Consider the following 57,671-nt stretch of genomic DNA (forward strand, 5'->3'; position numbering starts at 1 on the left):
ACTCATCCGGCTCGCCGCAGCCAAGACCTACTCCCAAGCACCCCACGCAGCATGACACTTTCGCGAGCACATTAGATGAGGCACGCAGGAATCATTTGGCGAGCATATTGACATGAGGCACCACGGGATCAACCAGCACGGTAATTCCTCACCGAGGCGGCGGCGGGGGAGAATGAGGGCGCCGTTTTCCCATGAGCTAGCCAGACTTCGGTGCGTGTAATACCGACGAAAGGACTGGACAGCGCTTGATGACAGGTCCCAGAATGGGACCTCACGACAGTGGGGGGACCATGGTCTGCAGCGCAGGTTCACGACACTGGGGCGCGCGCGTGCAGCTCCTCGGGAGGTGGCGTCTGTCCTTTATTGAAAGCGACCTGGCGGTACCGGCCGGGAGCACGCAAAAGCTGATTGCCCTCCTGGCGCTGCGGGGCAGCCTGTCCAGAACCCAAATCTGGGGAACGCTATGGCCCGAAGCCAGCACTGCCCACGCCTCCGGCCGCTTGCGGACGGCAATGTGGAGGTTGGCCGACAGCCGGTTGCTATTACTCGACGAAGACCATGGACGGATGAATCTGGCGCCCAGCGTGCAGGTGGATGTCTGGGATTTGTACAATGCAGTCGCCGACCTTGCCCACGGTGACGCGGACTCCTCCGGTGCCCCGGCCCACCCCGAGATTTCCCTGTTCGGCGCGGATCTACTGCCGGATTGGGGAGATGAATGGCTTCTAGCTGACCGAGAACGAATCAGACAAATGAGATTACATTCCCTTGAATCCCTGTCCGCGCAATTGGTCCGGGAACGGCGTTTCGGCGCGGCCGTCGAGGCGGCGCTGGCCGCCGTTAGCGTTGATTCCCTGCGGGAGAGCGCGCACCGTGCCGTAATCTGCGCGCATCTGGCGGAAGGGAATACTGCCGAAGCGCTGCGCCAGTTCGATATCTGCCGCAGGCTTTACGCCCAGCAGCTAAATGCTGTCCCCAGCCGCTCCTTATATTCCCTGGTCTCGGAGTTCCTTGTTCCCAGGCCGGACACTTGATAGACCTACCTTCGGATGCTCACCTTCGGTGGGCCTCATCGCCGGTAGGTGTCTGCAGCCCTGACCGGTGCCGGTTCGGTCCTTTCGATCAGACCGCGGATTCTGCTGCCTGGCAAAACACCGAGTTCCTGGGTCACGAGGGCACTGTACGCCTTGTAGATCCGGCGCGCTTCGACGACATTGCCCTCGGCCAGATGCGCTTCCACCAGTACTCTTTGGGCGCTTTCCCGCAAGGGGTCGATGTCTACGGCTTCCATGGCGACCTCGACCGCTTCGGCGTAGCGCTCCAGCCGGATCAGCTGGCAGCACAGGGCTTCGAGTCCATGCAGGAGGCGCTGGCGGAGGCGTTCGCGCTCAAAGATAACCCAGTCGTCGTACCAGCCGGGAAGGAGATCGAGCGCCTCAAGGCTCCACGCGGGCAGTACCAGGTCCGTGCTTTGCGCGGCGCCGCCGATGACGCGGCCGGCCCAGTCGCGCAGGACGTAGATATCGATGCTCGTCTGGTCCCGTAACGCAATGAAAACCTTGTCCGCTTCAAGTACGCCGATCCCTGCTCCTTTAAGGCGCCACAATGCGGACCTGAGGTTTCCGGAAGCCCGGTCATCCGAGACATAGGGCCACAGCGTTCCGGCCACGTGGCGCCTGTCGACACGCCCGTCGTGGAGCGCTACGAACGCGAGGAGCTTTTTGCTGCCTTCGGGCACAGCAATGCGGCGCCCCGCCTGGATGACGTAGGGACCGCCAAGGAGGCAAATTGCTGGAGAGTCGAGCTGCGGGGGCTCACCGGCATCGAGCCGCGGAGGCTCACTGAGTTGGGTGCTTGCCATCGCATCAAAGCCCTCCTTATGTGATGAACACGTAGGAGAACCATAATGTGACGAATGTCACCACAGCGTCACAGGAGCTCCGACGTTCGATGCGCAGTCGCCGGGTTGCTCAGGCGGTCTGACGACGCGTCCCATGCTTAGCGCCCGCGCCCACCATGCCGCTCGTACCAGTCCGGCTCGCCGTGGTGTTCATGGCCCTCCCGCCGCTCGTGCTTTTCGCGTTCCTCCCGCTCTTCCCGTTCCTCCCGCTCTTCCCGTTCCTCCCGCTCTTCCCGTTCCTCCCGCTCTTCCCGTTCCTCGTGCTCCTCATGCCTCTCGTGTCGGTCCTTGTCCTTATCACAGGGCCGCTCATCGGCGCAGTGCTTATCATAAATGGCGACTATCTCGTCCACGGTGTTGGTCTGCAACCGCAGGCAGTGGTCGTCTACTGCCTTGCGCTTGCAGTCCCGCTCGGCCTGCGCGCCCTTGAGTCTGGAGACGGCTCCGCAGCCGTTGGTCCAGCAATTCAGCGCGCAGCACAGGCACTCAACGAATTCGTGGACATTGGCAAAGCCAATCCAGACACGCTCTACTTCGCGTTCCGCGACGAGAGCCTGCGCATAGACCATTTTCAGGTCTGTAGTCGCCTCGTCCGCCAGCAATGCGGCGTTGATCTTGTCGACGTCGTCCTTGCAGGCAGCAACCCTAAGCTGCAAAGCGGCCGGCTCACCCACCAGATCCGTAAAACACTTACTGGCCGCGTCCGTCCGCTGCTGGTCCTTGTCGATCCGTTTCACCAGTTCATCGTAGGAAATTCCGGAGATATCCAGATCAAAGTCGCAGTCTTCGGCCGAGCAGCAACACCCGAGGTCAGGCTCGCACTTGGCCAGGTCGGCCACAACCTGCCGAAATGCCCGGTCAATGTTCCGTACCACCCGTTCCTGCTCGATCTTGCATCTGACGCGCTCCGTCAGTTGTTTGACGGCGTGCCGAAGATCCTGAACCTTCATCTGCACGTCTTGTCGTGCCTGCCTGTATGACTTGCGCGTCAGCTCATAGTCGGTTTTCGCCTTCTCCAGCGCATCCTTCAACGGCGCGTTGTACTCCGCCTCTTTGGCGATGCCCATCATCCGGCACTGCACATCATCAATCAGCGTCGGATCGCAGCCCGGACCGTCGGTCTCGGCCCTTTCGGAGCTGTCCTCTTCCCGCTGCTCCCCATCGTTCCCGGTGTTCATCGTCGATTCCCTTCATCCCGGCCCGCTGGTACGTCGCCAGCCGCGCATTTAAGTTTCCGGCTGCGCTGTCACCGCGCGGTCACTGCGGCGTTCCACCGGCTCTCGTGCGACGGGCCGGTGACGGAGCACCGATCATGATGGGCCCATGGCTGGATATCAGGCGCTCGCCGCCGCCGGATTGAGCATCGTGGCATTGCTCAACAGGCGCTTCCACGCGGTGCCCGGGGCCGTTTCGCTGGTCGCTTTCCTGGCCAGCACCAATGAACTCAAGACCATGAAGACCAATTCGGGACAGCTCGTGCACCAGCCGGCCATCTCCGTGTACTGCTACCGGGTCAGCGTGGACCGGGAGACCCGGCCCGGCTGGTCCGCGGTGGGCAGTATCGACGGCATCCCCCGACTGCCGCTGCGCATGCATTTCCTTATTGCGGCGTGGGCGCCCAACGTCGAGGATGAGCTGAGATATCTTGGTCTGGCGGCCCAAACGCTGGAGAGCGAGAGTATCCTCACTGGTCCGCTCCTTGAGCCAAGCGGGGAGTGGGCGGCCGGTGATGCGGTGCAGATAGTCTGCGATGACCTCGCCTTGGACTCAATGAGCGAGGCCTTTCAGGCCCTGAGCACCGATTACCGGCTATCGCTGCCCTACGTCGCGCGCGTGATCTGCATCGACGGGCGGCTGGAGTCCGACGGCGAACGGGTCGCCACCGTGGCGGCGCAGACCGAGCTGGGGCTGCCATGACTACCCAGACCGTGATCGGCACGGCAACCGTGCTGCACCAATTGGCCCTCGGGGTTGAGTGCTTTGACTCCATCACCGGAACCACGGTTCCGACCAGGGTCCGCGTCGGCCGGCAGGTACCCGAACGGCTTCGGCCACGCCACCCGGAGCCAGCGTGGCCCTGTTCCGATCTTGAGGGATCCGGGATGGGGCGGTTCAAACTCCGGTATCAGCCGCCGGTTCCTGCACAGTTTGTGGTGCGGATCGATGATCCGCTGCGGCGCTACGTCCCGCGCCGTTTCTCCATACACCTGTGGCCGCTTGCGGCCGTCGACGACTCCGCTGCGGGTCCGTACATTCCGGTCGCCTCACGGGTTCTCCGGGTATGGCTGTGGCCCGGCTCGGCCTATGCGTTTCCTCGCGGCACCACCCTCATTCGCGGCCGGGTGGCACAGCACGGTAAACCCGTCCGCTGGGCGCGCGTCGCGGCAGCCGGGCCGACCGGCAGGATCGCCGGTCGCGCCCACGCAGACGACCGCGGCGAATTCCTTCTCGTTGTCACCGATCCCGACCAGAATCCGCTGCAGGACGCCGTCGTGCTGGACCTGCTGGCCACGGCCCCGAAGGCACCGGGACCCGTCGATGATCATGATCGCTGTTCGGACCTGGTGGTGGAGGACGTGACCCGTTCGTCCGCGCCGCCGCTGCCGCAGGATCTGGACAACGGGGTGCTCCGCGGCGTCAGCCCACCGCCGGGGTATGTGCCCTCCCTTCAGCCGGCGCGGCAAACCGTTGCCATTGGTACCGAACTCTTGCTGCCGGACGACGTTTCATTCAACCCTCAAGCCTGACCTAGGAGGTCAACATGCCCGAATACCTGACTCCTGGTGTATACCTCGAGGAAACCAGCTTCCGGTCCAAGTCCATCGAAGGGGTGGCCACGTCCACATTCGGCATGGCCGGCCTTACCCGCTACGGTCCCACCCCGTATTACCTCACCCCGCCGGGCTCGGATCCGTTACCGATGACGCCGCAGCCAACGCTGGTCACGAGTTTCACGGAATTTGAGCGCGCCTTTGGCGGCCTCGACAACGTCGGTTTAGCTGACGAAAGTAATTATCTGGCGTTTGCGGCCCGGGCGTTCTTCGGCAACGGTGGACAGCGGCTCTACGTTGCGCGTGTCTTTCCGTTCGCGCTAGCAGACAACGCCATTGACCTGACGAAAAACTTCGCCACACTACCCATCCCCGTCGCGCCGGCTGTCCCGCCGGGCGGCCCACCCGCGGCGGCGCCCGTCGCCACCTGGCGGGCGCGCTGGCCCGGAGTCGCGGGCAATGATTTCAACGTCAAGGTCAGCCTGCAGCGCAGCAAAAACGTCCTCATCGGTGCGGCGGCGGCGGTGCCGGGTGTACCAGCGAAACCCGGCGTCCTGCAGGGTCTGGGCCCGGCCACGGTCGTGGAGCTCTTCACCGGCAGCGGGGAGATTCCGCCCGGAACCGATCCGAAGACCGGCAAACCGAATGCCCCCGCGGCCGGAAACCTCCGGATCGTGGGCAGCGACGGCACCGGAAACCAGACGCTCACCGATCCCGCGACGGGCACGGCAACGCCCGTCCCGGCGGACGGCACGCGGGCCAGCCACCTGACCGTCACCGTGACCGTCGTGTGGGGACGCCGGATCGATGTATATCCCGGACTTGAGCTGGGCACCATCCATCCGCGGTCCATCGCCAAGGTGCTGCAGGCCGTGGACCCGACCGATGAGTCCAGCCTGGTCTGGCTGGACCTGTCCAGTGCGCCGCCGTCGCCCGCGGATCTGCTGAAGGCCCTGCTCACCCTGAGCCAGCCCACCTATCTGAGCGCCGGCACGGAAGGTGCGGCCCTGAGCGCGGAGGTCATCAGGGGCGAAAAGGCCGACCCGGATCATGTGAATCTCGCCGCGACCGGCCTCGAGGCGCTGATGGAGGTGGAGGACATCGCCATCGTGGCCTCGCCGAACGCCGTTGGGTTGTCCGAGGCCGACCACAAGACGGCCGTGGACGACCTCATCGCGCATTGCGAGGCGCCGCGCGCCTACCGCATCGGCATCATCGACCCGCCGGCAGATCAGTCGCTGTCGCAGGTTCGCACGTTCCGGTCCCAATTCGATTCCACCTACGCCGCCCTGTACTACCCGTGGGTGGAGATCGTGGATCCCAGGGTCAAGGTGGATCCCAGCGCCGCACCGGCGCATCTGGGCCTGCCGCCGTCGGGCTTCACCGCCGGCATCTACGCCCGGAACGATGTGCAGCGCGGGGTCCACAAGGCGCCGGCCAACGAGGTGATCCTGGGCATTACGAAGTTTGCCCAGAATGTCACCTATGACCGGCAGGCAGTGCTGAATCCGGAGGGCATCAACGCCTTGCGGTTCTTCGAGGGCCGGGCCAACCGGGTCTGGGGGGCGCGCACCGTCAGTTCCGATCCGGAGTGGAAGTACGTCAACGTACGGCGTCTGTTCATCTATCTGGAGCACTCTATTGATAAGTCCACCCAATGGGCGGTCTTCGAGCCGAATAACGAACGGCTCTGGGCATCGATCCGGCAGTCCATCGAGGATTTCCTCCTCGTGGTCTGGCGTACCGGCGCCCTCATGGGCACCAAACCGGAGGAAGCGTTCTTTGTGCGCTGCGACCGGACCACAATGGCGCAGAACGACCTGGACAACGGCCGGCTGATCTGCCTCATCGGGGTCGCCCCAACCTATCCGGCAGAATTCGTTATCTTCCGCATCGGTCAATGGACCGCGGACGCCCAGCAGGGCTGAGGTGAGGTGAGTCATGGCAATTCGAAACAATCCCTATGGAGCGTTCAACTTCAGGGTCAAGCTCGGTGACGCCGGCGGTGAGGAACAAATTGTCGGCGGGTTCTCCGATGTGAGCGGGCTCGGCAATGAAATCAAATACTCCGAGTACCGCAACGGCAATGACGCGGACAACCATGTCCGCAAGGTGCCCAACGTCAACAGCGTCGATGATGTGACGCTTAAACGCGGGGTGATCGGTGACCTGCGCCTGTTCAGTTGGCTGCAGGCCACCAGCCGGGGTGAAATCCAGCACCGGACCGTCACCATTACCCTGCTGGACGAGCGCCGCACGGCCGTCTGCAGCTGGATCCTGCACGATGCGCAGCCCAAGAAATGGGTGGGCCCCAGCCTGACCGGCAAGGGGGGCGGTGAGGTAGCCATGGAGGAGCTGCATCTGGTCGCCGAAAGCATTGAATACCAGTCCACATGACCGCCGGGGTGCAGCTGGGCCGACCGGGCATTTACCCGCTGGGCGCCGGTGAGGCTCGGCGGAAGCCGGGCTTCGAACCAGTGCGCCTGGATGAGGCCGGATTTGTCGGCGTCGCCCTCCGCGGGCCCGTGGATACGCCGGTTCCGGTCCAGAGTTGGTCCGACTTTGTCCGGACCTTCGGCGCCTTTGAACGGCCTCCCCAGGCACCGGACCGGCTGCTGCCCTATGCTGTGCAGGCATTCTTCGCCCAAGGCGGGGAGCGCGCTTGGGTGCTGCGCGTCGCTCCGCCGCCGAACTGGCACGGTGGTAACGCGGAGTCAGCCACCGCGAGGTTCCGGATCGGCGCGGGGACGTCCGGCACCGGCACGTTGGATACGGGCCGCTTGGACGCGGGCGGATTGGACTCCAGTGGCCGCCAGCTGGCCGCCGCCGGCGAGGGAACATGGGCCGACGGGCTGCGGATCCGCTTCGGTTTCGAGGTGCGGCAGTCCTTTGACAGCAGCCTGGATAGCGACGGCGGACTCAGGCTCCCAGCCGGGGCGGCACTTGCACCGTGGTCTTTGCTGCGCCTGCGCCCGTTGGACCCGCCGGGGCCGGCGTGCCTGGCCTGGCTGGCGGGCGAACGCCGGACGAACCCGCGCACCGCCGGCCGGTCCGCGGTGCTGGAGACACGATCGGCAGCGCCGAGCACCACGGCCGGAGGTGCGCTGGGGCCACTGTCTGAACCGACTGCCGCGTCGGGCAGCGGGCTGGAAAAACAGTCCAGCCCGTACGCACCGGGCGGCAGCCGGCTGGGCGTCGACGTCGTCACGGGGGTGCTGGAGGTCGCCGAAACGGACGCCACCTTGCGTGGCGGAGAACGGTTGGCCGGGTTGGGCTTCAGGCCGGGGCACCCGCGGTTTGTGCCGGAGGTGCTGGCCGCCGAGTCCGTGCTGCTGCGGGCTGCCGGGGACTGGGGCGGACCGGACCCGCTGCCTGATCCACGGCTTAATGATGCCCTCGTGAAACGGATCCATCCGGGCTCGGACCGCAGTCCGGGAATAGCCTTCGGCAGTTTCTTTGACGACGGTCCGGCGGACCAGGATCCGCTGGATGAATCCTGCCACCGCGGTGTGGACGCCATGGGCCGCGAATCCCGGATCGGTCTGCTGTGCGTGCCTGACCTGTACTGGCGCTCGGTTCCGCCGTCCGCCGACGTGCCCGCACCCGGTCCGCCCGCCCCCGCTGCCACCCGTCCGTGCCGTTGCACTGACCCCCGCAGTTGCCGCGGCCCCTGGGGTGCCGCAGATGGCTGGGGCGCCGCGGATGGCTGCGGACGCGCCGGCATGGCGCAACAGGATCCGGACTACGCCCCCTCGGACGATGCCCCGCCGGGCCTCGATGCCCGCGACCCCGCGGACCTGACCGAAATATTGCAACGGCAGGCCCGGCTGGTGGAGGTGGCGGCGCTGCGGCACCGCTTCGTGGCGCTGCTGGATGTGCCGGCCGGTCTGTCGCAGCGGCAGATCCACGACTGGCGTACCGCTTTCGACAGCGGCTACGCCGCCGCCTACTTTCCCTGGCTCGGCGTCCCCCGGGTCGGACCCGGACGTCCCGCCCTGGTCCGGGTGCCGCCGTCGTCCTTTGCCGCCGGTATCATCGCCGCCCGCGAGCGCCGTCTCGGTCTGCCGTGGGGACCGGCAAATGCCCTGGCGGTGGGCGCCGTGCTCGGCGCCGACGTCGTCACCGACGCGGTGCACAATGCGCTGCACCTGCAGGGCATCAACGTCTACCGGCAGGAAAGGGACGGCCTCCGGCTGAGCGCCGCCCGCACTCTGTCCACCGATCCGGAGTACATCCAGCTCAGCGTCCGTAGAATGATGACCATGCTGGCCCTGACGCTGGAACGGCAGACGCAGTGGCTGGTCTTTGAACCCAACACACCCCAGCTGCGGGCCACGCTGACCCGGATGTTGACCGCATTCCTTCAAGACCAGCACCGGCGCGGGGCGTTTGCCGGCGGCACGGAGGCGGAGTCTTTCTTTGTGCAGTGCGACGACGGCCTCAACCCGCCGCAGTCTCAGGGCCTCGGGCGGCTGGTTGCCGAGGTTGGCGTGGCCCCCGCGTTCCCGCTGGAGTATCTGGTGCTGCGGATTTCACAGGACGTGGACGGCACGGTGCTCGTGGCCGGCCCGGGGCAGGAGGGCAACAATGCCTGAACTGCTTCAGACCTTCAGGTTCCACGTAACCTTGACGCCCAGCGCTCCGGGTACGAAGGTTCCGGCCATTTGCGTGGACGGCGGCTTTGCCGAATGCAGCGGGCTGGTGCTGGAGGCGGACGTGCGCGAAATTCTGGAAGGCGGCCGGAACGACGGCGTGGTCCGCCGGGTCGGGCGCGTCAAGCTTTCACCTCTTGTCCTCAAGCGGGGCATGCTCGCCGGGGGCAGCGGAGAGGTCAACAACGAGTTCTGGCACTGGTTGACGTCCATGGTCAGTGGCGCCCTGCCGGTGTGGCGTTACGACGGCGAGATCAGGGTGGATGACCCAAGCGGCGACCGACCGTTGGCCCGTTGGATCTTTGAACGGGGCCTGCCGCTGAAGGTGTCCGGACCCTCGCTGAACGCAAAGACCGGGGACATCGCCGTAGAGGAACTGCAGATCGCCCATCAGGGTCTGCGGTTGGGGCTGACGCCATGACTGCTCTGTCCAAGGCCATTCTGGTCCGGCTCAAGAAAACCGAGGGGAAGGGCCCGAACGGGCACTCCACAGTCGCACCGGAGGAGGGAGCGTCTTCCTTTGAAGTGCAGTTCAATCCCACCTCGCTGAAGATTTCGCGGCAGAACAATGTGGACAAGGGCGGGTCAACCACTCGGACCCAAGCGAGACAGAATCCGTCCACGCAGTCCGCAACCCTGACCTTCGACCTGGAATATGACACGGCCGAAGGCGATGAGGCAGGCAACGCGGTGGACGTCCGCACGAAGACACTGCAGATCCGGCAGTTCGTGGAACCTGACCCGGACAAGTCCAAGGAACCTCCACCGCCGATGCGATTCGTCTGGGGCACGTTCCACTTCAGCGGCATCGTCACCTCGCTCACCGAGGACCTGGACTACTTCTCCCCCGAGGGCCGGCCGCTGCGGGCCAAGGTTTCCGTCACCATCACCGAACAGGACCCGCGCTGGGAGGCGAACTTTACCGGCCCCGGGGTCCGCGACGCGCAGGCGGCCACACCCCCGGGCGGCGCCAATGTCGGCACCGGGCCCGGAGCACCGCCGGCGCCGAACCCCACCACCGCCGCCGTCGCCCAGGGCGGCGAAAGCCTGCAGCAGCTGCTGACCCGGCAGGGTGCGGATCCGGCCACCTGGCGCGCCGCCATGGAAGGGCTGGACAGCCCGCTGTCGCTGGCGGCCGGTGCTCAGGTCCAGCTCAGCGCCGGGGTCTCGGCCGGCGCCGGCATTGGCATGTCCGCCGGTTTTGCCGCTGGGGTCCAGCTGGGCGGTACCGCATCATTGGGTGCGGCGCTGGGTTTGGGCGCAGAGCATAGTGCCGGAGCGGGGGTAGGCGCCGGATTTGGTGTCGGAGCCGGATTCAGCGCCGGTGTCAGCGCCTCGGCGGGATTCGGGGCAGGGGCCAGAGCCGGAGCGGGGTTCAGTGCCGGAGCGAGCGCCGGCGCAGGATTCGGTGCGGGGACGGGAATCGCTGCGTCCGAGCAGACGGCAGCGGGATTTGCCCTTGCCGCCGGTGGCGGCGTCGCCGCATCCTTGAACGCCGTCCTGTCCGCCCGGGCCGCGCAGCAGGTCGCATCGGCCAGGGCGGCATTCGACGTCCCCACTGGCACCGCTGCCGCCAGTGCGTTGCCTTCGAACCCTGGGGGTGGTTCCGCTTCGGTGGGCGGTTCCGCACCGTACGGCGTGCAACCCGTCGATCCCAGGACACAGAACTATGGGATGTTCATCCCGCTGCGAGCCCGCCCCCGAGCACTCATCCCCGCCGGCAGCGGCACGGTGGTTGCCGCAGCGGCAGGCGGGTCGGCCGCCGTCGTCCAAGCCCGCGCCAGAGAGCGCGAACTGGCATCCGGCAGCACAGCCGGCGCCGCTCCGTGGTCGCAGCTGCCCGGGAGTTCGGCGGAGCGGTCGTTCGCCGACGGTCAGCAACGCCGCCGTGACGCCGGCCGGGCACCATGAGGTGGTAACCCGGGAGGTGAGCACGAATGGGCGTACATATCGGCGAAGTGCATACGGACGTCGCAGCAGCATCCGGCTCCGGTACGCACGCGGCGGCAACCCCGCATGCGTCCCCGGCTGCGGGGCAGGAGCGCTGGGACGACCTCAGGCGTACCGCTGAGGTGCTGGGATGGCGCACGGCGTCCGAGGGCTTCGATGACTGATCCGCTGCTGGCCATCGTCTCCCCCGTGTTTACCGTCAGTGGTGAACTCGCGGGAAGCCTCGCCCGCGACTGCGTCCGGCTGGAGGTCGCGGAAGGCTGCGAAGGGCTGCGCACCATGGTGGCCCACTTCATCGCCGTCGGACCCGGGGCCACCGGTCCGCCGTCGAAAATGCTGTATCTGGACGGCCATAGTGTGGACTTCGGGAAGTCGATCAATGTCAGCCTGGGACCTTCCAGTGCGCAGCGGACCGTCTTCGAGGGCACCATCTCCGGCATCGAAGCCGTATATCCGTACAGCGAGCCGCCACGGGTGGTGGTCTATGCGGAGGACGCGCTGATGCGCCTGCGCATGACGCGGCGGATGCGCACTTATACAAACGTCACGGATGCGGACATCGCCGGGCAGATAGCCACCGAGCACGGGCTGCAGACCGAGATCGCCGCCGAAGGGCCGCGTTACGACGTGGTCCAGCAGGTCAACCAGAGCGATCTGGCGTTCCTGCGCGAGCGGGCCCGCCTGCTGCAGGCCGAGGTCTGGTGCACGCGGCGGAAACTACACTTCACTTCCCGGCCACGGCGGCAGGGAACGGCACTGACCCTGGTCCAGGGCAACGAGCTCCTCTCGGTGCGGGTGCGTGCGGATCTCGCGCACCAGCGCAGCGAAGTGGTGGTCACCGGCTATGACGCCTCCACCCGGGCAGTGATCGACGAACGCGCAGGGGCCGACGTCGTCGAAGGCGAGTCGGCGCGCGGGCTCACCGGTCCCCGGGTGCTGGAGAAGGCCCTTGGCGCCAGCGTGTCCATCCGGGTCCGCGAGACCGCCCTGAACTCCGATGAGGCCAAGGCATGGGCCAAGGCGGAGATGCTGCGCCGCGGCCGTGGATTTGTCACCGCCGTGGGCACCACCCGGGGTTCACCTGACATGGTTGTCGGCAGCAATCTGTCCCTGCAGTCCGTCGGCCCCCCATTCGACGGGCCCGGCTACTACGTGACCTGGGTACACCACGTCTTCGAGCACGAGCACGGGCTGCGGACCGGGTTCGAGGCCGAACGGTCAACGGTAAACGAGGTGTCCTGATGACTCTGCCCAACCCCGTGGACGGCTCGGCGCCCGGCTACTACGGTGTCTACCCCGCGCTGGTCACGGACATCGTGGACAAGGAAAAACTTGGCCGTATCGAAGTGCGGTTCCCCACCCTCGGCACCCAGGGCGACCGCGACGTCAGAGCCTGGGCCACGCTCTGCACACCCTATGCGGACAAGGACCAGGGGCTGGCCATCCTGCCGGAAGTCGGCAGCGAGGTCGTGGCCGCGTTCGAGGCGGGCAACCTCCGCCGGCCCTATATAATCGGATCCGCCTGGAACGGCCACGCCGCGCTGCCGCACCCACCGGAAGCCGCCAACAACATCCGCATGCTGCGCTCCCGCGGCGACAGCAGGCTGGAATTCGATGACACGGCAGGGGCGCTGAAACTGAGCATCACCATGAGCTCCGGTCACCGGGTGGTGCTCGACGACGGCGCACAGGAGGTCACGATCCAGCACACCAACGGCTGCCTGCTGCGCATGACGGCGGACGGATCCATCGAGATCCATGCCAACAACTCGGTGGACATCACCGCCCCCTCCGTCGATGTCACCACCCCCACGGCGACGTTCAGCCAAAACATCATCTGCCAAAGCCTGCTCGCCCAGGTCTGCGTGGTTTCGCCGATGTACACGGTGGGAGTGGGCAATCTGTTATGAGCGGCCACGATGATTTTGTGCTGCGCGCCCCCTGGTATGTCCGCGAACGCCAGCCGGCTTTCGGGCTGCGTGACCGGCGGGCGCTTCGCCCGCAGATCCAGATGTACGACAATGCGCAATTCGTAAAGAACAGGCTGCTGCCAGACCCGCGCGACTCTCTTAAGGCGACCAAAGATGACTTCTGGAGCTACCCGGTTCCGAATACCCCCTCCCTATCGGCGAAGGGGCGCGAACGGCTGGCGACCAGCAGGCTGCTGCACACCAAGCTGCGCAAGCTCTATCAGCCCACCCACGAGCGGTTCTACGCCGTCGTCGTCGAGGTGTTCTGTGATGCCCCCGGCCTGCCGCGCGCCGGCTCGCACACCGACATCGAGGTCCGGATGGTGATGCGCCGCCAGCACACCTCCGTGACCGGACAGCGCAAGCCGGTGCGTCGGCTGGCGCGCAACCTGCTGGTGGAGATGGCGAAGTCCGAAGATATCAGCTTCGATGCCGATCAGGAGCCCGACGCCGACATCCGCGACGTATGGTGGGCCGACGCCGCGTGGCACCGTCGCTTTGCGGAAGACAACGCCGACCTGCTGGCTGAGGTCGGCGGCCACACGGATGCGCAGGCCTGGATGGTCGACGGCGCCGGCAGCGGTCAGTGGCGCACGCTCGGCACACCGCCCGGCAAAGGCCGCTCCCCCGACACGGAGGAAGAGTTCCCGATGTGGCGGCTGCCGCCGCGCCGGGAAGACTGTGCGGAAGCCCGAACCCGCTCCCTCTGGTTCGGCATCATCCCCACGTTCTCGGGAGCCCATTGGGTGGACGGGGACAAGAAGGTTCAGCCCAAGCTGGACGACCATGGAATATACGAGCTGCAGTGCTTCGTCCGGCAGCCCGCGCCGCGGGGCCAGGAACAGTGCCCGCCGAAAATCTGGTGGGGTGAGCCCAGCGAGCCATTCCGGCTGGCCGCCCCCTTCGACCCCGACGGGACCAAAAACCACGTCGTCTCCATCACGCTGCCGGATCTGCGCAGGCTCGCCGCCCGCGCTGGCCAGCCGCAGGGGCCGGGGGGCGCCCGGATGATCACCCCGCCGCGGTCCCAGTTCGTGTTCAATCCGTTCAACGGCATCCCGAAGTCCGGCACCGGAAAGATCGGCGGCGGCGGAGGGATCTGCACCTTCGCCTTTGAGCTGTTCTTCATGGTTGCCTTCTTCCTCTTCCTGATGTTCCTCCCTATCGTGATCTTTGCCTTCCAGCTGTGGTGGATGCTCGCCTTGCGGTTCTGCATCCCGCCGTCGATCTCCTTCTCCTTGATGGCAACCTTCTTCGCTCAGGGCAAGCTGCTCGCCGCCGTCGAAGCCGATGCCCAACTCTCGCTGAAGTTTGACGCCGCCTTCGGCACGGACAGCGCCGTCCTGGAGTCCGCGGACCAATCGCCGGGCTGGGCGAAGCAGCTCGATGACGTCAAGGCCCCAGTCAGCGGGGTCAAAGTCTTCAGCAATGATTCAGCGCTGACGGGAGCCATGGTAGCCGCCAACAATCCGGCCGATGCCGTAAAGCCAGCTCCGCCGCCGGTGGAGACGAAGCCGGACGACCCGCTGTGCCCGTCGCCGTGAGGTCAGCGCCATGACAAGTTTTGGCGTGGAAGGGAGACTACAAGCACCAGCTGAATCCAACACCGAACCCCGTGGCCCCGGTGTGCTCGGCCAACCCTTGGACGCGGCAGCGCTTGTGCTTGGGTCTGGCCGCCTCTTCGATCGACAGCTTCCGGATCGCCTGGAGCGGCGCTTAGGAGCAGGCTTCCTATTATTGCGTTCTGTCGAACCCTCTCTGGAATCCGCGCTTCCCGTGAGCAATCCGGGAGACCCTGCCGAGCGGGAGGCGGAACAAGTCGCGGAAAAAATGGCGAGCGCTGGCTCATTCCTGCCGCGAGGAGCGCCCGGAATGGACCGTGACCCCTCGGAATCGAGATCTGAATCCGTCCATAGCAACGTTCCGCATCGGCCAGCAATGTCTTCCACGCCGGAACAGATTCCTGATACCCCAGCTCCGTCGGATGCCGGCCAAGAGCTGGAGCCACTGACCCGCTCGCTGTTCGAACCTTTATTCGGTACGGGATTTGGTGACGTCCGCATTCACACGGGGACCGCAGCCACGCGCGCGGCGCACCAGGCCGCTGCAAAAGCGTTCACCGTTCGGTCAGATATCACGTTCGGCGCGGGCAATTATGTGCCCCATACCAGTGGGGGGCGTCGGCTCCTTGCCCATGAGTTGGCACACGTCGTCCAGGCTCGGCATACCGGCGGACCGCCGCAACTACGTCGACAGGCCAAGTCCGTCGTCTCCACTGCGTCGGCCCAAGCCAATGCGGTTCCCACTTCTCCAGGCCTCGGGCAGGTAGCCGGATTCGCCGACTATGACAAGGGCCCGCTGAGGGCACAGTCCAAGTCGTACTTCTTCCGCGGTGTGGAGATGTCGACGGATGCGGACTACATGCGCCGCCAGCTCAAGCTTCTGGTCCGACGTTTCGGGATTAAGGGCGGTGACCTCTGGTTCGACGCCCTGGAGGGCCGGGACTTCGATCTGGCGCTGCCCTTTTCGGCTCATGCAACGGCATTTGGCGGCCTCCGGCCGCGGACAGCAATGGACGCCAATCGGGACCTGCAAAATGACGCCGTCCGCGACGAGATCGGTGGCGCCGCAAAGGCTCTGGCCGAGCTGATCTTTCCGCAAGTCCGGGCAGAAGCGGTCGCTATCCGCGCTGCCTTCGTGCCCGCGATGCGCAAGGTCCTCGAGGTCATTCTTGTCGAAAGCGAACGGCGCCTGGAAACACAGCGAGTTCTACTCGGGATTGAGCGAACAGCTCCAGGTCCATTCGGATCATTCGAGGCGCAGGACACGGTCGCGTTCCGTGGCCTCGTGGGCGCAGCGACCGACCTCTTGACGATCCGCAAGAGCATCGACAGACTCTTGGTGACTCGGCGGGTTCTGCTGCGCCCCATGCCTCGAGGCGGACTCGTCTTACCCGAGGAAAACCGGCCCCGGTACGAACAGCTGACAAAGGAGGTCGCCGGCGTTGAGGATGGCTACGCGAAGGCACGTCAGTCGGCGGCCGGACGCTACCCGGCACTTGGCGCCATCCTCGACGACGCAGGCGGTGGGTACACCGCTTTGCTTGAGGCACTTGCTGGCGGTGAGCGGAAGTCGTCACTGCGTCCTGCGATGTTTGGCCGGACCGGAACCGCTGGCGCTCTCGGGCTCATTCTTGAAAGTCGTCAGTCGAGCATTGACACCGTTCGCAGCAAGGTGGACAAGGATCCTGAACGGTTGTGGAGCCTCAGCTCGATCGTGGCGCTGACGCGGGCGGAAGTCGGCACCCAAAACAACATAATGGCCGATAAGATCATTGACGAAAAGCTCGCAGATCTGGCTTTCGACGAGTCGATCCGCACCATGTTCATGGGCCTTATTGCCTTTGCTCTGCTTATCCCATCCGGAGGCACCAGTGCAGTTGTTATCGGCGGTGCGCGGCTGGCCCTTAGCGGCTATCAGATGCTCAAGAGCTTAGAGAAGTACGAATTCGAGTCGGCGTTGTCCTCCACCGACCTGGATCGTCGAGCACATGCCATTTCGGCTGAAGAACCGTCCTTCTTCTGGGTCGCGGCGGACGTCGTTTTCTTCGTCGCCGATGGCGCTGGCGCACTCAAGGCAGTCCGCGAACTGCGTCCTATCGCGCGTGAGGCATTGCTGGCCAAGGAGGGCGCCGATTTCATAGCGGCCTCCGGCAAGCTCGAGAAGGCCGCTGATGCAGTCGGTACTGCAAAACCCGGGCTTGGCAAGCGTCTGCTGGGGACCCTGAAATCCATGCGCAGGAGACCAACGGGCGCACGCCTGCTCGGAGACGTGGGAGAGGCAGAGGCCAAGGCGGTTATTCGTTCCACGGAAGCAATCGCCAAGGAGGCCGAAGGTGTCCAGACCATAGCCACCGTAGCCGGCCATGACATCAAAGCCACCCGCTCCGGTGCACTGGTTGTATGTTCGAACTGTACCTGGCTGCGTGAACGCTATGCCCGCGAAGTCGCCGAGAGCCCGGTCCTGGCGGACAGGCTCATCCAGGCGGAACGAAAAGCGGCATCCGGTTCACTCGACGCCGCCGTACGGTCCGATATCTCGGCCCTCAGCCGCGAACTCGAAGAAGCCAGGAATGCCCGGCTGATCTCCGAGCTAGGCCCTCTGGGCGCTAAAGCGGCAGCTGCGGGCGACTTCCGTGTTGGTTTTAGGACGGTTTTGGAACGACGGCCAGGACTTTCTCGCGAGTTGTCGGCGATCGAGCAGGAAATCGCATCGGCTGGCGCGATAGACCCTTCCCTGGCAGCCCGGATCGATACCATGCAGAGTCGGCTGGCCCGGCTGCACGAGGCCGATGCCTTGAGCCTAGCGCCGAAGAACGCCCGGCTGGTTGAAGTTTCCCTCGATCGTACCGCCGCAAACTTCTATGAGAAGGCCGCTGAAACGGTCCCGGGCCCGCCGGCCGTCATCGAGTTCCCTGACGGAACGCGCGTCTGGCGTGATTCGGTCGGCGGTCCGATCCGTCACGAGGCCAGGATGGGTGGATCGCTTGGGCGTGCTGACATGGAAACCGGTTTCTACACTGCGACAGAACATGGCGGCTTACCGCCGGGGCCGCAATATCAACGGGCTCATTCGCTCGGACAGGGGACGGGCTTCGAGAGTCCCTATGCTCTTTACTACGCACCCGAGTACGTTAACCAAGCCCTGCAAAACCGGGGAATTGAAACCTACATGCGGGATTTGGCGGCAAGCCAGCGGCCCGGCGAAACCTTCATGGTCCTCACTGAGACAGCAGCCCACCCAGGAACCAGGCGCCTGTCCAGCATTAGCTACCGGATCCAGTCTGTTGTTGGCGGCAAGACCCAGGACATTGCCACGTACACCATTCGCGTCAGCAGTTCGGCAGAGCACCCTGTCGTCACTGCCGGAGCCTTGGTCTTCGCACAGAATTCAACCGCCGCCGCCACCGCCACCAGGGTGGCCAGACCGCCAGTATTAGCTGCCGCAGCCTCTCACGCCTATTAGATTCCGACCCCAATTTTCCGCGACCGCACCGCAAGGCTGGGGAGCGGGTCCTTCGCTATCCGCGGGACAGCTACCTGCGGCCGGACTAATCCGAGGATCCGCGGTACGCTAACGATCGTCGGCGGTGGTTTTCCACGCGCCCATCAGGCGGCCAGTGACCGGCTCGGCAACGGACCTGAGGAAAGCATCGTTATCAGCGGCTTCGGTCGGCTGGACGTCGAACCGTCCGAGTGGATAACCGGAAACGAGGTACATCCGGAGCCCTGCAATCACCACGCACGTCGTAATCCTCCCGCCCAGCATCGTTCCGCTCTTCCTCAGGTCCCCGGCACCGGCGGATCGATCTCCGCGGTCATTGCCGGCGTACCGTTCTTCGGAGACATTCGTGTGGAGGCCGACGACCCTCAACCTGCAGCTCAAGCTGCACACCGATATTGTCGGCTTCTGGGCGCCAGCCTCCGTCGTGCACTGCGTCCCGACGGCGCGCAACGGTCGACGGCGCCCAGCGGTTGGCGCTGAGTTCCTGGTCCGAATCGGTCATTCCTTAAAGGCGCTGAGGTCCCGATGTCTCATTTCTGACACTTCAACAGACCCGACCACCGTAAATCCGACAGCGTCATGTCGCCGTTTTCCGCTTCTGCGCGCCGAACGTGATCTGCGGACCCACCCGGCTGCTCGAAGGCTCACTGCCGGGCATAGCCGCCGGCATGCTGAGCCACCTCATGGATGGATCGTGGCACCAGCAGCATGATGTTGTCGAACTCGACGTGGTGCCAGGTGAGCGGGTTGGCCGGATCCGCCCGCAGCGCCTCCACCCGGGCCACGTCCGGAGCCCCCGCCGGTGTGAGCCATCCGCGCTGTTGCGCGAACGAACGGTCGGCGTATCGGTTGTGCACGTCGCGGCTTCGTGTGGCAATAGTGGCCCGTGGCAGAAGCACAACTCCACCCTGAACGGCGAAGGGGGTCAGGTCCGGGTAGCCGTCAATGTAGACGATGGGCGCACCACCCGTTCGCCGCAGCGCATCGACGTTGTTGGGTGTGAACTCCGAACAGCCGGGCACGCCGCTCCAGAACCCCTGCCGGGCCTTGCGTTCGGCGGGAAATACCTCGATGTGGTGCCCACCGCCTTCGCCGAAGATCAAGCAGAGCGGATCGTCTGAGAATCGGCACCACCGTTTGGTTCCACGTTGCCGTCGCCAGGCGTGGCCGTTGCTGAGCAACACCTCTAGGTCATACTGCTCATCGTTGATCCCGCGCCGGGTCATCGTTTGGCTAAGGTGGAATTCTTCCTCGAGCGCCTGGGGCCGTTGCCGAAGCCTGGCACTGGACAGCGTCGCGGTTTCTGTCAGCACGCTTTTTGCCCCGACCGTGGACAGCGTGGCAACGAAGCGACCCGGACGCAGTGTGTCGGGGGTCAGATGAAGCAGCGGACGCCCCGCGAGCAGGTCTCGATCGCCACGGAAGGCCACGTAGGTCAAGACCCCCGTGATCATGGCCTGTGTGGCGAGCTGGTTATAAGCGGCGTCCTTCTGTTCCTTCGTCATTGTCCTGGAGTCGCGGATCCCGCGGAACTTGCCGATCAGGTCGACGGTGGTGATGCCGATGTTCACCACCTGCACTCCGGCCTCCACCCGCCGCAGGGCAAACCACACCTTGGCCGCTGAGGCTGCCCGCAGCACGTTGCCTGCCTCGGCGGCGACGATCGCGATCCTGCCTACGCCCATCGTTACCGCGGCCAGCACGTCCTGCGCAATCTCCCAGTAGAAGCGGTTACTGTCGGCCTGCGTCCAAACGCCGTGTTCCTTCATCTCCTGCAGGCGCATGTAGCGTGCACCTGCGGTGAGACCGGTTCCTACCGCGAAGGCGATTAGCGCCGGCGTGCTGAATGGTGCGAAGACCATGCTGCCGATGACGGCGATTGCGATGCCGACAAGTGCAACCCACTCCCAGAACGGTCGCGGTGCCGTCGTCTCTATCGAATCCGACTGCTTCGAGATCGGCCAGCGCCAGTAAAGCTGTCCCTCGGGAAAGAAGTCCCGGTGGTTCAGCTCCTCGAAGATCGTGCGAGGAGGGTCGACGTTAAGAATGTTCGAATTTCCCAGCCGCTCCTGCGCCAACGCTTCGATGGCCGTCAGCTGATGGCGCGTTCGCAGGGTGCGGTCGCCGCCTTTGGTGGCGGTGAGATCATGCAGCGCCCATTCGAAACCGGTAGGCACGTGGTTCGTATCGACAACTGGCGTACGGACGAGGTAGAAGTTCCACGGGATGGCCTTGGCCACCGGCTTCGCCTCGGGACCGTACCCCTCCTTGACATCATCCTTCGGGAAGAACACCGCCTGCACCTTCAGCGCTTCGGGGTTTGCCAGTAGAAATTGCTGCTGACGACGATGGATCTCCTGGCTGTAACTAAAATTCTGCAGGAGCTCCTCTTGACCGCCCAGCGCCTGTACCTGATTCCGGAGCAGCTCGTCGACCTGGTCGGTGGCCCAACGGTACTGGTCGGCGGCCGCCGCCCAGCTGGCCTGGGAGTTCGCTTCCTGGACCGCAGTGGCCGCCTGTTGCAACCGTATTTCGCGGGGCCCTGGCGCAGTGTCCAACAACGGCGAAGGCAGCACTGTATTACCGATCGGCAATGCGACCGGTGACGGAAACGGATCTTCCATTCCAGCCACGGATCGCGTCGATGGACTGTGACAGCCGCCAGGGCAGGGTTGACCGGACGAAGCAGCTACAGGCCGCTGGAGTAATTGAAACCGCCCCATGGCTGTGGCCATCTGCTTGTCGTCGGTGTCGAGCTGGCGGAAGAGCCTGCTCACGGACGCATAGAACGCAACGAACCAAGGGCGCAGCGGGTCAGTAATTACTGGGGGAACCGGAACCGTTCCGGGAACGCGGTAGAGCGCGTCGATCATCATCGCCGCCTGCTCGGCAGCCAGCCAGGAATCCCGGATGCGGTCGTCCAACTGCCTAGAGCTCGAGCCGCCGCTGCGCCGCCCCGACCCGATGGCGGCGTCGAACATCTGGACGCGCAGTTGGCCCTCGGCAATTCGGGAGGCATCGATGTCGTCTTGGATGGACTGTCCCTGTTTGTCCAGCTCTGGCGTGCTTTGTGCCCGCTGCAGTCCCGGCCAGGCCCGGCGCAGCGCGGCTTGGTGCGCCTCTTCGGCACGACGGGCCGCCTCTTGGCGTTGCTCCTGCGGCGTTTGGTGGCAGTTGGTGTTGCAGATCGCCACACGGCGCGAATCTTCGTGCCGCGGCGCGGCAGCCTGGCCAGGAAATGGAAACGTGAGCGTCGGCCCTTGCATGGGCGGGAATGCGTGGCCGCTTCCGTTAGCGAATAAATCACTCTGAGGCAGTCCCGGACCGGTCCCATCAGCGCCAGGGGCAGTGAGCCAGTCCCGGATCAGTTGCGCGTCCCGGTCTGTCAGGCCACCGTCCCCCTGCACCAACTGGCCGGGTCCGCCGGAAAGATCGGTCAGGCCGCGACCACCCCCGCCTCGCTGCACGACGTGAGCGACTTCGTGTGCGAGTGTCTGCTGGGAGCCTGTGTGCGGCAACGGCGTCCCCAGCACAATGTCCGGCCCGGTGCTGAAGGCGCGATTTTGGCCTCGTCGGCCAGCCAAATCCGCAGGCTGGGGATGCAGCCGGACGGCGGACAGATCGACGCCCGTCCGCTCCTCGAGGCCAGGCCGGATCCGGGCGGGCAGAGGTGTACCGACGGACGGAACGAACGATGGCATGCTCAACAGGTGGGCCAGCGGACCGGCCGGGGCGGCCATCGGTTCGGGCGTGAAGTCATGCGCGAACCGGTCGGCCTGCGCCTCGGCCGCGGTGTGGGCCGATTCAGTCCGCAGACCCGTCGGCGGGCAGCTGAGCCCTTGCCGACAGCTCATCGCCGGTACCTCTGGCTGGTCATGTCCTCATTGTTGTTGGCGGACCGTCACGGCCACGTTGCACTAGGCGACCCGAACCCGGGGCTCGCCGCTTTGTCTTTGGTTACGGCCCAGATCGGCAACGCCGCCGTGACGCCTCCGCCGCAGCATGGACCCATGATGAACAGAGCAACTGCGGAGATCGCGGACCTGTGGACCGGAGTGGGACTGCGCTTCCCGATGCGCCCGGCCGCGGTGACGGGAGGCCTCGAGTACCTCGGTGGCATGGAACTGATCCGCCAGTCCATTGCCACCATTCTGGACACCCAGCCCGGCGAGCGCATCATGGTCCCCTCCTTCGGCTGCGGGCTGCTGCGCTACCTGATGGAACCGAACACGCTGAGCACACGCACCTCGATGGAACAGGACATTATCTCCTCGCTCTCGCTGTGGGAGCCGCGGGTCCGGCTGGCGAACGTTGCGGTGACGCCCGGGGAGGATCCTTCCCTGGTATGGATAGAAATCTCCTACGTGCGTCTGGCCGATCTCCGGCCGGACAACCTGGTTTACCCGTTCTATTTGAAGTAGCGACCCGATGGCACTGATCAGCCCGATTCTGGACAACCGCTCCTACGAGCAACTGCGCGATGAGCTGATCCGCCGCATCCCGGTCTATGCGCCGGAGTGGACCAACCACAATGAGAGCGATCCGGGCATCGCGCTGGTGGAACTCTTCGCCTACCTCGGCGAGTCACTGCTGTACCGGTTCAACCAGATTCCTGACGCCGCCCGCATCGAGTTTCTGCGCATGCTGGGGGTCAGGCCCCGCCCGGCGCAATCGGCGCTGACGCTGCTGGCGGTATCGACCGAGCGCGCGGAGGGTGTCCAGATCCTGCAGGCTTCCGAGGCCGCTGCCGGGGCGGTGTCCTTCCAGACGCAGGACGAGGTGTACGCGTGGCCGCTGGACCTGGTGGCCGCGGGCAAGACGCCGGAGGATCCGGCGGACACAAAAGCCGGTCATGACAGCAGCGAGGACGCGCTGGCACGGGCCAAGGCAAAGAAGGCGACGGCGCAGTTCTACCGCACCACCATGGTTTCGACGGATCCCTTGGCGGCGGACGCCGTCTCGGTGGATGTCAGCGCGCAGGCGGACCGGTCGCTGTGGATCGCGCTGCTGCGCAAGGACACCACGGACGTGGAGAAACTCGCCGGCCGGACGCTGTTCATCGGGGTCGCCTTCGATGAAACCATTGTGGAGCCGGTGCAGCTGGAGGCACTGAAAGCCGACGGCGCCGCGGCCTTCCGCTCGGACGGGCTCACCTCCAGCCCTCCCCCGATGCTCTGGCGGCTCTGGAACGGTCCGCCCAAGACGCCCGCAGGCAGCAAGGGCGGCGCAGGTGGCAGGGGCGGCGCAGGTGGCAGGGGCGGCGCAGGTGGCAGGGGCGGAGCGGAAACGTCCGTCTTCCAGGACCTTCAGGTCCTCGGTGATACCACCAAAGGCCTGGTGAGCAGCGGCGTCGTGAAGCTGGCACTGCCCGCCGGCCTGCCGACCGTCACTGCGCCGCCGTCGGGCGGTCAGGACAGCCCGCCGCCGCTGGAGGACACCAAACTCGCCAAGAATGTGCTCGCGTGGATCCAGGTCTGCCGTCCGGAGAACGCCGACGCCAATGATTCCATTCATCGGGTCCGCTGGGTGGGCATCAACGCCGTCCAGGCCATCGCGTCGCGGACCGCTGCGGCGGAACTGCTGGGCAACGGGACGGGCGACGGCGACCAGCAGCTGCCGCTGAACCATCACCCGGTGGTGCCCGGCAGCATGGTGCTGGAGGTGGAGGAACCCGCCGGCTGGACGTCCTGGCTGGAGGTGGAGAACTTCTCCGGCAGCGGCGCCGGAGACAGGCACTACCTGGTGGACTATGACCACGGCTCGGTATCCTTCGGGCGGGCCCGGGTGCCACAGATCGGTGAGCGCATCCGGGTGCTTGCCTACCAGTACGGCGGCGGGTCGGCCGGCAATGTCGCGGCAGGGGCCGTGTCCGCGCTGCCGGGTACGGCCGGGGTGAAGGTGCGCAATCCGCTGCCGGCCGCGGGCGGCACCGACGGCGTGCGCATCGACGAAGCGATGGATGCGATCCCCGCCGAGGTGCACCGCCACGACCGCGCGGTGATCGGCGCTGACTTCCGGGACCTTGCGCTGCAGGTGTCCGGCGTGCAGCGGGCCGAAACGCTGCCGCTGCTGCACCCGGACAATCCCACCGTACCCGCGGCGGGTGTGGTGAGCGTGATGGTCTTCCCGGAGTTTGACCTGAGGAACCCGGCGGCCCCGATGCCGGATCTGGGCCTGCTGCGCCGCGTGGCCCGCTATCTGGACGCCCGTCGGCTGGTCACCACGGAACTTTACGTGATTCCGCCGGAGTACGTGCGGATCAGCGTCTCCGTTGGCGTCCAGGTCCGCGCCGGTTACCAGGTGGACGCCGTCCGCCGCTGGGTGGAGCTGATCCTGCGCCAATACCTCGCACCGCTTCCCCCCTACGGGCCCGACGGCGGCGGCTGGCCACTGGGCCGGACCATCCGCCGGGCGGAGCTTGAGGCCATCGCAGTCCAGGTGGAAGGCGTCCAATACCTGGAGGATCTGCTGCTGGCCTCCCCGGATGCGCCGCGGACGGAGCAGCCGCGCATCGATCTGTTGCCGTGGCAGCTGCCGGAGCTGGCGGCCATCACGGTCGTGTCCGGCACACCGCTGCCGGTGGGCACCGAGTACGCTCCCGCCCCGGCACCGAAAGTCCCGGTGCCTCTACCCCCGGAGGTGTGCTGATGTACGGAGACCGTTCGCTCAGTCTGCTGGTCCAGCCGGACCAGTGGGCCCGCTGCGCCCACTCCCATACCGCGCTGCTGCCCGGCGGCGGCGTCGTTCTGGACTGGGCGGAGGACGCCGCGGAGCCGGCCACGGATTATTGCCCGGCCACGGCATGCCGGCAAGCCGCAACAGAGCAAGCCGAATCCGGCGGCTGCGGATCAGCGCACACCGAACCACCGCACACCGAACCGGCCGGACTCGCCTTTGACCGCTGGTGCCGGGCCTACCGCTCCTGGCCGGCCGAGGGAAGAGTCGACGTCTACGATGCGGACAGCGCATCGGAGAACACACCGGCTGCTTCCCCCTGCGCCGGAGTGCTGGGCCACCCCGCCGGTCTGGCCGTGGACCGGGCGCAGCGTCTGTATGTGGCGGAACCGGCCACCCGCTCGGTGCTGGTGGTGGATCTTTGGGCTCAACGGCTGCTGCGGCGGGTGCAGATGGGACGCCGCCGGCCGGTGGATGCTGCGCCGGACTGCGGCCGGGTTGCGGTGCTGCTGCACCATCCGGATTCCCTGGTCTTCCTTGAGGGCCGTAGCTCCCCCCGCCCCGGCCCGGCGCTGATTAATCCGCGCTGCCTCCCCGGCCTGGTCCCGGACAGGCTGGCCGCCGGCCTGCTGGTGCTGTGGCGCGGCGGCGCCCACGGCGTCATCGCGTCCCCGGACGGCACGGTACAGCTGGAGGTGGACGGCGCCACCGCCATCGCCAGCACTGCCCAGGGACTGCTGGTGGTCGCCCGGGCGCCCGGTCTGTCGTTCCGGCGGTTCCAGCACGACGACGACGGCTGGCTGGAGCTCGAGCCGGCCTCGGCCCCGGCTTTCGACGGCGGTGCCGTGGCCGTCTCGCCGGCGGGGCGCATCGTCTTTACCACCCCGGCGGGCTTCGCCACCACCGCGGGTTCCGCGGCCCGGCACGAACCGGATGGCACGGTGGTGACCTACCGGCTGGACAGCGGCCGTTCCCGCACCCGCTGGGGCCGGGTATTCCTGGACGCCTGCCTGCCGGCCGGGACCAACGCGACCCTGCGCTTCCTGACCGGCGACGACGAGGATGTACTCGATCCACTGGAAGCATCCGCACCGGGCCGCGTCACCCGCACCGTCCCGCACCCGGAGCTGACTCCGCCGCTGCCATCGCAGAGCCTGCTAGCCGCGGTGGAGCTGAACACTACTCTTTTCCGGCGGCCGACGGGACGCGAACAGCCGTGGCAGCAGATCTCCCCGGAGGACGGTTTCGAAACCTATGAATCCCAGGTCAATGCGGCACCGGGCAGGTATTTGTGGCTGGAAATGCACCTGGCCGGCACCGTGCAGACCAGCCCGCGGATCCGTGCCGTCCGGATCGAACGGCCTGGTCACCAACTGCTGAGCAGTCTGCCCCGTGCATGGTCCCGGGACGACGGGGACACGGAATTCATCCACCGTTTCCTGGCACCGCTGGAGGGGACCCTGTATGAGCTGGACTGGCGGGCGGCCGAGAGGGCCATCCTGCTGGATCCGCGCACCACCCCACAGGAGGCACTGCCATGGCTGGCCGGCTTTGCCGGACTCGTCCTGGACCGGCGCTGGCCGGAACCGGCCCGCCGCGCACTGATTGCCGAGGCCTACCGCCTATTTGCCCGACGTGGCACCCGCGCCGCGCTGATCCGGATCCTCGAACTCTACCTGGGCAGGGCCCCGGTGATCATCGAGGCGTGGCAGCTGCGCGGTCTCGGTGGCATGGTGCTGGGCAATCCACCGGCCGGCCCGCCCGCGCCCGCGGTCGGCGGAAACGCCCGGGCCACCGGCATGCTGGGCCGCTTCTCGATCGGCGGGTCCGCTCCCGCGGCATCCACTATGTCCGCTACGTCCGCTAGGTCCGGGACCCTGACCGTCCCCGCCCTGGACGACTCCACCACCGGCAGCGTGCCGCCTTCGTCGCGCCGCGCCAACGTACAGGATTCCTTCCAGCTCGCCGCGCACCGCTTCACCCTGCTGATCCCCGGCGAGCTTACCCCGGAGCAGCGCCAGGTAGTGCATGCAATCGCCGAAATGCACCGCCCCGCCCACACGATGTATGAGCTCTGCGAACTCGGAGCCGGCATGCGGGTGGGGCAGCGGCTGCACGTGAGCCTGACCTCGTTCGTCGGTCCGGACGCCCGTTGGGCGCCCGCGGTGCTGGGCCGGTTCCGCGTTGGCGGCGACGGCGTCGTCGGTACGCCCGCCACGGGTTCGCGGCTGGGCGAGACCTCGAGAGCGGGGCAGGTGAGGGTCGGATGACCGAGCTGTTCATCGGCACGCTGAGTGCTACCGCCGCGGCAGGGAACTACGACGACGACGGCTCCGTTGCGGGCGCCGGGAACCTGCCGTCGCGGATGCAGGACATGCTGGCCCATCTTGGGGACCGTCGGCTCGAGGAGATAATGGGGGCGGCGGATTTTCCCGACGGTGAATGGTGCCTGCGCCGTTTGGACCTCCGTGTGGGGCTGGATCCGGCGCGGCCAGGACCGGTGCTGGAAACCCAATGGGCGCAGGCCGTGGTGCAGGAACTGAGCCAGCGGATCGGCTCCGGCTCGGACGACGTGCTGCACTTCCCGCGGATCACCGACGCGTTCAATGATCTGGCGGCGTCACTGGCCGCCGGACGGACGGACCATGCCTGGGCTTGGCGGCAGCTCGGGCTGCTGCTGCCCGAGGACCCGGATCCGGCCGGCGCGCCGGGACCGGCGCTGCTGGCTGTATTGCGGCGCCGGCCGGAACAGGCCCTGTCCGCCATAGTTACGACGGTAGAGACGAACGGTGCCGCACCGCTGCACCGTCTGCTGGCCGGACGAGGCTGGTTTGATCTGGCGGTCATCGTCGCAGCGGCGGCTGGAGCGCCATGGCCAGCCGCCCCGATTGAATCATTGCTCTTCACCGCGACAGGCACCGCGGGTAATGGCACCGCGGGCAGTGACACTCCGGAAAATTCAGGCGCCGGCGGGGCCGGCCGCCGTGGTCCTAACGCCGCCCGAGGTACCGAGGGCCCGCGCCCTGATCACAGTAGAGGTGCGGCCGAGGCAACGTCCGGTTCCGGCCATCCAGTCCCGTTTCCGGTACCCCGAACCGAGCAAGTAGCGGACGCACAGACGGTGGACGCACAGAGGGCTGAGGCACGGCAGGCCGGCTCACAACTGGAGGAGGCTCAGAGGGCTACCGCAGGGCTGGCGGAGGCACAGGCGCTTGGTCTCGCCCGGTGCTCGCGGTTGGCGGGGGCCATGCTCCGAAGCGGGCTCCGGCCGGACGTCCTCACCGCCGCGGCGTGGGCGCTGCTTGCCGCGGCCGAGGCGGACCCCGGATTGCTGCGCCGACCGGACGCAGCCGAAATCCTCCGGTCGCTGGCATCGCGCTTCCTGGCCCCCGCCACTGCTGGCCAGGGTCTCGGCGGCACCTCCCGTGCCGGGCCTGCGTCCGGGCCCATCGGCGCGGCCTCTGGAACGGGGCAATACGCCGTCAGCCGCACCGACACCGGGGGTGCCGGCCACAGGGGTGCCGACGTCAGGGGGGCTGAACCCGGGAGCACCGAATCCGCGGGCACGGGTGCCTACGATCTGCCGACTTCCGCCCCCGGCAACACCCCGCTGTCCGATAAGCCCGGGCGCGACGTTCCCGGCGCGGAAGCCGACCTTCGCGGCAGCGCAGCCGACGCCGGTTCGGCCGGCATCAACGGCACTGCCGGCATCAACGGCACGACCGACGGGACAGCAGCCGAGGATACAGCAGCCGCCGGTGCGGGTCAGGCCGCGACAGGCGAGGACCGCACGGATTCCCCGGCTGAAGCCGGTAGTCCGACGCTCTGGGCGGGGCTGCCGTTTCTGCTCGCCACCGCCGACGATGCCGGCATCCCGGACCTGCTGCTTGCCAGTTCGGCCCTGGCAGCTCGGCCGCTGCGATGGATCATCCACCGGCTTGGACAGCTGCTGGTCCCGGCGGCGCCGGAGGACCCTGCGATCATGGCGCTCGCCGGGCTGATGCCCACCGCTGAAGCGCCCGGTGGTGACCGGCACGCAACAACGGCAGAGGCGGCCTCCGCCGCGAGCGTTATGACCCTGGAGCAACACGACTCGAAGCGCCATACCTCGGACAGCCACGACGAGGAGCAGCAGGCCTTGGAGTACTATGCCGCGCGCTGGGCGAAGGCCACCGCGGGCAGGCTTGGGCGTCCGCACCATGACCCCTTCGACGTCGTCGCAGAGATCGCGTTTCGCCGTGGCGAGGTCCTGGCGCAGGCCGGCTGGATCGAAGTGCATCTGAGTCTGCGCGATGTCGACGTGGATGTGCGCCGCGCTGGCCTGGACGTCGACCCGGGCTGGATCCCGTGGCTGGGAGTGGTGGTGCGCTTTGTCTATGAGTGAACTGATTTCGCCGACGGAAACCGCGCCGACGCAAACCGCGGCAACGGAATTTGTACGGGCGTCCAGAGCATCACGGCATGCAGGCCCGGAGGCTGCCGCGGCACCTTGGACGGTTATCAGCGCGGATCTGACATCGCGCACCGCCCGGATCGCACGCGACGTCGTTGCCGTACTGGAGCTGCATGGCAGTGCCGGCTCGGGCGCTGCCGAGGCGGCGGACTTCTTCCGTAGTTGGGCCGATAGCACCTCGACGCAGCGGCACCTGATGGATGCACCGCTTGATGCTCTCGCCGCACGGTTCGCGCTGACGCCGCCAGAGGTCGACCTGCTGCTGCTGGCGGGCCTGCCGGAGGAGCACGAGGGAATTGCCGCGACCTTCCGCAGCCTGCATCCGCAGGGCGAACCTCATCCCACCGCAGGGCTCGCGGCCCTCATCCTGACCAACGCCTTACTGTCGGCCGGGGCTGCTGTTCCCGGTGACGCGGTTCCCGGTGATGCTGCTTGCGATATTGCTGCTCCCGATCATGCAGGCGCTGGTTCCGCTGCTGCGGTGGACGCACGGCCGGCGCTGCGCCGGCTGCTCAGCAGCGGGGAAGCGGTCCGCCATGGGCTGCTCCGGCTGGCCGGAAACGGCACCCTTTTCGAACGGTCGCTCATTGCCGCGGACAGTCTATGGGAGGCCCTGCACGGTCACGACGCGTGGCCCGACGGGCTCCCGCGTGTGGAAACGGGCACCGTCCCGCCCGGATTGGGCTGCTGGCTGACCGGCCCCGGTGTCCGCCGCGCGGTCGCCGCCCTGCAGGCGGACGCCGGCTGCAGCATCCTGGTAACCGGTGCGCATGAAAGCATCATGCTCAGCCGCGCTCTCGCCGTTGCCGGTGCTGCCGGCAGATCGATTGTCGCCGGCAGGGTCACGGCCGGGGATACTGCAGGCATTGCACTGCTGGCCGCGCACGCGGCCCTGCGCGGGGCGGTACCGCTGCTGGTTCTCGCCGCCGTCGGGCAATCGGAGCCGGATCTGCTGGCTGTGGGGGACCTTCCCGGGCCGGTGCTGATCTGTTCCGCCAGCACCTCCGTTCGTGCCGCCGGGGGCCGCCCGATGCTGGCGCTCGATGCCGGCCCGGTAGGTGCCCGGGACCAGCAGTCCGCGTGGGCCGCCGCCCTGCCGCACCTGTCTGGGCAGTCCGCAGGCATCGCCGCCCGGCATCCGCTGGACCCGGCTCTGATCGCCGAACTCGCCGTCGACGTCCTCGCCCAGGGCAGCCAACCGGAGCTGCCGGAGATCACCGCCCTGATCCGAGCGCGGGCTGGCCTCACGCTGCCCCCGGGAGTGCAGCTGCTCAGCCCGACAGTGCCGTGGAACCATCTGGTGCTGCCAACAGAAGGGGCCTGGCAGCTGCGCGATGCGGTGTCGCGGCTGGATTACCAGTCGGTGGTGCTCGAGGACTGGGAATTGCGGGGCCGGGCACATGCCACCGGCGGAACCCGGATGCTGTTCACGGGGCCGCCGGGCACCGGCAAGTCCCTCGCCGCCCACGCCGTCGCTACCGCGGCCGCCACCGATCTGCTGCTCGTAGACGTTTCCCGGCTGGTGTCCAAATGGCTCGGCGAAACCGAGAAGCATCTCGCCGCGGCCTTTGACGCAGCCGAACGCACCCAGGCCGTCCTGCTGCTGGATGAGGCCGACGCGCTCTTTGGCACCCGGACCGAAATCTCCGATGCCAACGACCGCTACGCCAATCTGGAGACCGCCTACCTGCTCCAGCGGCTGGACAGTTTCGACGGTCTGGTCATCCTCACCAGCAACCTGCGCTCGAACATCGATGCCGCCTTCATCCGCCGAATGGACTTCGTGGTGGAATTCCCGGTCCCTGATGCGGACGGCCGGGCGGAACTGTGGTCACGGCATCTGCCCCTCGCCGCGGTCGCCGGGGACATTGACCTGGTGGCGCTTGCCCGGCTCTATCCGGTGCCCGGCGGCTGGATCCGCAACGCGGCAATCGCCGCCGCGTACGTGGCGGCCGCCGGGGAAGATTTGATCAGCCAGGCGCATCTGGTGGCTGCCATGAAGCGGGAATATGCGAAGGCCGCGCTTCGCTTTCCCGGCGAACCTCCGAGGAGACGAAATGACTAAGACAGAGTCCATAGCGACCGACGGCCCCGCCTGCGGCTGTGATTCCTGCGCGGCGGCGGACCTGCCGGCCAATCCCTTCGTCGCCCTGCGGGTCGCGTACGGCATGCTGCTGGGCGAGGACGATTTCGATGCCCTGATGGCCAATCCGCGCGGCAAGCTGATGCTGCACCAGGCTTGGTTGCATGGGGCCGGAGTGGTGCACGGCCTCGACGTCCGCCGGGATGGAACCCGGAATCTGAAGGTCCTTCCCGGTCTGGCCGTGGACGGCGCCGGCCGCGAGCTGTACCAGGACTGCACGGTTACCCTGGACGTACGTCAGCTGCTCGACGCTGCCGGTTTGAAAGACTCCGCGGATTGCTCGACGGAAACCGTTGATGCCTATCTGGTCGCTGCCTTTTCTGCCTGTCCCTCGTCCGCCGTTCCGGTTCTGGCGGACCCGTGTGATGTCACGCGTAAACACGACGAGTTCTCCCGGATCCGGGAACAGGTCACGTACAGTCTGCGCACCAAGCCCGGCCCCGCGGCGGTGTACGGGTACCATCGGGTCCGGGTGCTGCTGGGTCTGGAACCGGTGCTGAACGACGACGGCGCCGGGCGTGAAGCGCTCGCCGCCCGTAAGCGGGCCGCCGGTGTAGCACCGGAGCAGCGCGCCGGGGCACTGCTGGCCGAGTTCCGGCAGCTGGCGGCCAGGGATGAGATCGAGCTGGAGCCCGCGCACCAAGCCGGGGACTGCTATCCCACCCTCTTCCCCGCGGAGGTGGACGAGGCAGGCGTGGTGCTGGCCGCCGTCGTCGTCAGCATCCGCGACGCCGACGGCGCGGCAGAGGTCACCGTGGAAGTTCCGGACACCTCGGTACGGAACGTGCTGCTGCCCACCGGCGTCATCCAGGAACTGGTGTGCGGGCTGGCTCCGGGACTGATCGGCACCGCCGTGACCCTCGACGGCGGCGGCCCGCGCGTCAGCGGTGAGGCCGAGCTGAGCGAGCAGGGGCGCCGCCTGAGCTTCGCCGTCACCGCCGACGTCCTTCCCGCGTCCCTGCGCCGGGCCATCGTGATCACCTCCTTGTCCGAACGCGGCTGGGTCGAGGAGGATATCGACACCGTCCGATATGAGCCGAAGGAACACCGCGTCATCATTGAGCTCGCGGACCGGCCCATCAACGATCTGGTCCGTCTGATCGTTCGCGGCACGGGCCCGACACCTGTCTATGGCGACAAGCCCCGAGTGCCGCTGGCCGGCAGGGTGGGCGGACCGCCCGGCACGGCGGAGAACGGCCACGACGCCGTGCTGACCCTTCCCAATCCTCTGGTCGATAGGAGGGCCGGCTCATGACTGGCATGGTTGAAGAGCCCGGCAGCACGCCGGGGGCCACCGCCCCCGGGAACATCATCCGGCTCAATCCGGCGGACGGATTGTTCCTGCGCGGCGAGCACCTCGACGCCATTCAGGGCTACGCCCGCGAACTGGCCCATGCGGTTGGAACCGCCGCGGGCAGCGGCGTGGTCCATGGGTTCACGGTAGCCCTGGACGGGGACAAACTTCGGGTGGGCCCGGGCCTGGCGATCGATCCTCAGGGCCGGCCGCTGCGCTCCGACGCCGAAGCGGTGCTGGAACTGAAGAACCCCCCGGCGCTGGACAGCAGCGGGAACGGTTTCCTGGTCGTGGAGGTGGGTCCGGCCGAATGGTTCTCCGGGCACGAGAAAGTGTACGGCGAGCTATGCGGAGACGGCTGTTCCGGATCCGGACCCGGATCCGGGATCCAGCCGTGGATCGGTGAGGGCATCACGGTTGAACTGGTGCCACGCAGCATCGAAGGCCTGAGCCAGGCCCGCCCGGCCCTGCGGTGCAACCGGCTGGCATCCCTGTACTTCGATCAGGAGCGCAAGACGGACCAGCCATGGCTGCGGCCGGGCGGCGGACAGCAGGTTGTCCCGATCACTGGCTGGAACTGGAACGCCGGTGCACCGGCGGCGGAGGCAGCCCCTGTGCCGGTTGCCGCGCTACTCGCGGTGGACGGTAAGTGGGTGCTCGATGTGTGGACCGCCCGCCGGGACGTGGACGGTCCGCCGGCCAGGAACATCTGGCAGACCCGGCTGTCGATGCGTCCCTGGAGCGTCTTTATGGCCCAGGTCCTGCAGTTCCAAGCCCAGTTGGCCTCCCACGCAGCGGACCTGAACCAGGTGGACTTCGATGCGGAGGCCTTCAGGAAATTCGAGCTGCTCCGGGAACTGTCCCTGCGGCTCAAGCTGACGCGCGCCCAGGAGGCGGCGCTCGGAAGGGACTTCCTGGAAAAGGTGGACAACGCCGCCAAATCGCTGCCGCTGGCCCGGGTGAAAACCGGCAAACCCCTTACTGCGATGGGTTTCGACGAGCTTCCGCCGGCGGGCTACCTGCCCATCCCCAGGGCGGCACCGAACGTGGAGTCCGCTGTCCGGCTGCTGCTGGGCAACCGGCTGGACTACCGGTTCCTGTCCTGCGGCGTCGACTACGTGGCACGGGCCATCGATGAATCCCAGCACCGCGACCGTATCCCGCTGACGAACACCAAGCACCAGCCGAAAGTGGATATCCTCATCCCGGAGTCCCCCGGGGAGGAGCCGGCCGGTGGCTACCCCTGGGTGGCGTTCGTGCACCGGAGTTGCTGTGAGATCAAGGAAACACCGGCAGCGGCCGAACCCGTCGGCGTCTACTTCAGCAGATTCACAGGCGGCACCGATGAACTGCAGGCGATGTATGGGAAGCACCCGAAACTAGATGGCGAGCCGGCAGCGAAACTGTTGTATCCGCCGTCGGACTGGGCCTACCCCGGCAACAGCTACAAGGTGTCGGTGGCGTTTTCGGACTTTCTGAAGAACCAGAGCCTGGAACTGGCCGGCTGCGATGTCTACCTGGTCGGTCTGGCCGCCGAAAACCGGCTGCCTCTCATTGCCGTCCGGGCGTCCCTACTGGCGGCTTCCCTCGATTCCGGTCTGGCGCCCACGGTGTTCAGCTTCACCGGAGCCGCGGGCCAGCGGGAGGCGATCATTATCGCCGTCGAACCCAGGGGTTGACGGCCATGTACGGAGAGACCCCGACCCCCAGAACAGGGGTGTGCATCGTCCGGGTGGAAACACAATCCGATAGCCTGCTCATCGCCGTCTCCGCCCGACGGGACATCGGCCGCAGCCTGCACACCTCCTTTGAGGAGCGGCCCCGCTACTTCACGGAGCCGGACGATGCCCTCACGGTCATCATGCAGTTTCTGTATTCCTTTCGGAAAACTCAGGGACCTGACCCGACGGAGGGAACTCCCATCGACAAGCGCGTCGGAAGGTGACACGACCGGCAAGTAGTGGGGCGAACTCTTTAGCGGGGTAGCGAGGGTGCCCGGGGAATCATCACCGTCAAAATGCTCGCTTGGGGACACCCGGGGCACCCGGGAAATCACCGTCAAGATGCCCGCCTAGGATGATTCGTGGAATCATTTGATTTTGCCCGGATTGCCGGTTGTGGTTTGGTACCTCGTTTAGCCATGATCAGGGTCAATAGCTCGGAGCAGAGAGCCTGGACCTCGCGTTGGATGGCAGCAGGATTCAACGGCCTATTTTCCCTCGTCAGTCTCGCCTTCACGGCCGCGCGGACTGTTCCGACGTCGGCTAGGACGCGTTGGAAAGGAGTCGCTGGTTTGTCGTATGTCTTGCTGATTTTCGCCCCGGTCCGGACCTTGTTGACGAGTTTCTGCTGGGGTCCGAAGTGGTTGGTCAGCAGCCTCTGCAGCGCCCAGATCCGGTTGAGTATGTCCAGCTCCGCGGCCGTGTCGTAGCGGTGGTAGCCGACCGTCTGACGGACAATGTGCCAGTTCATCTGCTCCACGTGCGCCCCGTCGTTCTTGTTCCGTGACCGGGACCGGGTGAACGTCAGTTTCTCCTGCTCACACCACCGGTACAGCTCCCAATTAATGAATTCACTGCCGTTGTCGCTACCGATGCCCAGGATCGGGAACGGGAAAGCCGCGGTGGCATCCTTGATCGCCGCGAACACCCACTTCTGCGCCTTGTTCTTCACCGACCGGGTTTCCGTCCACCCCGTGGCAATGTCAGTGATATCGAGGGTGGAACAGAACTCACCCTTACTGTTTCCGCCCTCGTGACCGACCAGGTCAATCTCGACAAAACCGGCCACGGCGATCGAGTTTCGCCCGGTCCTCCTTGAGCCACCGGTCGATGGTCGCCGGGGCAATCTTGCGCACCAATGCCGCCGTGACGTCATCAATCTCCAGCTCCTTGGAACCGGCGTAACCGGGGCACCAGATCCGGCAACGCTGCGGCCAGCAACCGCCCGCGCGGGGTTCCCTGCACGGCCCAGCACAGCCGCAGTGCCTTCATCACCGGCTCCCTATGCAGCGGTGGCCGCGGTGACCGCGGCTTGACTTCCTTCAGGACCAGCACCCGCCGCAACGCCTTCCTGGCATGGTCTCGATGCCGGGCCAGCAAACGCCATCCCAACAGACACGCCGCTACGCGGGCATTACCAAATGATTCTTCGACAGCAGCTACGCGGGCATCTTTGATGAGTCAATGCGGGCCATTGACAATCCGTCGGCCTGGGAAGATGATGGCGCCAGACCTGGCCACCGGCCGAGCCGAGCCAGCGGCAGGCGTTCCCAAGGAGTTCCCATGCCTGTGATCGAAGAGAACGTATTCATCGCCCGGCCGCAGCAGGAGGTCTTCGACTTTATTACCGCCACCAAAAACACCCCCGTGTGGGACTCCTCCGTCGCTCAAGCGGCCCAGATCGGGAGCGACCCGATGGGCATGGGGGTTCGTTCCAGCGGCACCAGCAAAATTATGGGCCGCTCCTTTGACTGGACTACCGAAGTGACCGAATTTGAAGCACCCCGTCGGGTCGTCAACCGGTCCGTTGAAGGCAAACTTTCCTTCACGATCACCAACTCCTTTGAGGCGGTGGAGGGCGGTACCCGGTTCACCTACCGCATCGACGCGGCGTCGGGCTTAGGTGGCGTCTTCGGTCGGCTGGCAGACCCCTTTGTGCAGCGGGCCCAGGCACGGACCGTCCGGGCAAATCTGGAATCGCTGGCGGAATTGCTGACGGAACATCCCGGGGCGTAGCCGCGCTTCACCCGCGCAGCCGGGGATTCCGCAGTGATGCTGCGGTGCTGCAGCAGTGACGGTGCACTGCTTATCTGTGCCCATGGGCCCGGGCAGTCAGATGGAAAAACGTTCGGGGTACAACGTTGACTGGCGGTTATTCTCGGGGCGGACTACGCGCGGGGGACCCCCGCCGGAGAATTAGGCCGGGACGTGGCCGGATATGAGCGGACCCTGACGATATACCGCACGCGGTATGGACCAGCGCCCCTGCTCCACCCCAGCGGGTGCTGGTCTTTTGCCGGTGCGCCCGGAGCCACCCGAATGCTGAATCGGGTGCGTTCGTCCGCAGTAATCACGTGGCGCCAGTTATCGCCGAAATCATAGGTATAGGTCATCGCGTTGCCGGCCTCGGGAGTCAGTTCTCCCATGGTGACCGCTGACTCGTCCAGGGACGGGTCGCCGTAAGAGTCATCTTCGCCGTCCGGGTCCACCGGTGCGTAGGTGGACCTCGGTGTTCGTCCGTCTGGAAATGGTGCAGGTGGTAGTCGAACCATCCGAATAGAACCTGGATTCCGTCGTGGATCTGGTCGAGCGGCATATTGGAGGGCACGAGGACGGGCCGCCAGGCTCAGGGTCCGGATCGTCAGGGACTTCCGCAAGACCCAGGTCTTCGAGGAGCTGTTCGTTGTCGAAGACATCGGCCACGTTGGCGACGACGGCTGGCGGCACCCTGAAATGCGTATCGATGGTGAGCAGTCCCAGCTCAGCGAGCGATTCGAGACGCACCACCGCCATCCGAGTCAGCAGCCCCGCCGCCTGTTTCTCCGCTTCCGGGGCATGGTCCGGCGCGGCCAGGACGCGTTCCATCAGCGGCGGTTCCGGTGTTGAAGCCGCAATCATGATCGAGGCCTGCAGCCCCGCCACGGGCCGCTCCCAGGGATTCTAGAGGACAGCCCCGAGCACCGCGTGTTCCAGGAACCGGGCGATGAAATAGGAATATTCCTCCAGCCGTTCCGGCGGATGGCCGGCCAGGAAGCCTTCGGCGTCCGCGGTGGGTATGGCCCTGGTTGACGTCATTGCAATCAGCTCCGTGTCCTCCAGCACGGCCCATATCCGGGCCAGCAGCGGCACCTCGTACATGGTCCTGACGGTTGGCATATTGTCCGGCACCGGACCTGATACGCCGTGACGTTTCGGATCCGCAGGCTTGGCTGCGCCCCCGGACCGTGATACCAACACAGGCGGCGGCCGGCTCTATGTCCTTAAGGCGCCTGTGCCGGTGATGGGTTTTCCGGTTCCGAGCCACCGAAGCAGCGCCGTGGCCCGCTGGATCAGCGCTAATCCGGACAACACCTCGAGAACCTGGTCCTCAGCCATTTCGGGTACGTCGATGATACCCGGTTCCAGATCGGCATTCTCCACGGTTTCGAAAAAGTCGGTGATTCCGGCCAGCTGTTCCGGAGAGCCCCTCCAGCGGTCCGTCTCGGTCAGGAAATCGATGTATGCGTGCACAGAGTCGACGACGAATACGGCGTCCTCTTCCTCGGCAGCGGCAACGAGTACGTCAGTGATGGCGATGGCCAGGGCGATCGGCTCGAACCCGGTCACGTCTGCCGCCGCTGTGCTGTCCATATACCGGCCCATGACCGCGTTGATGTCCACCAGGCATTCCCAAGCCGCGGTTCCGGATTTTGCCGTCATGTCGACGGGCCTGACGCCAGGCCGCCGCGGGTTGTCGCCGCCACAGGATTGCCGCGGGGTCCGGGCCCACCGGCGTGGATCCCGACTGGTGGGATATCAGTGGACTGAATGTCGGTAGGAACTCGTGGCCGCACCGCCAAAGAATTTAAAATTTCATTATTCAGCCGTTTTGCCGTATCCCCAGGTTGCCATCTGCCTCGTGGATTACGCCGTAGCGCGGAGGCGGCCGTTGTAGCACGATGTCCACTTGCGGCAGGCATGGAAGAGGAGCATCCTGAGGTGACCAACCCGAGGAGGGCCGCGATGGCACCGCGATTGATTGAGGTCCGCCAACCGGGTCAGGATGACCTGATCGGTAACGAATTCGTGGTCGCCGGCTTCGGCACCGGGTTCGAGGCAGTCGTACTCTGGCGCGTCCTCGACGGCAACGGCCAAGCCATTGGCAACGGCGACATCCAGGGCGCCGGCTCCATGGGAGTCATCCGGGACTTCGGAAACACGGTTGCGCTGGGACATCCCCAGGCCCGCGGCGAACACGTGACACTGCAGGTCTTTGGCGATGATCCGTCCGGCATCCACCCGCCCGGTCCCGACCTCAATACCGTCCGGGTCACGTTGTTCACTTCGTTGCAGGGCTTCAAACTGTACCAAGTCAACAGCGGTGACAGCCTCACCACGATCGCGCAGCAGGAGGGCCAGAACACCACGGAGAACGACATCTTCGAGGCCAACCGGGACCGCATAACGAACCCGGATCTGATCTTCCCCGGACAGGTTTTCCGGATCCCATTGCTCGCCTGAATGCAGGCCTCAGCCCTGCGTCAATCCTGACATCTGTGAAAGGGGATCATCATGTTACGGAATCTTCGGGGCCGGTGCTGCGGTATTGCTCCACCGGATCTGCTTGCCCGGCTTGCCATCGAGGGTGATCCGCAGCAGCGTGAGGCGGCGGTCCGTGCCCTGGCCACTTCTGCGGCCATCCGCTCGCAGCGGTCGTTGATAGGCCGCCTGGATCGCCAGCTGAATCTGAACATCGGGCAGATGATCGGCTTCGCCGTCACACCGGAGCGGCGGCTGACTGTCTACGACAACCAGAAAATGGGCCGACCGTTCCTCCCCGGCGTCAGGATACGAGGATGGGGAGAGCCGGCCGTTCAGGATGGATCGGTGAACCAGGCCTACGATGGCAGCTCTGCAACCTATGAGTTCTACCGCGATGTCATGCAACGCAATTCCCTGGATGGATCCGGGATGGAGCTCGTTTCCACCGTCCACTACGGCGTTGCTTTTGATAATGCCTTCTGGGACGGGGGGCAGATGGTCTACGGTGACGGGAGCGGCCGGATCTTCCAAATCGGCGGCCTGACCAGGGCCTTGGATGTCATCGCGCACGAACTTACGCATGGAGTCACGGAATTCACCGCCGGGCTGGCCTACAGTAAACAGTCCGGGGCGCTGAATGAGTCGTTTTCGGACGTCTTTGGCTCACTCGTCAAGCAGTACAGCCTGAAACAGACGGCGGCCGAGGCCGACTGGCTAATCGGGGCGGGAATTCTGGTTCCCCAGCTGGGTGCGGCCCTGCGCTCGATGAGCAATCCCGGCACCGCCTACACAGGCGACAGGCAGCCCGGCCACATGGACAACTATGTGGATCTGCCTGACGACAACGACCCCCGGAACGACAACGGCGGGGTACACATCAACTCGGGAATCCCCAACCACGCTTTCTATCTGGCGGCAAAGGAAATGGGGGGTTTCGCGTGGGAGACGGCAGGAAAGATCTGGTACACCGCCCTGACCACCCGCCTTCGCCCAACCACGCAATTCATTGAGGCTGCCCAGGCCACGATAGAGGTTGCCGGCGAGCTGTTCAGTTCAACTGAACAAACGGCCGTCAGGAAGGCCTGGACGGAGGTAGGGGTTCTTTCATGAAGCTGACCGTCCGCCGAGGGGGTGGCATCGCGGGCATCGTCGCCCGGACCGAGCTCGACGCCAATGCCTTGCCGCCCCCGGACGCGGCAGCCTTTACTGCCGAGGTCAACCGGGCGCGGATGCGGGAACTGACAGATCCTCCCGCCATCAGCGCCCGGCCGGATTCACAGCTCTACGAAATTTCCCTGGAGGAAACGGGGCAGCCCTTTAGTCTCCATTACACCGACGAGTCACTGCCGGAGGACGTCCGCAGACTTCTTGCCTGGGTTGATGGGCGGCCAGAACGTATCGAATCCATCGAACGGTAAATTTTCGAAGTCGCATCGGCGCTCAGGACTCAGGCCGGCACATTCCATGCAAGTACAGAATATTGCCTGACCGGCCGCTGTTCCGGGGTACTGTTGTGCGATTGCCGGGGCGGGAACGACGGCGGTAATAAGCAGGGCGGTGACGGCAAGTGCCACCAACCGTGGCACTTGCTGTGAGAAATAGCGATGTGAAACATACATGGTCTTGCCTTCCAATCGATGTGAACCTTATATCTCCACCTTGCTCCCGGTGCCGGCCCCTATACATCGGGCATTCCCCCTCAGAATTTCGCCGAAAACCCTGAGATTCCGGGGCACTCCGGCCGCAGTGGTGCGAGACTTGGGACGTGACCGAATCGGTAGCAGCGGTTGGCCGGGACCTCGTTGGGCGGGCGAAGGAACTGGGTGCAATCGGCGCTTTCTTGGGCCGCGCCGCTGCCGGCGCGGCAGGCACCCTGGTGGTCCAAGGTGATGCGGGCGTAGGGAAAACCGCCTTGGTACAGCGCGCCTGCTTATCCGTCGCACCTGGAGCATGGATCTTCGCCGGAGCCTGTCTGCCGCTGGCCTCGATGACGGTCCCGTTTCTTGCGCTGCGATCGGCTTTCCGCGGAGCGCCTCGGATCGATGGCGTCGTGCACCCGTCGCTGCGAACATCCGACGGCTCGCCCCACGATGTCCCGGTCATGATTGACGGCTGGCTTGAGGAACTCTGCCTGCTCCGTCCAGTGGTGTTGGTGATCGATGACCTGCAGTGGGCGGATCAAAGCACCTTGGATGTGCTCATGTACCTCATCGCGGGTCCGGCCGACCGGCGCCTGGCGGTCGTAGCGACCATGCGCAGCGGCGAGGTCTGCGAAGGGCACCCGCTGCAGTGCTGGCTTGCCGACATTCGGCGCCTGCCCCGGATCCTGTGGATGACCCTTGGCCCCCTCGACCGGCTGGACACCGAGAGCCAGCTCACCGGTTTGCTAGGTACTCCCCCGCACCGGTCCTTGGTGCACGATGTCTTCACTCACACTGGAGGCAACGCCTACCTCAATGACCTTCTCGTTGCGGGCCTTCGCCCGGATGCACGCCACCTGCCTGCGCAGCTTCCGTCAGATTTGAAGGCCGCGGTCCTTCGATCATGGCGCGGACTGACCCCCCGGGACCCGGGAGCTCACCCAGATCATGGCAGTTGGCGGCAGGCCAATCCGGGCCCAGGACCTCGACGCCGTCGTCCCGGACGCCGCGAGGTCAGGTGGCATCCTGGCGATGCTCCGGGAGGCAACCGGTACAGGAACTGTGGATGTTGCTCCGACGGGAACGTATTGGTTCCACCATCCGCTGATCGCCGAGGCGCTCGAGCAGGGTCTGTCCATAGACGAGCGCCAGCGCTGGCACGCGGCCTTTGCAGCCCACTACGAGCACCAGATGGCAGGCGAGCCGGCACCTGATTTTGAGGCAATGGTAGCGCTGCCAGACCATCACCACTATGCCGGTCATACCGACGACGCCTATCAGTGGGCCCTGCGCGCTTCCGCCTCCGCGGGCGGCGTGGGCGGGGTTACCGAGATGCTCCGCTTACTTCGGCGGGCCGTGGATCTGCGCAGCAGTCTGCCGGATGCGGACGAAAGTCCGCTGGACCTATGGTCCCGGCTGCGCGTAGCAGCCGAAGAAGCCGGGTCCAATGAGGAGGAGTTAGAGGCAGTCGAATCCCTGCTGTCCGGAATCGACGACGGCGCCGAACCACTCGTAAGGGCCGAGCTGCTGGTGCGGCGCATGCACCTGCGTTTCTCCACCGGACTATCATTCATGGCAGTCGCCGACATGCGCCAGGCAGTCCGGCTCGCCGCCGTCGAACCGTCAAGCTGGCAGTACGGCCTCGCGCTGGCTGAACTCGCCCACGCCGGTCTGTGGCAGAAGGATCCCGACGCCGAAAGCCACGCCGAACAGGCGCTCGCCGTGGCCCGGATGGCCAGCAACCCCCGTGCGCTGTCCTATGCATTGTCGGCGAAGGCCATGGTCGCGGTTATCGGTGAGCGCGCCGATGAGGGGCGGGGTTTTGGCACCGAAGCGCTGGCTGCAGCGATTCAGGCGCGCGATTACTGGGCTTTCGTCCATGCCACGCTGTGGCAGGCAAATGCGCAGGAAACTTGGACGAGCGAGCTGTATGCCAACCTGTTGCGCGCAGGCGGGCAGAAACTGGCCGTCCTCGGAGCGCCGCATGGGTACATCGCGAAACTGGCCGCCGACGAGGCGGGCAGTTACCTCGCTATCGGCCGTTGGCGGGAGTGCCTGCAGGCACTGCGGATAGCCCTCGGCTCCGATCCCGGTACGATGGGCGACGTCGGCGCCCGGCTGACCGCCGCCCGTCTTGCCGCGTGGCAAGGCCGGCATGCCGAAGCCCAGGCACACCTCGAGCGAGCGGAAGAGCTGTACGCACAAAAGTCCGAGTTTCTTAACCTTGATTTCGATGCCATCCGCGCCGAGGTGTACGTTGCGGCCGGCAACCCGGAGGTGGCCTACGACGCGGCGATGACGGGGGCCACGTCTGCAGGTACCTCTCCGACAATGTGCGAATGGCTTATTCCGCTCGCGGCGCGTGCCCTCGCTGACAGGATCCAGCTGGCCACAGACGCCGGCAATTCCACCTCCGTGCTCATGGCACGCGTCGATGACTTGGTGCAGCGGTTCCCTGCTGCGATCCGGGACTTCACTGGCCCCAGCGAATTCTACGACCGGCAGATTGCCGCTTTTAACCTGCTATACACGGCCGAGGTAGGCCGTGCCCGGCAAAGCGCCGGCAACGGTTTGGACTGGTGCCGGACGGCCGATGCGTGCCAGGCGGCGTCACTTCTATGGGAGGCGGCATACGCCTGTTGGCGCGCAGCCGAATCATTGCTCCTGCACGGACACGTGCACCGCGGGCCGGCCGCAGCTTACCTCCGGCGTGGGCTGGCCCTCGCCGGGGACCTCCAGGCCGGACCAATCCAGGCACAGCTCAGAGAGCTCGCCGGCCGTGCCCGGATCTCGATTTCGGAACCAGCCGATAAATCGCCGCGGGCCTCGTCCGAGGAGCTGCCCGGGCTGACGCCGCGCGAACGAGAGATCCTTGAATTTGTCATCGCCGGGCGCACCTACGGTGAGATTGCCCGGGCCCTGGTGATCAGCGAGAAAACCGTCAGCTCGCACATCTCGAATCTGCTGCGTAAGACGGGTGCCTCCAATAGGTTGGATCTTTCCCGGCTCGCGACCCAACGGCCAGCAGCGCCCGTGCGCTAGGGATGCTAAAACGGTTCCTGTCCGGGTGTTTCGTTGAGGTTCATGGCCTCATCTTCACGTCGCCTTCTCATGCGCTCATCACTACCCCGCGGAAGCGCTCCACAGTCCGTGCTCCAGCGCAAAAAGGGTGGCTCCGACACGGTTTCCTGCGCCGATCTTCAGGTAGATATGTTCGACATGGTTGCCTGCTGTCTTAGGTGAGATGTATAGCGTGTTGGCTATTTCACGGTTGTTCAACCCGCGGCAAAGCAGCCTAAGTACCTCCGCCTCCCTGTTGGTCAGTCCGCACGGCAGGAGCCGTCGTCGTGGTGTTTCCTGTCCGGTGACGGCAAGGACGGCGTCCGCAGCCTCCGCCTCGAGCCGGCCCGCCTCGGCCTCCTCACGAAGCCGCGTTCCTGCCTCCAGCGGCGTCAGGGCCGGACGGTGGGGACGCGGTTCCAGATAGGTCTGATAGGCATCCGCCGCCGCGAAAATCCGCTGGCTTGGATCCAGGGCAGCACCGCTAAGCCCGCGCGGATATCCGGATCCGTCGATGCGCTCATGGTGCGCCCCAGCCACTTCCGCGACCCGGCTCATTCCGGGCACGCGACCAAGAATCCTCTCACTCAGGTACGGGTACATCTGCAGCCGCTCCCGCTCCACATAGGACAGCGGTGATGTCTTGTCCCAGATGCCGTTGGAGACACCCATCCGGCCCAGATCGTGGACCCAGCCCGCACGGCGGAGAACCACGACCTCCTCGAAGCTGAGACTGCGCTCCCGTGCTGTTTCGGCTGCCAGTGCGGCCACACCCCGGGAATGGCCGATCGTATGGGGTGACTTGAGGTCGGCAAAATCACCTATCGCCATCAGCACCGAGTCCAGTTCCGGCCCGGACAGCACCGCGTCCTCCGGTGCGGCGGCCAGCGCGGCCGGCCACGGATCAATGTCCAGCAGGCCCTGTGTCAGCCCGCGGGCACGCGCACAGAATAGGTCTGCCAGCTCCGGATCAAACTGCGTTCCGCGGCGCCTCCTGACCATGGCCACGGCCGCGTCGACGCCGCCGGTGCGCAGGAAGACCTCGGCCGAATCCGCGAGCTGGGTTACTCGCATCTCGAGCGGAATTTCGACTCCGGTGCGGCCCAACGGGAGCCCCTTGCCGTCCCAGCGTTCGAACGTACTGCTCAAGATACCGGCCATGCTCTCATCCAGCCCGACCTTGTTCGCCAGCTCGCCCGCCGAGGAGCAATGGGATCGGATCAATGTCCGGACCGCGGTCGGGGCCGTTGCCGCAAAGCGCGATCTACGACCGGCCCTCCGCCAAGCAGGCAGGCCGGAACCGGTGCGCCGCAGCATCAGGGAAAACATCGGCAGGCCACGGGAATCGATCATGTAATAGTCGGCACGGAAACCAATATCGTCGCCAAAAAGCGCGGCTAGCTCGAAAGAATCCGCGTGGCAACCGATCCAGGCCAACAGGTTTGCGTAGTATATTCTCCCCCGACCGGCCTGGCCGATGCCAGCCCGGTCCGCGATCCGCAGACCCAACAAGGAAGCCCGCAGCATGTGTTCCATTGGCTGTCCGAGCCCGAGATCAATGGCCAGGGACAAAGCGGCGAGGATTTCGGAGCGACGCGGAGCTACCGCCTTGTCCCACGGGTCCGGTCCCGCAGGCCCGGCGGCCTTGGGATTTCGGCGCGGGGGGCCTGACCCTAACGGTGGATCCGTCACAGATCTCAGTATATGGCGGTACAGCTCCGCCGCCCCAGGTTTGTCCGGCCGATCCGAGGCGTCCGGCCGATCCAGCTGCTACCGAGTCGTTGCCTCCGAGGGCTTCGAGTAGTGCGTCGCGAAGGCCCGCGCTGAGACCGGGCGGGACAGTGCCTGGATCCTATGCCCTCTGCCATGCAGAGCGTCCTCAGCTCGAAGCGGCGCGGGCCCATTGATCCGGCGATCGCGCCCTGCAACACCTTCCATGCGGCCAGCGAGGTGCACGCTCAAAACCCTCATGAGGCTGGGAACGTAGCCCCGAGCTTTCCTGTCTTGTGCGTATATCCCTGCCGTCCTGCCGGTGGCCTCGGCCTCGTTGACAGTTTTAATAATGCTCATGATGTATCACCTTCACTGTTGATGAAGTGATTTCTTTTTCTCCGCGACAGGCCGCGGATAGATTCAGCAGCTCAGTAGCTGAACGTCACTACCGGATCCTCCCCAATCCAGTTCCACAGCTGAACGGTGCCCCCGGCCACCGCGTTGGCCATAAGACCGGACCTATCGACCCTGCGCGAATCCAGGCAGATGGGACAGACCAGATATTTGCCGCCGGCCTTTTCGTAGCGCTCCAGGAGGGCAGTCAGTGGCGGGCAACCATCGCACGCCACAGCGTGCGCGAACCCCTGAAGCACCAGCCGCACCGCTTCCTTAGTAAGGAACATAAGGGTCTCCCTGCCCTGTTCGGCCGCGCCAACGGCCACCAAAAAAGCGACTGTAACACGCTCTGGGTCTTCCAGCCCGGTCGTCAGACTGATTGCAGCCTTATTCATGATGTTCTCTTTTCCGCTTTGAAGTCCGGTGGTTGAACCGCAACGGTACTATCCGTCGCTGTGGATGACGCCACGGTCCGCGACGAACGGGCCGCGCTGCGGAAGCCAGAAATCGCCGCGGTGTTTTGCCGCGCCAACGGACCGGGCCGTCCCGCGTCCGTGCCGTCAATGCTGGCGCACGCGGACTGGACGATCCACACACTCAACGGCCGTGCCCGGAAGGATCGGCCATTGCGAACCACTGCGGAAAACCACATCGTGCCGGCGGGCAGTAACGGACCAACTATCATTTCCATGGTTCGGAGCATGCGCTCATAGGTCCAGAGTTGTGCGGGTATCCTCAGAGCCAATGCGCTGACGGCGCTGGGGGTCCGCGAACTTGCCAGCTCGATCCGCCAATCCAGCACGGCGGGAATGCGGATGGTAGCGGAGGGCCGGCTGTTCCAGCTGACCGCGATCTTTGCGGTTACCGCCGCGCTCAGGGCGGATTCAAAATACCTGGCGCAACACAGATGCGGCGGGTAGCCCGGTCCGATTGAGCTGGCCGGATAATCCCCGAAGGCCAAATAGTGGCCGGAGCTAAACGGCATTCCGAGGACCGCATATCCGGCAAACCATTCCGTGGTGTCAGCGGGCCATTCCACCACGGATTTTGCGTCCTCGGCGTATGTCTGCCGCTGGTGGGTGGTCATTCCATTCTCCTCTGCACTATGCAGAGATCATATGGCCGTGGGCCAACTTGCTGCATGGGGCGAACGCCCCATATTTGGCTCGGATTTTCGCAGCCAACTCGGGCCGTTCCAGGCGAATATGTTCTTGATCTGGTAAGTGCCGGATCGTGCCGCCAGAGGGCTAACTACACCAGCGTAAGCTGTTGACAAGCATCCCGGGACAGGGCCAGCATAAACGCATACACGGGCAATCGCCAGCACACGCGGGCAAATGCCCGCATCGTTTCACGGCTGGATGGGATACATCATGACAATTCAGACCCAGGGAACCTCGGCGCGGATGGTCTATCAGTGGGACGATACTATTAATGGCTCCCAGCAACGGGCGGTGGCCCTGCAAAGCTCCTGCGAAACGGATCTGACCCGGCTCGAGGACCTTTTCGATGAATACCATGGATTCGATTCGACCAACCGGGCCACGATCGTTGTCGGCGATCCCGGCGGTGGTTTAGCATCCAATTTCGGTTATCACAGCGACGGCAGCACCCTCATCACTGTTACGGCTTGGTCTGGGGTGAACCCCGCCGCCACGGCGGACACCGGCGTCCGGCTGGAATTCGTCGCCGAGATGTGCGAGATCCTGATGGGCCTTCGCAATGCACGAAAGGGCTCCAGCTGGGATCCCGGTGGTTCCAACGGGGAGGGCCTCTCGCAGTATCTAGCCGAGTTGTTTTACCCAGGGGGTTACTACGATAGCCAGCTGGGGCACGGCCCCAGCCGAATGACCGCCTGGCTCAACGATCCGACGAGGCCGGACTGGGTGACGAAGACCGATCCCGAGGACAAGCAGGCCGGCCGCTACGGCTGCGCGTTCCTTTTCCTCCACTTCCTGCACTCGCAGAAGGGATTCTCCGTTAAAGACATCATCACCAAAGGTGGGATCACCCTTGAGGACACCTACCGCAACCTCATGGGATCCCCGGGCGGCTGGAATGAATTCAGCGCCCTGCTCAACAGGTTCTTCCCTCTCTTTTTCCCCGCCACCGGTCCGGGCCAAACGCAGATTCAATATTCGCCGGAACGATGCAATCTGTTTCCGCTGTATGACAACTACCGCCGTACTTCCCCGATCGGCACCGAGGAGATTGCAGGATATCCGACCTCGACTCCGGGTGGTGCCGTTGTCATCACACCAGGACTGCTGTGCACTAAAGCTGAGTACTCTTGGAACTGGCTTGATCCGAACTCATCGTTGGCGTGCACAGTGCGTCCGACCGGCTTCGGCAACCCCGTTGTTTCGTGGGTGATCGACGGGACAGCCGTCGGCGGCGCCGGATCCCTGAACGTCACCGGCCCGGTGGACCTCGACCGGGCGGATCACCCCGGCCAGCCGGACAGGTCGGTACAGGCCATGACGTTCTCAGCCGTGGTCTCCGACGTTTCCGACTACACGGGAGCGGCGCTGCGGCTCACGCTCAAGACGGCTGATCACCTCGGAACGGAACAGCTGACGGTGGAGACCAATATCGCAGAACAGTATGCCCCGGATATCCCGCCATTAGGCAGCGTGAGCTGGACTACACTACACACCCACGGCGTTCGCTACGAGCCGCGGTACTACGCTGACCGCGACGCCTGCCGGAAACGTTGGGATGAATTCATCGACAAGTACGTCCGTGTCAGGGACATAAATATCCTCCTGACGCTGCCGGACCCGGGGCCCGACGGTCTACGCCGTGCCGCGTACGCTATCCAGGAGCTGCAGCGCGAGCTCCGTCGCCTGCAGGGCGAAGATCCTGAAATGGCAGCTAGGCTCGGCGCCGAATTGGCGGGAATATTAAACGTCTCGCCAGCGACGCTGCAGCTGGCGAACCTGACGGACCTGACGGACCTGACGGACGGAAATTAATCACGTAGCCGCCCGGCCATGTCGACGGAGCCTGAAGCGACCGGCATGGACTCTGAACATCTTTCCAAGGCACCATGAGTGAAACCGTGCCCGCTTCGGATCAACCGGCAAAGTAGTCTCCGGTTGACTGTGGATGGGCGCCAAGCCTGCGTCGTACTAACCCTCCGACACCGGCACTGGCCCAGAGGGCTGCCGCCCCATCCGGTCTTGTGCCGTGCTCGGATCGGCGTTGTCACGGCCCGTCCAGGTCTTGATGAAGGTCCACCCTACCGCCGTGACCGGGACGGCGAGAAGTGCGCCGATGAGTCCGGCCAAGGTCGTGCCTGCGGCCAGTGCAAGGAGAATCGCCAGCCCATGGATGCTCAGTACCTTACCCATCAGGAAAGGTTGCAGGACGTGGTGTTCAAGCTGGTTGGCGGCGATGATAACGATGAGAACCACCAGGGCCGGAACAGGACCGTTAAAAACCAACGCAACGAGTACGGCCAACGTGCCGGCCACGGTTGCGCCAATGATGGGAATGAAACCTCCAATGAAGACGAAAACGCCCAACGGCAGGGCCAACGGGATCTGCATGATAATCAAGGCGACTTCGACGATAAGCCCGTCTATCAGCGCGATCACAGAGGTGCCGCGGACGTAGCCACCGAGAACCACGGTGGCGCGTCCGGCTGCGAGGTACGCTTTCGTGCGATGCTGGCCAGGCAGGAAGCCAAACAGGAAATCGCGGATTTTCTGGCCGTCTTTGAGCATGAAAAACAAGATAACGGCCATCAAAATCCCGCCGACGCCGATTTCTCCGACGACGCGCAGCCCTGTTAGCGCCTCTGTGCCGAAGGCGCTGCTGCTGAGGAATTTCGCTGCGGCGTCCCGCACTGCGCTGAGCTGGTTATCACTAACCGGGTACGGACCGTTGTTCAGAGTGTCGTGGAGGCGCTCGATCCCCTCGTCGGCCCGCGCTGCGAGTTCCTTGGATTGCGCCCGAATCAAGACGACTACACCGGCAATGACGCCGCCAAAGACGGCGAGGATAGCCACGAAAGACGCCAGAACCGCGAGTGCTTGGGGCCAGTGGTGAGCGGCGAGCAAGTGCACGAGGGGGCTGATCGCTGATGCAAGGATCAGGGCAATCAGCACGGGGATGATCACAATGGGAATCCGCGTGACCATCCACAGGAGAACGGCAGCAAGCCCAATGACCAGGAGAGTTTGGGCCGAGCGGATGCCCGCGCGGCCGAGCGCATCGGCCCAGATAGGCGGGGTTCCAACGCCATCCTCTTCAGCGGCGGAACGTTTGTCTTTGCGGATGATTCTCTGATGCACAGGTGCCTCTTTTCGACCGGCAGCTAAAAAGCATAGCCTGAGCATATGTGCTCTCACCACGCATGGGGTGAATCGGCGTCCCGAACCCGCGAAGTTTCCTGAGACGGAACAGACCTTCGTCAGCCAACTCCATCCGGACGCAGCTAGAACCGTGCAAAAGAAACACCGGAAGCCCCACGTTTGCATGGGGAATCCGGTGTCTCATCCGACGGGAAATCGATTCAGTGGGCGTTGGTGGTCGGTCTGGCGTTGACTCCCTTCCCTGTTCCGGATACAGGCCGGTCTCCCCGACGCCGAAGTGTGAGCATAACCAAGCCGGCCGCCAGCAGACAGGCTGCCAGGAAGACTGACGCTGCCAGGAAGCTGCCGTGTGTAGCGTCCTGAAGGAAGCCACCGACGTATGGCCCGACAAAACCGCCTAGGTTGCCGACGGCGTTAATGAGACCCATTGCTGTCCCGGCCACCGCAATAGGCATGGCTCGGGAAGCTGCGGCCCAGAACGGTCCATCGTAAGCCAGCGCACCCGCAACGGCGATGCTGATGAAGGCGATGGCCAGGAAGGGCATCGAGTTTCCGGTGGCGACCGAGATAACCAAGGCCACGGCACCGACCGCCATGGACAGCAGTACATGGGTTGAGTAGCGTCCGGATTTATCGGCTGCTTTGGCGTTGTACCAAAGTCCGAACATAGCTAGGACGTATGGGATTGCAGTGACGAAGCCGACTTCGATCGAGGATCCCCCGGTAATCGTCTTGACGACTTTGGGAAGCCAGATATTGATGCCGTAGAAACCGATTTGGATCAGGAAGTAGACAAGTGTCAGTCGCCAGACGACGCTGTTCGCAAAGACGCTGCGGATGCTGGCATGTGCGTGCTCAGGTTCGGCTGCCGCATCGGCTGCGAGCCCGTCTTCGATGTAGGCCCGCTCCTCGGCTGTGCACCACTTGGCGTCCCTTGGCCGGTCGGCGACGAAGATCCACCAGATGGGTGCGGCGATGACAAAGGGGAAGATGCCCTCAACGATGAAAAGCATTCGCCAATCAGAGAACGAAAGAATCCATCCGGACAAGGGAGCGGTGATGATCGAGGCGATGGCGATATTCATCATCCAAAATGCGTAGGCACGGGCGCGTTCCTTAGCCGGGAACCAGTGGCTGATCAGCACCAGGATTGCCGGCCAGATTCCCGCCTCAGCGACGCCGAGGAAGAAGCGTACGACCAGGAGTTGGCCGAAATTCTGGACGAAGCCGCCCAAAACGGCCAGCACGCCCCAGATGAGGATCATGATGCCGACGAATTTTTTTGCGCTCCATCTCTCGGCGAGATATCCGCCGGGGATTTGGAGGGTCAGGTATCCGATAAAGAAGATACCGGCGGCCAAGCCCTGTTGGGCGGCGTCGATGCCAAGATCTTTGTGTAGACCGTTAAGGGCGAAACCGATATTGGTACGGTCCATGAACGAGATGATGTAGACGATGATGGCGACGGGAATGAGTCGGGTCCATCGTTTCCTGCCAGAGGATCGAACTCCGTTAGCCACACTGGTCACGATGTGTCCTTCCATATTTCCTATAGGATCTCTTAAGCATGAATGCGATCTACGTCACTGTCAACAGCGACGGATCGAAGTGCCTGACCCAGAAAAGGTCCTGGCGTGCCGACGGTGGATAGCGGTAGTCAAGGGGGCCGGTCGTGCCCTGACGGCCCCGGCCGGACGGTTCCTGGCCGGCACAATATTTCCACAGGTCAGGACCCGGCTGGTCTCTGACGTTGACACAAAATCCGCCAAAATGCGGAGCCGAACGTACGGTCTCCACTTTAGACTCGGGGTTATGACGCCAAGTGGGAAACAGCACGCGCGGGCAGAGCATCGCTGGCCGGCGGCAGTCGGATTGCTTGTGGCGTTGGCCCTGTATGCCACGCTACCGGGTACTTTTTTGCCGGGACTGCGCTACGCCGTGGTGGGGATAGGGCTTACGATGCTGATACCGGTAGTGCTCTTGAATCCCCATCGGCTGCGGCATCAGAGCCGGTGGTCCAAATATGTCGCGACAGGCCAGGCACTGTTGTTGGTTGCAGCGAACGAAGTCGCGTTGATTCAGCTCATTATTTTGCTCACCACGGGCGGCAGCGGGAGTGGTTCACGGGATTTGCTTTCTGCTTTGCAGGTGTGGGCAACCAACGTTATTGCCTTCGCCTTGGTTTTTTGGGAGCTGGATCGCGGAGGCCCGGTCACTCGTCGCCACGCTCCACGGAAGGAACTGCCCGCAGCTGATTTCAGGTTTCCCCAGGATGAAGACCGTGATGCTGTTGAAGAAGTGGCGTCACGATCATCGGAGCGGATCGACTGGGTGGCCTCGTTTTTCGACTATTTTTACTTCTCACTCTCCAATTCCATGGCATTTAGCCCCACGGACACCATGCCCTTGTCACTTAGGGCAAAGGGACTTATGGCCGTGGAGTCCTTTAGTGCCTTCGTCCTGTTGGCTCTGGTCATCGCCCGCGCGGTGTCATTACTGCGGTGATGCTGGGTGCTCCTTGATTGCCTGCCGTTGGGACCGGGATAACTAAGCCGACCGGTCCAGCGGAATAGGCCTTCATGCAGTGGCTGGTTCGGCCACTGGAACCGCAAAAAGAGCTGGAGGATTTCTGCCCCTTCAACATGGGTGCGAAAAGGGGCAGAGTGTAGACATCGACAAGATCTTTCACAGATCATTGAGCACGTAGGGGTTATGGGGTTCGGAGGAGGAGCAATGATCGGAAGGCGGCGCAACGAAATGGCCCAGGAAGTTGTGTATGGCATTGACCGGATGGTGCGCAATGTTGAGACGGGAAGGTTCGAGCGCAGCCTCGCCGGGCTAAGCGCAGTCGGAGCCCTGGTGACGGCTGCGGAGATATATTTTGAGCATGACAGCGCCAGCTTCGGCAACAAGCTGATGTGGATTCCCGTGGCACTGGGACCGGTAGGAGCGGCAGCAGGAATTGCGGGCTTTTTCAGCCACCGGATGGCGAAGACCGCCCTTCCGCTGGCATCTGCGATTATTGTTGCCAACGGATTGCAGGGCACTTACCTGCATGCCCGTGGTATTCATCAAAAGCCCGGCGGCTTCAAAAACTTCCGTTACAACATGGAAATGGGTCCGCCCCTGATGGCGCCGCTGCTGGTGACCATGGTCGGTGGCATGGGACTGCTGGCTGCGCTTCTGAGGCGGGAGAAGTGAGCAGGCTTCCGCTGGACCCGTCAGCCGGAGGCGGCCGGTTCCCCGGATTCGATGTGATGGCCCAGTCCAAGCATTGGGACGAAGTGACTACCTCCGTTGTCGTTTCGCGGCTGGGCATGCCGCCGGATATCAGGTTTTTTCGCGGAACCGAGGAAGCGACTGCCAGCGCGCTCTGCGATCAGTTGCTCGACCAACAAAAGCCTCCCCGGGTGCCGGTGGTAAATATGGTCGACGCGCGCCTGGCGGATGAGCAGACGGACGGCTGGCACTACGACGGGATGGCCCCGGACGGCCAGTCATGGCGCGATTCACTTGCCGCTCTGGACGAAGACGCCATGGCCCATAGCGGCTGCACCTTCGCGGAGGCCCCTTGGGAGGCCCAGTCGGCGATTTTGCAGGCGGTGCTGGATCTTGGGTCCAAGCCGTGGCACGGAACCCCGGCTGCGCGGATCTGGAGCCTGTGGACCCGGTACGCGTGCACCGCCTTCTATTCCCACCCGTGGGCCTGGGATGAGATTGGGTTCCCGGGCCCGGCGTATCCGCGCGGTTATAAAAATCTCGGTGTCAACGAACCTGGGGGAAAAACCAACAGACTTGAGCCGTTCGAGGTCGCGGACGCCCGGCCCGCGCAGGATCCGCTCCGGAAGGGAAACTCATGAACTCCGTGCGCGATCGTAACGAGTCAGCGTGGCTGCTGCCCGCGGGACCCGGCATCAACCACCGTCTGCGCGCAGATATGCGTCACTTCGATGACGAGGAGGAGGTCGACGTCGTCATTATCGGCTGTGGCGCGGGCGGCTCGACTATGGCGCAGCGGCTGGCCCGGGCCGGCTGGAGCGTAGTGGCGATGGATGCCGGCCCGTTTTGGGACCCGGATAAGGATTGGGTCTCTGACGAGGCCGGTTCCCACCATTTGTATTGGACGGAACCGCGCGTCATCGGCGGCGCGGATCCGGTCCCCTTGGGATCCAACAATTCCGGCCGCGGCGTCGGCGGTTCGATGGTCCATTACGCCGGCTATGCCCCGCGGTTCCACCCCAGCGACTTCCGCATCCACAGCGCCGACGGAGTCGGCACCGACTGGCCTATCGAGTACACCGACCTCAAGCCGTATTACACCGAGATCGAAGAAGAGTTGCCGGTATCCGGCCAGGATTGGCCGTGGGGCGACCCGCATTCCTATTCGTACAGTCCTAACCCCGTCTCCGGCAATGGAGATATGTTCCTGCGCGGCGCCCTGGCCTGCGGCATCACTGCCAAGGTGGGACCGGTAGCCATCGCCAACGGCCGCTTCGGTAATAGGCCGCACTGCATCTACCGCGGATTCTGCCTGCAGGGGTGCAAGGTCAATGCAAAGGCCTCACCGCTGATCACCCACATTCCCGACGCTCTGGCCCATGGTGCCGAGGTCCGCGCGGACTCGATGGTGACCCGGATCGAGGTGGACGAACGCACCGGAAAAGCCACCGGCGTGCACTACAACCGGCGCGGAAGCCAACGTTTCCAGCGGGCCCGGATGGTCGTCGTCGCCGGTTATTCCATTGAGACGCCCCGGTTGCTGCTCAATTCCGCGTCAGCACGGTTCCCCGACGGCCTATGCAACGATTTCGATCTGGTGGGCCGCTATCTGATGGTTCAGGGCGCGCCACAGACGGCCGGCCGTTTCGACGGGGAGGTGCGGATGTACAAGGCTCCACCGCCGGAAGTCAGCACCGAAGAATTCTACGAGACGGATCCGACGAAGCCTTACAAGCGTGGTTTTTCCATCCAGACGGTGTCTCCGCTGCCGATCACCTGGGCCGAGCATGTGGCCGCGCAGGGGCACTGGGGTGCGGGGTTGCGGCAGTACATGAGCGACTATGTGCACTGGTCCTGTCTGGGGGCGCTGTGCGAGTTTCTGCCGCTTCCCGAGAACCGCGTGGTCTTGTCCAGTGAGAAGGACCGCCATGGCCTGCCGGTGGCCCAGTTCAACTATTCCCAGTGCGACAACGACAAGGCGCTGATGAGGGCAGCCCAATCCGTGATGGAAGATATCCTGCAGGCCGCGGGGGCGGACGAGGTGATCACCATTGACCGCTACGCCCACCTGGTCGGGGGTGCGCGGATGGGCGCCGACGAACACAGCGGCGTGGTCGACGGCGACTGCCGCAGTTTCGCCGTACCGAACCTGTATATCACCGACGGCAGCGTCCTGCCCACGGAGGGCAGCGCTAATCCGGCGCTGACCATCATGGCCATCGCGGCCCGGGCCGCTGACCGTCTCACCGCCGGCGGCGCAGGAAGCACTGCCGATCGGCTCCCGGTCCCCGTCCGGCGAGGTGCTACCGGATAACCACCAAGCGCCGCGGCCACGGCGCCCCGACCATCTAGACGGAAAGCTGACGGGAATGATTGATCCACTGGTCGACTCGGTCGACGTTAGCGTGTACACAATTCCCACCGATGCACCGGAGGCGGACGGCACCATCGCCTGGGATTCCACCACGATGATTCTGGTTCGGATTACCTCCGGTGACACCACCGGCATGGGTTGGACCTATGGTGCCGCCGCCTGCGGACAGGTGGTCAGCGGCGTTCTCTCACCGATCATCACTGGCCGAAGTGCGCTCGATATCGGTGGCTGTTGGGAGGCGATGATCAAGGCCGTGCGCAATAGCGGCCGGCAAGGCGCAGTCGGCTACGCCATCTCCGCAGTGGATATTGCGCTGTGGGACCTCAAAGCACGGCTGCTGGACCTGCCGCTGACCCGACTGCTGGGGGCCGTCCGCGAGAGTGTTCCGGTCTATGGCAGCGGCGGCTTCACCACCTATACGCCGGAACAGCTGGCCGGTCAGCTCGGCGGCTGGGTCCACGAGCAGCAGATCCCCCGGGTCAAAATCAAGATCGGTGAATCATGGGGTGGCGATCCGCGGCGGGATCTGTCCCGGATGCGCCAGGCGCGGCAGGTGATCGGTGACGACGTCGAACTCTTCGTCGACGCCAACGGCGCCTACAGCCGCAAACAAGCCATCCGGGTGATGAACTCCGCTGCAGACCTCGACATACGCTGGTTCGAAGAGCCTGTCTCTTCTGACGATCTGGCAGGACTGCGGGAAATCCGCGACGCCGTCTGCGCGGACGTAACGGCCGGGGAATACGGCTTCGACATCTACTACTTTCAGCGCATGTGCCAAGCGGACGCGGTAGACTGCCTGCAAATCGATGCCTCCCGCTGCGGCGGGATCACCGATTGGATCCGCGCGGCGGCCGTCGCGGCCTCCCACGGGCTGGACGTCTCCGGTCACTGCGGCCCGCACCTGCACGCGCATGTCGCCGCAGCCACACCCAACCTGCGGCACCTGGAATGGTTCCACGACCATGTACGCATCGAATCAATATTCTTTGACGGCACGCTGAATCCGCAGGGAGGCGTCGTCACTCCGGACACATCGGCCCCGGGCAACGGACTGACCCTGCGCAGCAGCGACATCGGGCCATTCCGGGTCAAATAACCGTCCACCACAAGGTTGGAGCAGAAAAATGCACAAAGCACCATCGGGAAACCAATTCGAGCTCCGCCATGGCGAGCAGGTTGTCGCCATTACCGAGGTCGGTGCCGGACTGCGGTCCTATCTGGCTGGGGAGCGTCCGGTCATCGACGGGTACCCCGTGACGCAACGTTGCACGGGGGCACGGGGGCACTCACTGATTCCGTGGCCCAACCGGATCAAGGCCGGAAAATACAGCTGGGACGGCATCGAACGCCAACTCAATCTCACCGAACCGGCCGTCGACGGCGCTATCCATGGGCTCACACGCTGGGCATCGTGGCAATTGCTCGAGCGCGATGAAAATCGCGCCTCGTTCGGGCACGTCCTGTACGCCTGTCCGGGCTGGGCCTGGGTGCTGGAATGCCGGATCAACTACGAACTGGACGATACAGGCCTGACCGTCCGCACGACCGCGACGAACATCGGCGAAGGCGCCTGCCCCTACGGCATGGGAGCCCACCCATATCTCAGCGTTGGGACGGAGACGATCGACATTGCCCACGCCCAAGTACCCGGTTCGGTCTATCTTCCCGTCGACGACATTGGCATCCCCACCGGCCGGGAACCTGTTGAGGGAACGCACTACGATCTGCGCACCGAACAGTTGCTCGGTGCGCGAAAAATCGATGTGACCTACACAGAACTGGACCGTGACGAGGATGGCCGGGCCAGGGTCAGGCTTTCCGTGCCCGACGGTC

At 65.0% G+C, this 57,671-nt stretch carries 48 protein-coding genes and 1 pseudogene (1 of these 49 running past the window's edge); 35 read left to right on the forward strand and 14 right to left on the reverse strand.

Annotated elements, in window-relative coordinates; genetic code table 11:
• Window positions 1-263: 263 nt before the first annotated feature.
• Window positions 264-1,034, forward strand: a complete 771-nt coding sequence (locus OS914_RS14055) for an AfsR/SARP family transcriptional regulator (protein WP_267546689.1) — start codon at window positions 264-266, stop codon at window positions 1,032-1,034.
• Window positions 1,035-1,069: 35 nt separating this feature from the next.
• Here OS914_RS14055 and OS914_RS14060 read toward each other — a convergent pair whose 3' ends face one another.
• Together OS914_RS14060 and OS914_RS14065 are read right to left on the reverse strand one after the other, a co-directional pair.
• Window positions 1,070-1,861, reverse strand: a complete 792-nt coding sequence (locus tag OS914_RS14060; protein ID WP_267546690.1) for an AfsR/SARP family transcriptional regulator — start codon at window positions 1,859-1,861, stop codon at window positions 1,070-1,072.
• Window positions 1,862-1,998: 137 nt separating this feature from the next.
• Entirely contained in the window at window positions 1,999-3,078 is a 1,080-nt protein-coding gene (locus tag OS914_RS14065) for a hypothetical protein (protein WP_267546691.1), read from the reverse strand.
• Between the two features lie 145 nt (window positions 3,079-3,223).
• On the opposite strand from OS914_RS14065, the gene OS914_RS14070 reads away from it, so the two are divergent.
• The 12 genes from OS914_RS14070 to OS914_RS14125 all read left to right on the forward strand — a co-directional run bounded on the left by OS914_RS14070 (window position 3,224) and on the right by OS914_RS14125 (window position 18,268).
• Window positions 3,224-3,817, forward strand: a complete 594-nt coding sequence (locus tag OS914_RS14070; RefSeq protein WP_267546692.1) for a Pvc16 family protein — start codon at window positions 3,224-3,226, stop codon at window positions 3,815-3,817.
• Entirely contained in the window at window positions 3,814-4,647 is an 834-nt protein-coding gene (locus OS914_RS14075; RefSeq protein ID WP_267546693.1) for a hypothetical protein, read from the forward strand. Before OS914_RS14070 ends, OS914_RS14075 begins: the two co-directional genes overlap by 4 nt.
• A 14-nt stretch (window positions 4,648-4,661) precedes the next feature.
• The gene (locus tag OS914_RS14080; RefSeq protein WP_267546694.1) at window positions 4,662-6,599 is read left to right on the forward strand and encodes a phage tail sheath family protein; all 1,938 of its coding nucleotides are present in this window, start codon (window positions 4,662-4,664) and stop codon (window positions 6,597-6,599) included.
• A gap of 13 nt (window positions 6,600-6,612) precedes the next feature.
• Window positions 6,613-7,068, forward strand: coding sequence for a phage tail protein (locus OS914_RS14085; RefSeq protein ID WP_267546695.1), 456 nt, complete (start codon window positions 6,613-6,615; stop codon window positions 7,066-7,068).
• Window positions 7,065-9,266, forward strand: coding sequence for a phage tail sheath family protein (locus OS914_RS14090; RefSeq protein ID WP_267546696.1), 2,202 nt, complete (start codon window positions 7,065-7,067; stop codon window positions 9,264-9,266). Before OS914_RS14085 ends, OS914_RS14090 begins: the two co-directional genes overlap by 4 nt.
• Entirely contained in the window at window positions 9,259-9,744 is a 486-nt protein-coding gene (locus OS914_RS14095; protein WP_267546697.1) for a phage tail protein, read from the forward strand. The genes OS914_RS14090 and OS914_RS14095 overlap by 8 nt, the downstream gene beginning before the upstream one ends.
• Window positions 9,741-11,234, forward strand: a complete 1,494-nt coding sequence (locus tag OS914_RS14100) for a CIS tube protein (RefSeq protein WP_267546698.1) — start codon at window positions 9,741-9,743, stop codon at window positions 11,232-11,234. The genes OS914_RS14095 and OS914_RS14100 overlap by 4 nt, the downstream gene beginning before the upstream one ends.
• Window positions 11,235-11,260: 26 nt before the next feature.
• Window positions 11,261-11,437, forward strand: coding sequence for a hypothetical protein (locus OS914_RS14105; RefSeq protein WP_267546699.1), 177 nt, complete (start codon window positions 11,261-11,263; stop codon window positions 11,435-11,437).
• Entirely contained in the window at window positions 11,430-12,515 is a 1,086-nt protein-coding gene (locus tag OS914_RS14110) for a phage late control D family protein (RefSeq protein ID WP_267546700.1), read from the forward strand. Before OS914_RS14105 ends, OS914_RS14110 begins: the two co-directional genes overlap by 8 nt.
• The gene (locus tag OS914_RS14115) at window positions 12,515-13,183 is read left to right on the forward strand and encodes a phage baseplate assembly protein V (RefSeq protein WP_267546701.1); all 669 of its coding nucleotides are present in this window, start codon (window positions 12,515-12,517) and stop codon (window positions 13,181-13,183) included. Before OS914_RS14110 ends, OS914_RS14115 begins: the two co-directional genes overlap by 1 nt.
• Window positions 13,180-14,787, forward strand: coding sequence for a hypothetical protein (locus OS914_RS14120; protein WP_267546702.1), 1,608 nt, complete (start codon window positions 13,180-13,182; stop codon window positions 14,785-14,787). The genes OS914_RS14115 and OS914_RS14120 overlap by 4 nt, the downstream gene beginning before the upstream one ends.
• A 394-nt stretch (window positions 14,788-15,181) precedes the next feature.
• On the forward strand, window positions 15,182-18,268 hold the full coding sequence (locus tag OS914_RS14125) for an eCIS core domain-containing protein (RefSeq protein ID WP_267546703.1): 3,087 nt from the start codon (window positions 15,182-15,184) through the stop codon (window positions 18,266-18,268).
• A 108-nt stretch (window positions 18,269-18,376) separates the two neighbouring features.
• On the opposite strand, the gene OS914_RS14130 is transcribed toward OS914_RS14125, so the two are convergent.
• Together OS914_RS14130 and OS914_RS14135 are read right to left on the reverse strand one after the other, a co-directional pair.
• Complete coding sequence (locus OS914_RS14130) at window positions 18,377-18,688, reverse strand: hypothetical protein (protein ID WP_267546704.1); 312 nt, start codon at window positions 18,686-18,688, stop codon at window positions 18,377-18,379.
• A 263-nt stretch (window positions 18,689-18,951) separates the two neighbouring features.
• Window positions 18,952-22,161, reverse strand: a complete 3,210-nt coding sequence (locus OS914_RS14135; protein ID WP_267546705.1) for an eCIS core domain-containing protein — start codon at window positions 22,159-22,161, stop codon at window positions 18,952-18,954.
• 156 nt (window positions 22,162-22,317) lie between these two features.
• Here OS914_RS14135 and OS914_RS14140 point away from each other — a divergent pair, with 156 nt between their 5' ends.
• From OS914_RS14140 to OS914_RS14175, 8 genes are read left to right on the forward strand one after another with little or no spacing between them, the layout of a single operon-like run.
• Window positions 22,318-22,728 (forward strand): GPW/gp25 family protein, encoded by a 411-nt coding sequence (locus tag OS914_RS14140; RefSeq protein WP_267546706.1) that lies wholly within the window; start codon window positions 22,318-22,320, stop codon window positions 22,726-22,728.
• 7 nt (window positions 22,729-22,735) lie between these two features.
• Complete coding sequence (locus OS914_RS14145) at window positions 22,736-24,955, forward strand: putative baseplate assembly protein (protein ID WP_267546707.1); 2,220 nt, start codon at window positions 22,736-22,738, stop codon at window positions 24,953-24,955.
• On the forward strand, window positions 24,955-27,252 hold the full coding sequence (locus tag OS914_RS14150) for a phage tail protein (protein ID WP_267546708.1): 2,298 nt from the start codon (window positions 24,955-24,957) through the stop codon (window positions 27,250-27,252). The genes OS914_RS14145 and OS914_RS14150 overlap by 1 nt, the downstream gene beginning before the upstream one ends.
• Entirely contained in the window at window positions 27,249-29,366 is a 2,118-nt protein-coding gene (locus OS914_RS14155; RefSeq protein WP_267546709.1) for a hypothetical protein, read from the forward strand. Before OS914_RS14150 ends, OS914_RS14155 begins: the two co-directional genes overlap by 4 nt.
• Window positions 29,359-31,500 carry an ATP-binding protein gene (locus OS914_RS14160; protein ID WP_267546710.1) on the forward strand — a complete coding sequence of 714 codons (2,142 nt, stop codon included), beginning with the start codon at window positions 29,359-29,361 and terminating at the stop codon, window positions 31,498-31,500. Before OS914_RS14155 ends, OS914_RS14160 begins: the two co-directional genes overlap by 8 nt.
• Window positions 31,493-32,833, forward strand: coding sequence for a hypothetical protein (locus tag OS914_RS14165; protein WP_267546711.1), 1,341 nt, complete (start codon window positions 31,493-31,495; stop codon window positions 32,831-32,833). The genes OS914_RS14160 and OS914_RS14165 overlap by 8 nt, the downstream gene beginning before the upstream one ends.
• Window positions 32,830-34,551, forward strand: coding sequence for a hypothetical protein (locus tag OS914_RS14170; RefSeq protein WP_267546712.1), 1,722 nt, complete (start codon window positions 32,830-32,832; stop codon window positions 34,549-34,551). Before OS914_RS14165 ends, OS914_RS14170 begins: the two co-directional genes overlap by 4 nt.
• A gap of 53 nt (window positions 34,552-34,604) precedes the next feature.
• Window positions 34,605-34,817, forward strand: coding sequence for a hypothetical protein (locus OS914_RS14175; protein WP_267546713.1), 213 nt, complete (start codon window positions 34,605-34,607; stop codon window positions 34,815-34,817).
• Between the two features lie 113 nt (window positions 34,818-34,930).
• Here OS914_RS14175 and OS914_RS14180 read toward each other — a convergent pair whose 3' ends face one another.
• Complete coding sequence (locus OS914_RS14180; protein ID WP_267546714.1) at window positions 34,931-35,662, reverse strand: integrase catalytic domain-containing protein; 732 nt, start codon at window positions 35,660-35,662, stop codon at window positions 34,931-34,933.
• Window positions 35,663-36,156: 494 nt separating this feature from the next.
• On the opposite strand from OS914_RS14180, the gene OS914_RS14185 reads away from it, so the two are divergent.
• The gene (locus OS914_RS14185; protein WP_267546715.1) at window positions 36,157-36,609 is read left to right on the forward strand and encodes an SRPBCC family protein; all 453 of its coding nucleotides are present in this window, start codon (window positions 36,157-36,159) and stop codon (window positions 36,607-36,609) included.
• Window positions 36,610-36,761: 152 nt separating this feature from the next.
• On the opposite strand, the gene OS914_RS14190 is transcribed toward OS914_RS14185, so the two are convergent.
• The gene (locus OS914_RS14190; RefSeq protein WP_267546716.1) at window positions 36,762-37,082 is read right to left on the reverse strand and encodes an IS1096 element passenger TnpR family protein; all 321 of its coding nucleotides are present in this window, start codon (window positions 37,080-37,082) and stop codon (window positions 36,762-36,764) included.
• Window positions 37,007-37,189, reverse strand: a complete 183-nt coding sequence (locus OS914_RS18285) for an IS1096 element passenger TnpR family protein (RefSeq protein WP_420713955.1) — start codon at window positions 37,187-37,189, stop codon at window positions 37,007-37,009. The genes OS914_RS14190 and OS914_RS18285 overlap by 76 nt, the downstream gene beginning before the upstream one ends.
• Before the next feature lie 87 nt (window positions 37,190-37,276).
• On the opposite strand from OS914_RS18285, the gene OS914_RS18290 reads away from it, so the two are divergent.
• Window positions 37,277-37,537: a hypothetical protein gene (locus OS914_RS18290; RefSeq protein ID WP_420713956.1), complete on the forward strand. Its 261-nt coding sequence runs from the start codon at window positions 37,277-37,279 to the stop codon at window positions 37,535-37,537.
• Here the strand turns inward: OS914_RS18290 and OS914_RS14200 are convergent.
• Window positions 37,534-37,749, reverse strand: a complete 216-nt coding sequence (locus OS914_RS14200) for a hypothetical protein (RefSeq protein WP_267546718.1) — start codon at window positions 37,747-37,749, stop codon at window positions 37,534-37,536. The two genes, OS914_RS18290 and OS914_RS14200, sit on opposite strands and share 4 nt — an antisense overlap.
• A 96-nt stretch (window positions 37,750-37,845) precedes the next feature.
• Entirely contained in the window at window positions 37,846-38,292 is a 447-nt protein-coding gene (locus OS914_RS14205; RefSeq protein WP_267546719.1) for a hypothetical protein, read from the reverse strand.
• A 303-nt stretch (window positions 38,293-38,595) separates the two neighbouring features.
• Between OS914_RS14205 and OS914_RS14210 the strand changes: the two genes are divergently transcribed.
• From OS914_RS14210 to OS914_RS18110, 5 genes and pseudogenes are all read left to right on the forward strand, one after another.
• Window positions 38,596-39,093, forward strand: coding sequence for a LysM peptidoglycan-binding domain-containing protein (locus tag OS914_RS14210; protein WP_267546720.1), 498 nt, complete (start codon window positions 38,596-38,598; stop codon window positions 39,091-39,093).
• 51 nt (window positions 39,094-39,144) lie between these two features.
• Window positions 39,145-40,224 carry a M4 family metallopeptidase gene (locus OS914_RS14215; protein WP_324290665.1) on the forward strand — a complete coding sequence of 360 codons (1,080 nt, stop codon included), beginning with the start codon at window positions 39,145-39,147 and terminating at the stop codon, window positions 40,222-40,224.
• Window positions 40,221-40,532 carry a protealysin inhibitor emfourin gene (locus tag OS914_RS14220; RefSeq protein ID WP_267546721.1) on the forward strand — a complete coding sequence of 104 codons (312 nt, stop codon included), beginning with the start codon at window positions 40,221-40,223 and terminating at the stop codon, window positions 40,530-40,532. Before OS914_RS14215 ends, OS914_RS14220 begins: the two co-directional genes overlap by 4 nt.
• 347 nt (window positions 40,533-40,879) lie before the next feature.
• A pseudogene (locus OS914_RS18295) lies at window positions 40,880-41,299 on the forward strand (AAA family ATPase); the annotation flags it as partial.
• Between the two features lie 403 nt (window positions 41,300-41,702).
• Window positions 41,703-43,796, forward strand: coding sequence for a helix-turn-helix transcriptional regulator (locus OS914_RS18110; protein ID WP_324290666.1), 2,094 nt, complete (start codon window positions 41,703-41,705; stop codon window positions 43,794-43,796).
• Between the two features lie 81 nt (window positions 43,797-43,877).
• On the opposite strand, the gene OS914_RS14235 is transcribed toward OS914_RS18110, so the two are convergent.
• The 3 genes from OS914_RS14235 to OS914_RS14245 all read right to left on the reverse strand — a co-directional run bounded on the left by OS914_RS14235 (window position 43,878) and on the right by OS914_RS14245 (window position 47,010).
• A complete protein-coding gene (locus OS914_RS14235; protein WP_267546723.1) occupies window positions 43,878-45,506 on the reverse strand; it encodes an HD domain-containing phosphohydrolase in 1,629 nt (542 codons plus the stop codon).
• Between the two features lie 449 nt (window positions 45,507-45,955).
• A complete protein-coding gene (locus tag OS914_RS14240) occupies window positions 45,956-46,318 on the reverse strand; it encodes a DsrE family protein (protein ID WP_267546724.1) in 363 nt (120 codons plus the stop codon).
• The gene (locus OS914_RS14245) at window positions 46,315-47,010 is read right to left on the reverse strand and encodes a hypothetical protein (RefSeq protein WP_267546725.1); all 696 of its coding nucleotides are present in this window, start codon (window positions 47,008-47,010) and stop codon (window positions 46,315-46,317) included. The genes OS914_RS14240 and OS914_RS14245 overlap by 4 nt, the downstream gene beginning before the upstream one ends.
• A 286-nt stretch (window positions 47,011-47,296) precedes the next feature.
• Between OS914_RS14245 and OS914_RS14250 the strand changes: the two genes are divergently transcribed.
• Window positions 47,297-48,898: a hypothetical protein gene (locus tag OS914_RS14250; protein ID WP_267546726.1), complete on the forward strand. Its 1,602-nt coding sequence runs from the start codon at window positions 47,297-47,299 to the stop codon at window positions 48,896-48,898.
• Window positions 48,899-49,054: 156 nt separating this feature from the next.
• Here OS914_RS14250 and OS914_RS14255 read toward each other — a convergent pair whose 3' ends face one another.
• A complete protein-coding gene (locus tag OS914_RS14255) occupies window positions 49,055-50,221 on the reverse strand; it encodes an AI-2E family transporter (RefSeq protein WP_267546727.1) in 1,167 nt (388 codons plus the stop codon).
• A 221-nt stretch (window positions 50,222-50,442) separates the two neighbouring features.
• Entirely contained in the window at window positions 50,443-51,771 is a 1,329-nt protein-coding gene (locus tag OS914_RS14260; protein ID WP_267546728.1) for an MFS transporter, read from the reverse strand.
• 349 nt (window positions 51,772-52,120) lie between these two features.
• Here OS914_RS14260 and OS914_RS14265 point away from each other — a divergent pair, with 349 nt between their 5' ends.
• From OS914_RS14265 to OS914_RS14290, 6 genes are all read left to right on the forward strand, one after another.
• Window positions 52,121-52,747, forward strand: coding sequence for a hypothetical protein (locus OS914_RS14265; RefSeq protein WP_267546729.1), 627 nt, complete (start codon window positions 52,121-52,123; stop codon window positions 52,745-52,747).
• Window positions 52,748-52,975: 228 nt separating this feature from the next.
• Entirely contained in the window at window positions 52,976-53,443 is a 468-nt protein-coding gene (locus OS914_RS14270; protein ID WP_267546730.1) for a hypothetical protein, read from the forward strand.
• A complete protein-coding gene (locus tag OS914_RS14275; protein ID WP_267546731.1) occupies window positions 53,440-54,102 on the forward strand; it encodes a gluconate 2-dehydrogenase subunit 3 family protein in 663 nt (220 codons plus the stop codon). The genes OS914_RS14270 and OS914_RS14275 overlap by 4 nt, the downstream gene beginning before the upstream one ends.
• Window positions 54,099-55,775, forward strand: a complete 1,677-nt coding sequence (locus OS914_RS14280; RefSeq protein WP_267546732.1) for a GMC family oxidoreductase — start codon at window positions 54,099-54,101, stop codon at window positions 55,773-55,775. The genes OS914_RS14275 and OS914_RS14280 overlap by 4 nt, the downstream gene beginning before the upstream one ends.
• A gap of 55 nt (window positions 55,776-55,830) precedes the next feature.
• On the forward strand, window positions 55,831-56,934 hold the full coding sequence (locus OS914_RS14285; RefSeq protein ID WP_267546733.1) for an enolase C-terminal domain-like protein: 1,104 nt from the start codon (window positions 55,831-55,833) through the stop codon (window positions 56,932-56,934).
• Window positions 56,935-56,962: 28 nt separating this feature from the next.
• Window positions 56,963-57,671, forward strand: the 5' portion of a protein-coding gene (locus tag OS914_RS14290) for an aldose 1-epimerase family protein (protein WP_267546734.1). 209 nt of this gene lie beyond the right edge of the window; only the first 709 of its 918 coding nucleotides appear in the window; the start codon lies at window positions 56,963-56,965; the stop codon falls past the right edge of the window.

The sequence above is a fragment of the Arthrobacter endolithicus genome (assembly GCF_026627425.1).
Lineage (GTDB): Bacteria > Actinomycetota > Actinomycetes > Actinomycetales > Micrococcaceae > Arthrobacter_M.

What these genes read in the sequence shown, in the direction of transcription:
- OS914_RS14115 (WP_267546701.1), top strand. Translation starts at nt 12,515, where the DNA reads ATGACTCTGCCCAACCCCGTGGACGGCTCGGCGCCCGGCTACTACGGT.
- OS914_RS14055 (WP_267546689.1), top strand. Translation starts at nt 264, where the DNA reads ATGGGACCTCACGACAGTGGGGGGACCATGGTCTGCAGCGCAGGTTCA.
- OS914_RS14065 (WP_267546691.1), bottom strand. Translation starts at nt 3,078, where the DNA reads ATGAACACCGGGAACGATGGGGAGCAGCGGGAAGAGGACAGCTCCGAA.
- OS914_RS14200 (WP_267546718.1), bottom strand. Translation starts at nt 37,749, where the DNA reads ATGCCAACCGTCAGGACCATGTACGAGGTGCCGCTGCTGGCCCGGATA.
- OS914_RS14240 (WP_267546724.1), bottom strand. Translation starts at nt 46,318, where the DNA reads ATGAATAAGGCTGCAATCAGTCTGACGACCGGGCTGGAAGACCCAGAG.
- OS914_RS14095 (WP_267546697.1), top strand. Translation starts at nt 9,259, where the DNA reads ATGCCTGAACTGCTTCAGACCTTCAGGTTCCACGTAACCTTGACGCCC.
- OS914_RS14135 (WP_267546705.1), bottom strand. Translation starts at nt 22,161, where the DNA reads ATGAGCTGTCGGCAAGGGCTCAGCTGCCCGCCGACGGGTCTGCGGACT.
- OS914_RS14085 (WP_267546695.1), top strand. Translation starts at nt 6,613, where the DNA reads ATGGCAATTCGAAACAATCCCTATGGAGCGTTCAACTTCAGGGTCAAG.
- OS914_RS14075 (WP_267546693.1), top strand. Translation starts at nt 3,814, where the DNA reads ATGACTACCCAGACCGTGATCGGCACGGCAACCGTGCTGCACCAATTG.
- OS914_RS14220 (WP_267546721.1), top strand. Translation starts at nt 40,221, where the DNA reads ATGAAGCTGACCGTCCGCCGAGGGGGTGGCATCGCGGGCATCGTCGCC.
- OS914_RS14145 (WP_267546707.1), top strand. Translation starts at nt 22,736, where the DNA reads ATGGCACTGATCAGCCCGATTCTGGACAACCGCTCCTACGAGCAACTG.
- OS914_RS14155 (WP_267546709.1), top strand. Translation starts at nt 27,249, where the DNA reads ATGACCGAGCTGTTCATCGGCACGCTGAGTGCTACCGCCGCGGCAGGG.
- OS914_RS14210 (WP_267546720.1), top strand. Translation starts at nt 38,596, where the DNA reads ATGGCACCGCGATTGATTGAGGTCCGCCAACCGGGTCAGGATGACCTG.
- OS914_RS14150 (WP_267546708.1), top strand. Translation starts at nt 24,955, where the DNA reads ATGTACGGAGACCGTTCGCTCAGTCTGCTGGTCCAGCCGGACCAGTGG.
- OS914_RS14250 (WP_267546726.1), top strand. Translation starts at nt 47,297, where the DNA reads ATGACAATTCAGACCCAGGGAACCTCGGCGCGGATGGTCTATCAGTGG.
- OS914_RS14110 (WP_267546700.1), top strand. Translation starts at nt 11,430, where the DNA reads ATGACTGATCCGCTGCTGGCCATCGTCTCCCCCGTGTTTACCGTCAGT.
- OS914_RS14070 (WP_267546692.1), top strand. Translation starts at nt 3,224, where the DNA reads ATGGCTGGATATCAGGCGCTCGCCGCCGCCGGATTGAGCATCGTGGCA.
- OS914_RS14205 (WP_267546719.1), bottom strand. Translation starts at nt 38,292, where the DNA reads ATGACGGCAAAATCCGGAACCGCGGCTTGGGAATGCCTGGTGGACATC.
- OS914_RS18285 (WP_420713955.1), bottom strand. Translation starts at nt 37,189, where the DNA reads ATGCCGCTCGACCAGATCCACGACGGAATCCAGGTTCTATTCGGATGG.
- OS914_RS14125 (WP_267546703.1), top strand. Translation starts at nt 15,182, where the DNA reads ATGTCTTCCACGCCGGAACAGATTCCTGATACCCCAGCTCCGTCGGAT.
- OS914_RS14160 (WP_267546710.1), top strand. Translation starts at nt 29,359, where the DNA reads ATGAGTGAACTGATTTCGCCGACGGAAACCGCGCCGACGCAAACCGCG.
- OS914_RS18110 (WP_324290666.1), top strand. Translation starts at nt 41,703, where the DNA reads ATGGCAGTTGGCGGCAGGCCAATCCGGGCCCAGGACCTCGACGCCGTC.
- OS914_RS14215 (WP_324290665.1), top strand. Translation starts at nt 39,145, where the DNA reads ATGTTACGGAATCTTCGGGGCCGGTGCTGCGGTATTGCTCCACCGGAT.
- OS914_RS14060 (WP_267546690.1), bottom strand. Translation starts at nt 1,861, where the DNA reads ATGGCAAGCACCCAACTCAGTGAGCCTCCGCGGCTCGATGCCGGTGAG.
- OS914_RS14100 (WP_267546698.1), top strand. Translation starts at nt 9,741, where the DNA reads ATGACTGCTCTGTCCAAGGCCATTCTGGTCCGGCTCAAGAAAACCGAG.
- OS914_RS14185 (WP_267546715.1), top strand. Translation starts at nt 36,157, where the DNA reads ATGCCTGTGATCGAAGAGAACGTATTCATCGCCCGGCCGCAGCAGGAG.
- OS914_RS14080 (WP_267546694.1), top strand. Translation starts at nt 4,662, where the DNA reads ATGCCCGAATACCTGACTCCTGGTGTATACCTCGAGGAAACCAGCTTC.
- OS914_RS14120 (WP_267546702.1), top strand. Translation starts at nt 13,180, where the DNA reads ATGAGCGGCCACGATGATTTTGTGCTGCGCGCCCCCTGGTATGTCCGC.
- OS914_RS14245 (WP_267546725.1), bottom strand. Translation starts at nt 47,010, where the DNA reads ATGACCACCCACCAGCGGCAGACATACGCCGAGGACGCAAAATCCGTG.
- OS914_RS14165 (WP_267546711.1), top strand. Translation starts at nt 31,493, where the DNA reads ATGACTAAGACAGAGTCCATAGCGACCGACGGCCCCGCCTGCGGCTGT.
- OS914_RS14170 (WP_267546712.1), top strand. Translation starts at nt 32,830, where the DNA reads ATGACTGGCATGGTTGAAGAGCCCGGCAGCACGCCGGGGGCCACCGCC.
- OS914_RS14280 (WP_267546732.1), top strand. Translation starts at nt 54,099, where the DNA reads ATGAACTCCGTGCGCGATCGTAACGAGTCAGCGTGGCTGCTGCCCGCG.
- OS914_RS14270 (WP_267546730.1), top strand. Translation starts at nt 52,976, where the DNA reads ATGATCGGAAGGCGGCGCAACGAAATGGCCCAGGAAGTTGTGTATGGC.
- OS914_RS14140 (WP_267546706.1), top strand. Translation starts at nt 22,318, where the DNA reads ATGATGAACAGAGCAACTGCGGAGATCGCGGACCTGTGGACCGGAGTG.
- OS914_RS14090 (WP_267546696.1), top strand. Translation starts at nt 7,065, where the DNA reads ATGACCGCCGGGGTGCAGCTGGGCCGACCGGGCATTTACCCGCTGGGC.
- OS914_RS14105 (WP_267546699.1), top strand. Translation starts at nt 11,261, where the DNA reads ATGGGCGTACATATCGGCGAAGTGCATACGGACGTCGCAGCAGCATCC.
- OS914_RS14285 (WP_267546733.1), top strand. Translation starts at nt 55,831, where the DNA reads ATGATTGATCCACTGGTCGACTCGGTCGACGTTAGCGTGTACACAATT.